57 protein-coding genes and 1 tRNA gene are annotated in these 55,877 nt (G+C 49.9%); 28 read left to right on the top strand and 30 right to left on the bottom strand.

The window, feature by feature from the left end:
- The 3 genes from ACN4EK_RS22345 to ACN4EK_RS22335 all read right to left on the bottom strand — a co-directional run.
- Positions 1 to 1,272: caspase family protein (locus ACN4EK_RS22345; protein ID WP_431660511.1), on the bottom strand; the 1,272-nt coding region annotated here is incomplete at its 3' end.
- 8 nt (positions 1,273 to 1,280) lie between these two features.
- Entirely contained in the window at positions 1,281 to 1,664 is a 384-nt protein-coding gene (locus tag ACN4EK_RS22340) for a hypothetical protein (RefSeq protein WP_431660510.1), read from the bottom strand.
- A 217-nt stretch (positions 1,665 to 1,881) separates the two neighbouring features.
- Positions 1,882 to 2,184: a hypothetical protein gene (locus tag ACN4EK_RS22335; protein WP_431660509.1), complete on the bottom strand. Its 303-nt coding sequence runs from the start codon at positions 2,182 to 2,184 to the stop codon at positions 1,882 to 1,884.
- 230 nt (positions 2,185 to 2,414) lie between these two features.
- Here ACN4EK_RS22335 and ACN4EK_RS22330 point away from each other — a divergent pair, with 230 nt between their 5' ends.
- The 3 genes from ACN4EK_RS22330 to ACN4EK_RS22320 all read left to right on the top strand — a co-directional run bounded on the left by ACN4EK_RS22330 (position 2,415) and on the right by ACN4EK_RS22320 (position 6,256).
- Entirely contained in the window at positions 2,415 to 2,621 is a 207-nt protein-coding gene (locus tag ACN4EK_RS22330) for a hypothetical protein (protein WP_431660508.1), read from the top strand.
- 5 nt (positions 2,622 to 2,626) lie between these two features.
- Positions 2,627 to 4,804, top strand: a complete 2,178-nt coding sequence (ppk1, locus tag ACN4EK_RS22325) for a polyphosphate kinase 1 (protein WP_431660507.1) — start codon at positions 2,627 to 2,629, stop codon at positions 4,802 to 4,804.
- 447 nt (positions 4,805 to 5,251) lie between these two features.
- Positions 5,252 to 6,256 (top strand): sigma-70 family RNA polymerase sigma factor, encoded by a 1,005-nt coding sequence (locus tag ACN4EK_RS22320; protein ID WP_431660506.1) that lies wholly within the window; start codon positions 5,252 to 5,254, stop codon positions 6,254 to 6,256.
- A gap of 183 nt (positions 6,257 to 6,439) precedes the next feature.
- On the opposite strand, the gene ACN4EK_RS22315 is transcribed toward ACN4EK_RS22320, so the two are convergent.
- Positions 6,440 to 6,634 (bottom strand): hypothetical protein, encoded by a 195-nt coding sequence (locus ACN4EK_RS22315; protein ID WP_431660504.1) that lies wholly within the window; start codon positions 6,632 to 6,634, stop codon positions 6,440 to 6,442.
- Positions 6,635 to 6,749: 115 nt separating this feature from the next.
- On the bottom strand, positions 6,750 to 7,007 hold the full coding sequence (locus ACN4EK_RS22310; protein ID WP_431660502.1) for a hypothetical protein: 258 nt from the start codon (positions 7,005 to 7,007) through the stop codon (positions 6,750 to 6,752).
- Positions 7,008 to 7,169: 162 nt separating this feature from the next.
- Here ACN4EK_RS22310 and ACN4EK_RS22305 point away from each other — a divergent pair, with 162 nt between their 5' ends.
- The gene (locus ACN4EK_RS22305; RefSeq protein ID WP_431660500.1) at positions 7,170 to 7,727 is read left to right on the top strand and encodes a DUF2854 domain-containing protein; all 558 of its coding nucleotides are present in this window, start codon (positions 7,170 to 7,172) and stop codon (positions 7,725 to 7,727) included.
- Positions 7,728 to 7,757: 30 nt separating this feature from the next.
- On the opposite strand, the gene ACN4EK_RS22300 is transcribed toward ACN4EK_RS22305, so the two are convergent.
- A complete protein-coding gene (locus ACN4EK_RS22300) occupies positions 7,758 to 8,120 on the bottom strand; it encodes a CRR7 family NDH-1 assembly protein (protein ID WP_431660498.1) in 363 nt (120 codons plus the stop codon).
- 408 nt (positions 8,121 to 8,528) lie between these two features.
- On the opposite strand from ACN4EK_RS22300, the gene ACN4EK_RS22295 reads away from it, so the two are divergent.
- Positions 8,529 to 9,059, top strand: coding sequence for an outer membrane beta-barrel protein (locus ACN4EK_RS22295; RefSeq protein WP_431660497.1), 531 nt, complete (start codon positions 8,529 to 8,531; stop codon positions 9,057 to 9,059).
- 173 nt (positions 9,060 to 9,232) lie between these two features.
- Positions 9,233 to 10,054, top strand: coding sequence for a hypothetical protein (locus ACN4EK_RS22290; RefSeq protein WP_431660495.1), 822 nt, complete (start codon positions 9,233 to 9,235; stop codon positions 10,052 to 10,054).
- On the opposite strand, the gene ACN4EK_RS22285 is transcribed toward ACN4EK_RS22290, so the two are convergent.
- Positions 10,051 to 11,202 carry a JmjC domain-containing protein gene (locus tag ACN4EK_RS22285; protein WP_431660494.1) on the bottom strand — a complete coding sequence of 384 codons (1,152 nt, stop codon included), beginning with the start codon at positions 11,200 to 11,202 and terminating at the stop codon, positions 10,051 to 10,053. The genes ACN4EK_RS22290 and ACN4EK_RS22285 overlap by 4 nt on opposite strands.
- Before the next feature lie 300 nt (positions 11,203 to 11,502).
- A complete protein-coding gene (locus tag ACN4EK_RS22280) occupies positions 11,503 to 11,970 on the bottom strand; it encodes a hypothetical protein (protein WP_431660493.1) in 468 nt (155 codons plus the stop codon).
- Positions 11,971 to 12,184: 214 nt separating this feature from the next.
- Between ACN4EK_RS22280 and ACN4EK_RS22275 the strand changes: the two genes are divergently transcribed.
- The 6 genes from ACN4EK_RS22275 (at position 12,185) to tatC (ending at position 18,806) form a co-directional block, all read left to right on the top strand.
- A complete protein-coding gene (locus ACN4EK_RS22275; RefSeq protein ID WP_431660492.1) occupies positions 12,185 to 12,319 on the top strand; it encodes a hypothetical protein in 135 nt (44 codons plus the stop codon).
- Between the two features lie 257 nt (positions 12,320 to 12,576).
- The gene (gene sir, locus ACN4EK_RS22270; RefSeq protein WP_431660490.1) at positions 12,577 to 14,496 is read left to right on the top strand and encodes a sulfite reductase, ferredoxin dependent; all 1,920 of its coding nucleotides are present in this window, start codon (positions 12,577 to 12,579) and stop codon (positions 14,494 to 14,496) included.
- Between the two features lie 5 nt (positions 14,497 to 14,501).
- Positions 14,502 to 15,242, top strand: a complete 741-nt coding sequence (locus ACN4EK_RS22265; RefSeq protein WP_431660488.1) for a 16S rRNA (uracil(1498)-N(3))-methyltransferase — start codon at positions 14,502 to 14,504, stop codon at positions 15,240 to 15,242.
- 59 nt (positions 15,243 to 15,301) lie between these two features.
- Positions 15,302 to 16,387, top strand: coding sequence for a tetratricopeptide repeat protein (locus ACN4EK_RS22260; RefSeq protein WP_431660486.1), 1,086 nt, complete (start codon positions 15,302 to 15,304; stop codon positions 16,385 to 16,387).
- Between the two features lie 297 nt (positions 16,388 to 16,684).
- Positions 16,685 to 17,794 carry a Fic family protein gene (locus tag ACN4EK_RS22255; protein ID WP_431660484.1) on the top strand — a complete coding sequence of 370 codons (1,110 nt, stop codon included), beginning with the start codon at positions 16,685 to 16,687 and terminating at the stop codon, positions 17,792 to 17,794.
- Positions 17,795 to 17,996: 202 nt separating this feature from the next.
- Positions 17,997 to 18,806, top strand: a complete 810-nt coding sequence (gene tatC / locus ACN4EK_RS22250; RefSeq protein ID WP_431660483.1) for a twin-arginine translocase subunit TatC — start codon at positions 17,997 to 17,999, stop codon at positions 18,804 to 18,806.
- On the opposite strand, the gene ACN4EK_RS22245 is transcribed toward tatC, so the two are convergent.
- A complete protein-coding gene (locus ACN4EK_RS22245; RefSeq protein WP_431660481.1) occupies positions 18,795 to 19,070 on the bottom strand; it encodes a DUF1830 domain-containing protein in 276 nt (91 codons plus the stop codon). The genes tatC and ACN4EK_RS22245 overlap by 12 nt on opposite strands.
- A gap of 129 nt (positions 19,071 to 19,199) precedes the next feature.
- On the opposite strand from ACN4EK_RS22245, the gene ACN4EK_RS22240 reads away from it, so the two are divergent.
- Positions 19,200 to 19,961: an HAD family hydrolase gene (locus ACN4EK_RS22240; RefSeq protein WP_431660479.1), complete on the top strand. Its 762-nt coding sequence runs from the start codon at positions 19,200 to 19,202 to the stop codon at positions 19,959 to 19,961.
- Here the strand turns inward: ACN4EK_RS22240 and ACN4EK_RS22235 are convergent.
- From ACN4EK_RS22235 to ACN4EK_RS22215, 5 genes are all read right to left on the bottom strand, one after another.
- Positions 19,958 to 20,284, bottom strand: coding sequence for a helix-turn-helix domain-containing protein (locus ACN4EK_RS22235; protein WP_431660477.1), 327 nt, complete (start codon positions 20,282 to 20,284; stop codon positions 19,958 to 19,960). The two genes, ACN4EK_RS22240 and ACN4EK_RS22235, sit on opposite strands and share 4 nt — an antisense overlap.
- Before the next feature lie 3 nt (positions 20,285 to 20,287).
- Entirely contained in the window at positions 20,288 to 20,665 is a 378-nt protein-coding gene (locus tag ACN4EK_RS22230; RefSeq protein WP_431660475.1) for a type II toxin-antitoxin system RelE/ParE family toxin, read from the bottom strand.
- 72 nt (positions 20,666 to 20,737) lie between these two features.
- Positions 20,738 to 21,193, bottom strand: a complete 456-nt coding sequence (locus ACN4EK_RS22225; RefSeq protein WP_431660473.1) for a cupin domain-containing protein — start codon at positions 21,191 to 21,193, stop codon at positions 20,738 to 20,740.
- Positions 21,194 to 21,414: 221 nt separating this feature from the next.
- Positions 21,415 to 22,188 carry a cysteine hydrolase family protein gene (locus ACN4EK_RS22220; RefSeq protein WP_431660471.1) on the bottom strand — a complete coding sequence of 258 codons (774 nt, stop codon included), beginning with the start codon at positions 22,186 to 22,188 and terminating at the stop codon, positions 21,415 to 21,417.
- Positions 22,189 to 22,190: 2 nt separating this feature from the next.
- Positions 22,191 to 23,078 (bottom strand): glycoside hydrolase family 19 protein, encoded by an 888-nt coding sequence (locus ACN4EK_RS22215; protein ID WP_431660470.1) that lies wholly within the window; start codon positions 23,076 to 23,078, stop codon positions 22,191 to 22,193.
- Between the two features lie 180 nt (positions 23,079 to 23,258).
- Between ACN4EK_RS22215 and ACN4EK_RS22210 the strand changes: the two genes are divergently transcribed.
- From ACN4EK_RS22210 to ACN4EK_RS22200, 3 genes are all read left to right on the top strand, one after another.
- The gene (locus tag ACN4EK_RS22210; protein ID WP_431660468.1) at positions 23,259 to 24,332 is read left to right on the top strand and encodes an energy transducer TonB; all 1,074 of its coding nucleotides are present in this window, start codon (positions 23,259 to 23,261) and stop codon (positions 24,330 to 24,332) included.
- A 106-nt stretch (positions 24,333 to 24,438) separates the two neighbouring features.
- A tRNA-Gly gene (locus ACN4EK_RS22205) sits at positions 24,439 to 24,509 on the top strand.
- A gap of 269 nt (positions 24,510 to 24,778) precedes the next feature.
- Positions 24,779 to 25,531: a tyrosine-type recombinase/integrase gene (locus ACN4EK_RS22200; RefSeq protein WP_431660466.1), complete on the top strand. Its 753-nt coding sequence runs from the start codon at positions 24,779 to 24,781 to the stop codon at positions 25,529 to 25,531.
- A gap of 148 nt (positions 25,532 to 25,679) precedes the next feature.
- On the opposite strand, the gene ACN4EK_RS22195 is transcribed toward ACN4EK_RS22200, so the two are convergent.
- From ACN4EK_RS22195 to ACN4EK_RS22185, 3 genes are all read right to left on the bottom strand, one after another.
- The gene (locus tag ACN4EK_RS22195; protein WP_431660465.1) at positions 25,680 to 26,360 is read right to left on the bottom strand and encodes a phosphoribosyltransferase; all 681 of its coding nucleotides are present in this window, start codon (positions 26,358 to 26,360) and stop codon (positions 25,680 to 25,682) included.
- 97 nt (positions 26,361 to 26,457) lie between these two features.
- Positions 26,458 to 26,943: an Hsp20/alpha crystallin family protein gene (locus tag ACN4EK_RS22190; protein ID WP_431660463.1), complete on the bottom strand. Its 486-nt coding sequence runs from the start codon at positions 26,941 to 26,943 to the stop codon at positions 26,458 to 26,460.
- Positions 26,944 to 27,385: 442 nt separating this feature from the next.
- Complete coding sequence (locus ACN4EK_RS22185) at positions 27,386 to 28,453, bottom strand: hypothetical protein (protein WP_431660462.1); 1,068 nt, start codon at positions 28,451 to 28,453, stop codon at positions 27,386 to 27,388.
- A gap of 679 nt (positions 28,454 to 29,132) precedes the next feature.
- Here ACN4EK_RS22185 and ACN4EK_RS22180 point away from each other — a divergent pair.
- From ACN4EK_RS22180 to ACN4EK_RS22170, 3 genes are all read left to right on the top strand, one after another.
- Entirely contained in the window at positions 29,133 to 29,333 is a 201-nt protein-coding gene (locus tag ACN4EK_RS22180; protein WP_431660460.1) for a universal stress protein, read from the top strand.
- On the top strand, positions 29,318 to 29,653 hold the full coding sequence (locus ACN4EK_RS22175; RefSeq protein WP_431660458.1) for a universal stress protein: 336 nt from the start codon (positions 29,318 to 29,320) through the stop codon (positions 29,651 to 29,653). The genes ACN4EK_RS22180 and ACN4EK_RS22175 overlap by 16 nt, the downstream gene beginning before the upstream one ends.
- Positions 29,654 to 29,948: 295 nt before the next feature.
- Entirely contained in the window at positions 29,949 to 31,520 is a 1,572-nt protein-coding gene (locus ACN4EK_RS22170) for an adenylate/guanylate cyclase domain-containing protein (protein WP_431660456.1), read from the top strand.
- A gap of 168 nt (positions 31,521 to 31,688) precedes the next feature.
- On the opposite strand, the gene queF is transcribed toward ACN4EK_RS22170, so the two are convergent.
- Positions 31,689 to 32,126, bottom strand: coding sequence for a preQ(1) synthase (gene queF, locus ACN4EK_RS22165; protein ID WP_431660455.1), 438 nt, complete (start codon positions 32,124 to 32,126; stop codon positions 31,689 to 31,691).
- 147 nt (positions 32,127 to 32,273) lie between these two features.
- Here queF and ACN4EK_RS22160 point away from each other — a divergent pair, with 147 nt between their 5' ends.
- The gene (locus ACN4EK_RS22160; protein WP_431660454.1) at positions 32,274 to 32,960 is read left to right on the top strand and encodes an HAD family hydrolase; all 687 of its coding nucleotides are present in this window, start codon (positions 32,274 to 32,276) and stop codon (positions 32,958 to 32,960) included.
- Here the strand turns inward: ACN4EK_RS22160 and ACN4EK_RS22155 are convergent.
- The gene (locus ACN4EK_RS22155; protein ID WP_431660452.1) at positions 32,946 to 33,485 is read right to left on the bottom strand and encodes a cyclic nucleotide-binding domain-containing protein; all 540 of its coding nucleotides are present in this window, start codon (positions 33,483 to 33,485) and stop codon (positions 32,946 to 32,948) included. The two genes, ACN4EK_RS22160 and ACN4EK_RS22155, sit on opposite strands and share 15 nt — an antisense overlap.
- Positions 33,486 to 33,624: 139 nt before the next feature.
- The gene (murG, locus tag ACN4EK_RS22150; RefSeq protein WP_431660451.1) at positions 33,625 to 34,776 is read right to left on the bottom strand and encodes an undecaprenyldiphospho-muramoylpentapeptide beta-N-acetylglucosaminyltransferase; all 1,152 of its coding nucleotides are present in this window, start codon (positions 34,774 to 34,776) and stop codon (positions 33,625 to 33,627) included.
- Positions 34,777 to 34,900: 124 nt separating this feature from the next.
- Between murG and ACN4EK_RS22145 the strand changes: the two genes are divergently transcribed.
- Entirely contained in the window at positions 34,901 to 35,779 is an 879-nt protein-coding gene (locus ACN4EK_RS22145) for a nuclear transport factor 2 family protein (RefSeq protein WP_431660449.1), read from the top strand.
- Positions 35,780 to 35,791: 12 nt separating this feature from the next.
- Here ACN4EK_RS22145 and ACN4EK_RS22140 read toward each other — a convergent pair whose 3' ends face one another.
- Together ACN4EK_RS22140 and ACN4EK_RS22135 are read right to left on the bottom strand one after the other, a co-directional pair.
- Positions 35,792 to 38,734, bottom strand: a complete 2,943-nt coding sequence (locus ACN4EK_RS22140; RefSeq protein WP_431660448.1) for a two-partner secretion domain-containing protein — start codon at positions 38,732 to 38,734, stop codon at positions 35,792 to 35,794.
- 103 nt (positions 38,735 to 38,837) lie between these two features.
- Entirely contained in the window at positions 38,838 to 40,241 is a 1,404-nt protein-coding gene (locus ACN4EK_RS22135; RefSeq protein ID WP_431660447.1) for a sugar porter family MFS transporter, read from the bottom strand.
- 576 nt (positions 40,242 to 40,817) lie between these two features.
- Here ACN4EK_RS22135 and ACN4EK_RS22130 point away from each other — a divergent pair.
- From ACN4EK_RS22130 to ACN4EK_RS22120, 3 genes are all read left to right on the top strand, one after another.
- Positions 40,818 to 41,066, top strand: a complete 249-nt coding sequence (locus ACN4EK_RS22130; protein ID WP_431660446.1) for a hypothetical protein — start codon at positions 40,818 to 40,820, stop codon at positions 41,064 to 41,066.
- 414 nt (positions 41,067 to 41,480) lie between these two features.
- Positions 41,481 to 41,855 carry a hypothetical protein gene (locus tag ACN4EK_RS22125; protein WP_431660445.1) on the top strand — a complete coding sequence of 125 codons (375 nt, stop codon included), beginning with the start codon at positions 41,481 to 41,483 and terminating at the stop codon, positions 41,853 to 41,855.
- 230 nt (positions 41,856 to 42,085) lie between these two features.
- Positions 42,086 to 42,781 (top strand): alpha/beta hydrolase, encoded by a 696-nt coding sequence (locus tag ACN4EK_RS22120; RefSeq protein ID WP_431660444.1) that lies wholly within the window; start codon positions 42,086 to 42,088, stop codon positions 42,779 to 42,781.
- Here the strand turns inward: ACN4EK_RS22120 and ACN4EK_RS22115 are convergent.
- Positions 42,778 to 43,242: a hypothetical protein gene (locus ACN4EK_RS22115; RefSeq protein WP_431660442.1), complete on the bottom strand. Its 465-nt coding sequence runs from the start codon at positions 43,240 to 43,242 to the stop codon at positions 42,778 to 42,780. The two genes, ACN4EK_RS22120 and ACN4EK_RS22115, sit on opposite strands and share 4 nt — an antisense overlap.
- Positions 43,243 to 43,369: 127 nt before the next feature.
- Between ACN4EK_RS22115 and ACN4EK_RS22110 the strand changes: the two genes are divergently transcribed.
- Positions 43,370 to 44,254, top strand: coding sequence for an alpha/beta fold hydrolase (locus tag ACN4EK_RS22110; RefSeq protein ID WP_431660441.1), 885 nt, complete (start codon positions 43,370 to 43,372; stop codon positions 44,252 to 44,254).
- Between the two features lie 112 nt (positions 44,255 to 44,366).
- Positions 44,367 to 45,224 (top strand): Rpn family recombination-promoting nuclease/putative transposase, encoded by an 858-nt coding sequence (locus tag ACN4EK_RS22105; protein ID WP_431660440.1) that lies wholly within the window; start codon positions 44,367 to 44,369, stop codon positions 45,222 to 45,224.
- A gap of 153 nt (positions 45,225 to 45,377) precedes the next feature.
- On the opposite strand, the gene ACN4EK_RS22100 is transcribed toward ACN4EK_RS22105, so the two are convergent.
- The 3 genes from ACN4EK_RS22100 to ACN4EK_RS22090 all read right to left on the bottom strand — a co-directional run bounded on the left by ACN4EK_RS22100 (position 45,378) and on the right by ACN4EK_RS22090 (position 48,179).
- A complete protein-coding gene (locus ACN4EK_RS22100; RefSeq protein WP_431660439.1) occupies positions 45,378 to 45,929 on the bottom strand; it encodes an FKBP-type peptidyl-prolyl cis-trans isomerase in 552 nt (183 codons plus the stop codon).
- 193 nt (positions 45,930 to 46,122) lie between these two features.
- Positions 46,123 to 46,917 carry an HAD-IA family hydrolase gene (locus tag ACN4EK_RS22095; protein WP_431660438.1) on the bottom strand — a complete coding sequence of 265 codons (795 nt, stop codon included), beginning with the start codon at positions 46,915 to 46,917 and terminating at the stop codon, positions 46,123 to 46,125.
- Positions 46,914 to 48,179, bottom strand: a complete 1,266-nt coding sequence (locus tag ACN4EK_RS22090; RefSeq protein ID WP_431660437.1) for an AI-2E family transporter — start codon at positions 48,177 to 48,179, stop codon at positions 46,914 to 46,916. Before ACN4EK_RS22090 ends, ACN4EK_RS22095 begins: the two co-directional genes overlap by 4 nt.
- 573 nt (positions 48,180 to 48,752) lie before the next feature.
- On the opposite strand from ACN4EK_RS22090, the gene ftsH reads away from it, so the two are divergent.
- On the top strand, positions 48,753 to 50,693 hold the full coding sequence (gene ftsH, locus ACN4EK_RS22085) for an ATP-dependent zinc metalloprotease FtsH (protein ID WP_431660436.1): 1,941 nt from the start codon (positions 48,753 to 48,755) through the stop codon (positions 50,691 to 50,693).
- A gap of 145 nt (positions 50,694 to 50,838) precedes the next feature.
- Here ftsH and ACN4EK_RS22080 read toward each other — a convergent pair whose 3' ends face one another.
- From ACN4EK_RS22080 to ACN4EK_RS22070, 3 genes are all read right to left on the bottom strand, one after another.
- Entirely contained in the window at positions 50,839 to 51,174 is a 336-nt protein-coding gene (locus ACN4EK_RS22080; RefSeq protein ID WP_431660434.1) for a DUF5615 family PIN-like protein, read from the bottom strand.
- Complete coding sequence (locus tag ACN4EK_RS22075) at positions 51,174 to 51,497, bottom strand: DUF433 domain-containing protein (protein WP_431660433.1); 324 nt, start codon at positions 51,495 to 51,497, stop codon at positions 51,174 to 51,176. Before ACN4EK_RS22075 ends, ACN4EK_RS22080 begins: the two co-directional genes overlap by 1 nt.
- A 122-nt stretch (positions 51,498 to 51,619) precedes the next feature.
- On the bottom strand, positions 51,620 to 54,091 hold the full coding sequence (locus tag ACN4EK_RS22070; protein ID WP_431660432.1) for an acyl-CoA dehydrogenase: 2,472 nt from the start codon (positions 54,089 to 54,091) through the stop codon (positions 51,620 to 51,622).
- Positions 54,092 to 54,173: 82 nt separating this feature from the next.
- Between ACN4EK_RS22070 and ACN4EK_RS22065 the strand changes: the two genes are divergently transcribed.
- Positions 54,174 to 54,548: a four helix bundle protein gene (locus ACN4EK_RS22065; protein WP_431660430.1), complete on the top strand. Its 375-nt coding sequence runs from the start codon at positions 54,174 to 54,176 to the stop codon at positions 54,546 to 54,548.
- Positions 54,549 to 54,597: 49 nt separating this feature from the next.
- Here ACN4EK_RS22065 and ACN4EK_RS22060 read toward each other — a convergent pair whose 3' ends face one another.
- Positions 54,598 to 55,779 carry a thiolase family protein gene (locus ACN4EK_RS22060; RefSeq protein ID WP_431660429.1) on the bottom strand — a complete coding sequence of 394 codons (1,182 nt, stop codon included), beginning with the start codon at positions 55,777 to 55,779 and terminating at the stop codon, positions 54,598 to 54,600.
- Between the last annotated feature and the right edge of the window lie 98 nt (positions 55,780 to 55,877).

The following is a 55,877-nucleotide window of genomic DNA, read 5'->3' as shown; positions in this document are numbered from 1 at the left end:
AGATGTGTATAAGAGACAGGAATTAATCCATCCTAAAAGTGATGAAAAAACTGTAGTCTTTGAATAAGTGGTTAATCCAAAGATTAGAATAGCTATAGTTCCAATAATTAGTAGGAAATGAAATTTGTATTTAAAGTGTTTAGCTAACTTCTGACCTTCCTCTTTATTGATTTGCTGAGATTGAGCAGGTGTTATGGTTTGAGCCTGTGATAGTAAACCTTGACTTTCAATCAAAGCTATATCCTCCTCAATTAGGTTCAAGGTTTGTTGTAGTAGTTTTAGTTCGTTGCGAGTACGATCGCTGAGGGGAAATTCGCGGCGAATGGCTTCATCAAACACCTGACGATAGCGTTGGAGCTTGTGTCGATGTTCGCGATAGGGTTCAATCACCTCTGCTTCGATCAAAGTTGCTTCCCGGTAGGATAGACCTAATTTCTCCCGTTGCACTTCTAACGCGGTACGAGCAATTTCAGAAATTTCACCTTGTTGAGCAAATCGCTCGACTTCCTTGCGGTAACGGGATTGTGGATCACTCACAGGGGCATGGACTAAATGGATCTTGAAGCCCTCTTTGACAGCGTAGATTTCTGGTTTCATTGAGGTGGTGACTTCTCGGACTTTGCCACTAGCGTACTCATGCAATTCATCGACCGAAATCATTCCGTCATTATCGAGATCAGCCAGTCCCGTCTCAATGCCTTCTACGAGATAACGGGTATAAATTGAGAGTCGATCGCTGGCTTGCTCAAAGGAATACTGGGTGGAGGCAGAGGATGTGAGAATTGCTCGACCTTCACCCCCCAATTGCGATCGCACATCGATCGAGCCATCATCCTTAGCGGCTAACCCTTCCGCAAAAGCGCCACCAAAACAGCAGTCCAGTACGACCACCTGACGTTTTGATCGACTGTAATTCATCACATCATGCACAAAACTGGCGGGTACCGTCGTGGCTTTGACTAGTTCGCCATTGGGATGCTTACGAGTGCTGCGAGTGGCAAAAAATAATCTGCCATTGTCGTCTTTGATTCCATGCCCTGAAAAGAACAGCAAGACTAAATCATCTTTGGCGCGACCTGTAAATAACGCCTCGATCGCCTCCTGCATCTCCATTGGCACAGGATTGATCAAGGTTTTCACCTCATCAAAGTGACCAATCTCCGGGTTTTGCAAAATTGCCTGAATAGCTTCCACATCTTGAACAGCGGCGGGAAGTGGCTTTAAATCAGGCAGATACTCGCTGACTCCAATCAGCAGGGCTACCTTGCTCATACTGCCCCCTAAACATTTTCTAAGAATGCCTGGGCTTGTTGCATGACAAAGGCAAACTCTTCGCGGCTACTAGCTTCTAGCTCTAGTTCTTTGCCACTGGGAGTTTTAACTTTTAACTTGAGGGGCTTATTACCTAAGCGATCGCCCAAAAAGGTCAGCACCTTCAAACAGTTGGCTGGACTAATATCAACCCGTAATAGATCAATCAAGAAATTGCCGCCAGCTTTACTATGCTCTGGAATATTGGGGTCAGCAATTCGCTCAACGGCTGCAACTTCATCCATATCTGCTAGCTCATTTCGCAGCGATCGCACCTTCCGATCCAACTCTTCCTCATCTGCCTCTGGATCACATAAGCGGAGCGTCAGCTCAATATGGGATGATGTCATCATCTGCTTTTTCCTGATGGTAGTAGTGCAGCGCCTGGAGTGTGATTACATAACTACCACAGTTATAACCAAGAGCAATAGCAGATCCTAGAATTTCAACAAAATTTTTCGACTAGAACATAGCCAGAGACAGATGGCAGGTTTCATACAACCGACGACTTCTACCGTAGAGACAGTTGCTCAAAACAAGCCCTATAAATTCCTTCACCCTAGAGCAAACTTACAACGGCTGGTCGATCGCGGCGTTTGCCAGGGCTTCGCAATAGCTGTCCCAAATCACCATGGCAATGACAAACGCGAATAGCACCAGAATCTCGGGACGACGGCTTAAGACTTGCAAGCTCAGACAGGACTCCACATCCGGCGGCAAAGAGGGCTGAAGCTGTTCCTCTTGCAACTGAATGTCCCAGAGCAAGCGTTTGATTAATGCAAGCGTCCGGTCGATTGCATCCATTTCGTGGTCTACCTGCAAGAGTTGCGACGGAAAAGACACGATCGCGGGTTCAACGGCAACTTCATCCATGTTCTGGAACTCGCTGTGACACCTGTGAGTGATTATACCCTAATCATCTAGATGGTTTCATGCGTACACACTTTAAGTCCTGTTAACCTTCCACCGCCAAACTAAGTTAAACCACTCCAGCCTGGGAAGAGGGTCGCAATCTCCTGCTAGATCAGGACTTGCCGACAATCCCCAGAGGATCACTATAGGATGAAAGAAATCTGATCATTCAACGTAATCATTCAGGATTCATGGATAGTAATAGTCTGGCTCGGTATATCGAAGCGACCAATGGCATTTCTAAACCCTGGTTATTAGTCCAACTCCGGTTGAAAAAGCTAGAGGAACGGCGGCATACAATCCCGCCTGAAGAATATATGCAGGAAGTGGAAAGTTTGCATCAGGAATTGATGAATTTAGGTGAGTGGTGGGTTGGTCTTGAAGATGAGGTGTTTTAAAAATTATGGCTAGACGGAAGACGGCTCCAACTGAAATTAATTTGATGGATTCCCAATACTACTTTAATCGGGAGTTGAGTTGGTTAGAGTTTAACAATCGGGTATTACATGAGGCATTTGATCCTCGCACACCCCTGTTAGAACGGCTCAAGTTTTTAGCGATTTTTAGCTCGAACCTGGATGAATTTTTCATGGTGCGAGTCGCGGCTCTGAAGCAACAGGTTGAGGCAGGGGTATCACAACTAACCCCCGATGGTCGTACTCCCCAAGAGCAGCTTGATTTGATTAGCCAGCGTTTGCGACCGATGGTAGTCCAGCAACACCAACACTTTGAGCAGGCGATTCGTCCTCAAATGGCGGCGCATGGCATTCATCTTTTGGACTACATTGATCTCAATCAAGAACAACGATCGTATTTACAAAATTATTTTCAGGAGCAAATTTTTCCGGTATTAACCCCACTCGCGATCGATCCCAGTCATCCCTTTCCGCATATTTCTACCCTGAGTTTAAACCTGGCGGTAGTGATTAAAGATCCCGTCACAGAAGACGAGTTATTTGCCAGGGTCAAAGTGCCGAATATTTTGCCCCGATTTCTTGCCCTACCGGATAATTTAAAGGTGCGAGAAAATGATGTGGCGGCTGCCTGGACAGGTGTCCCATTAGAACAGGTGATTGCTCATAATTTAGATGCCCTATTTCCGGGGATGAATGTGCAGGAATATTATCTGTTTCGGGTCACACGCGATGGAGATTTGGAGTTAGAAGAAGACGAAGCCGATGATTTGTTGCTGGCGATCGAGCAAGAACTGCGGAAACGGCGGTTTGGTGGCTCGGTCGTGCGCTTAGAAGTGCAGTCCTCGATGCCAGCGACCGTCCGGGAATGGCTATTAAAAATTCCTTGTTCAACTCGCGATCCAGAGAATAAAGATTTAGATCTGTGTGAATCCGACATCTATGAAATCGACGGGTTGATGTGTTTACGGGATTTAATGTCTTTTCTGGGATTACCCTTAGCTGACCTGAAAGATCCGTCCTGGAGTTCCTCTGTTCCCGCCCGATTACGCCGCCTGGGCGATCCCACGGAGGAGGGTGGTTCGCCGGATGGGGAAGAGGATATGTTCTCCCTGATTCGCAAACATGATGTGTTGGTGCATCATCCTTACCATTCGTTCTCCCGCACTGTGCAGCGGTTCATTACGGAAGCGGCTCAAGATCCGAATGTTTTAGCGATTAAGATGACGCTCTATCGCACGTCTGGTGACTCGCCGATCATCAATGCCTTAATTACGGCAGCCGAAAATGGCAAGCAGGTGGCGGCTCTAGTGGAGCTAAAAGCCCGCTTTGATGAAGCCAATAACATCAACTGGGCGCGGAAGCTTGAGCGATCGGGAGTCCATGTTGTTTACGGATTAGTCGGTTTAAAGACCCATACCAAAGTGGTGTTGGTGGTGCGGCAGGATGAAGGGCGAATTCGTCGCTATGTTCACATTGGCACCGGCAACTACAACCCGAAAACGGCGCGACTTTATACCGATCTAGGGTTACTCAGTTGTCGGGAAGACTTAGGAGCGGATCTGACTGATTTGTTTAACCATCTGACGGGCTATTCCCGGCAGCGATCGTACCGCAAATTGCTCGTTGCCCCAGTGAGTCTGCGCGATCGCATGTTAGCGCTAATTCGGCGGGAGGCTGAAAATGCCAAAGCTGGCGGCTCAGGTCGAATTGTCGCCAAGATGAATGCTCTGGTGGATCAGCAGATTATCGTGGCGTTATATGAAGCGTCACAGGCGGGAGTTCAAGTCGATTTAATTGTGCGGGGGATGTGCTGCCTGCGTCCGGGTGTACCAGGGATTAGCGAAAACATTCGGGTCGTTAGTATTGTCGGGCGGTTTCTGGAACACTCCCGAATTTTCTACTTTTATAACCAGGGTCAGGAAGAGATCTTCATTGGCAGTGCTGATTGGATGCCGCGCAACCTGAATCGGCGGGTGGAAGCCGTTGTGCCGATCGAAGACCCTACGCTCGCCAAAGATCTGCAAGAGGTTCTGGCAATCCTGTTGTCGGATAACCGTCAGGCATGGGACTTACAGGCTGATGGTCGCTATGTCCAACGTCGTCCAGCGGCAGATACCCCCGAACAAAGTTCGCAACGGTTGTTCATGGAACTTGTGCATCAATAACGCGCAACTCAATATTTAAACAACGAAACTTAGGAGTCTGGATAGCCCCAGGCTCCTTTTAAAGTGGCAAAATTTGGCAAAACGCCAACCATCATACCTCGATCGCAAATGATTGCAACAATTTTTTTGTCGAACGATTGCAAGGCAGGTTTGGCTAGGGTGGTAGTTGCCCATTTAAACCTTGGTCGATCGTGGCATCGTTATTGATCAACCTGCGTCGATCTAGCGGTTAATCACTGCCAAAAAACCTCCCATAATGCCTTGTTTTACAGGGTATTGCACGATTGTAAACAAAACTTCATATTACTTGTGGAAAACTCATTGCAACCTGTGGAAAGACATAAAAATTAAGGATTTTTTTCATAGAAAACCGAGCATTTGGGAAGAAGTTTGCTAAAGTTGGAGGCAATTTTACGCAACTTTTTGCCTATCCCTATGTGAGTGTGTATGAGTGCCGAATTGCCTTCTAACTCAATTGAAAATGATCTGATCGAAGCAGACGCGATCGATCATGATTTCGACTTAGATCTAGCTGAACTGGAAGAAGACTTAGCTGCCATTGGTGAAATTCCGAAGCGAGCCCCGATCAAGATCACCAAAGCAGAACGGCTAGGGTTGTCGGATGATTCGGTGGGCTTATTTCTGCGGGAGATGGCACGGTATCCCCTATTAACCCAGGCTCAAGAAATTGAACTAGCGCGGGAAATTGTGAAAGGTGGGGTCAGAGGTGAGCAAGCGAAACGGAAGTTAGTCCGCTCCAATCTGCGTTTAGTCGTGTCGATCGCCAAGAAATATCTCAATCGTGGTGTGCCCTTTCTGGATCTGATCCAGGAAGGAGCCATGGGATTGATGCGAGCCGCTGAAAAGTTCGACTACGAACGGGGTTATAAGTTCTCGACCTATGCCTACTGGTGGATTCGTCAGGGGATTACCCGCGCGATCGCCTCCCAGTCCCGAACGGTGCGCCTGCCCGTTCACATGGTTGAAAAACTGAATCAAGTCCGCAAAGCGCGGCAAACCCTATCGCAACAACTCGGTCGCAAACCCACCAAACAGGAGATTGCGGCGGCTCTGGAAATTGATGAGGACAAACTTGACCAAGTGCTAGATGTCAGCCAGGGGACGTTATCCCTTCATGCCTGGGTGGGGCGGGAAGAGGATACGGAACTGATGCAGTTGATTGAGGATGCCGATAATGTGGCACCGAATGATTCTCTGGATCACAAGCTGTTGTGCGATCGCTTGAATTCGGTGTTGGATCATTTGAGCGATCGAGAGCGAGAAATCATCAAACTCCGGTTTGGTTTAACCGATGGGCAGCATTATACGCTCTCGGAAATTGGTGAACTGTATCATTTATCGCGGGAGCGAGTCCGCCAGATTCAGGCGAAAGCCATGCGAAAACTGCGTCACCCCCGACGGCAAGCTCTGTTAAAAGACTGGATGCGTTAGGTTCTAAATCTGTCTTGGCATAGGGCTATCTGGCTCCTATTAGCCGATGATTTGAGGTCGAAATATGATCCTGTCCTCTGAATCCCCCACATTTGGGGGACTTTGATTGTTTGCTTCCCTCCAGAATTAGGGGATTCGGGACAGAGTGCTATCTCTAATCTAGAATTGATTGACTGTTCCGCCCTAAACGGAGCGATCGCTCGATGCCTCCGGAAAGGTCTGCTTGAATTCATCTAACAGATCGTCCATTTCCTCGATCGCCTGATTGACATCAATGCGGAGTGTGCCTAAATCTGGTTTTTCCAGCAATCGCACCAGGGATTCCCGTTTGCTGGCAATTTGGGCAATCTGTTCCCGTATGGTCAGAGGGTCAATCATGTCAGCTCCTTCACCCGTAGTTGGCTTAAATCGGGAATGCTCCCGTCCCTATTCTAAAGGCTGGCAACCGGATGCAGAATCTGTCATCTGATAGTGGGATTGCTCGCCGCGATCGTTATCGCAGAAACGGCGGGCGTTTGACATCGACCGGCTTACTTTTGACAACTTCATCAATAAATCGCTTCAGGGCCTGTTCCCGGTTTTTCATGAATGCCGCCCAAAATCCCGGTTGGAATTCATCCATCGTCTTTGCGATCGCCCAAATATCGACTGCCAGAATGTTATATAGCATCTCATCCTCTCGCTTCAGGGAATTGAGTTGCTCTAGTAACAGACTGTCCCTAACCACCCGCCGATTTTCATCTTTAAGCATAATTGTACGCCGCTGAGCGAAGTTAGTTAATATACTCCCTGTCCATTTCTACCTGCAAGACCCACAACACACAATCCGCATTCAGGCTGAGTCCGCCATGAGGTGCAACAGTCAGGGATAATAAAGCAGTTCTATCTATAGGTTGCCCACCTGATTAGCTCTATGTTACGTCAAACCTCTTTGGGATTGCTGGGTCTGGTGGTTGGGGCTGCCCTGACGATCGTTGGCTTCGGCGCTTACTTTACGAATAATGCCACACTAAATCTCGTGGGATTTTTCTATGGCATTCCATTACTGTTGGGTGGGTTAGCCCTGAGAGCCGCCGAATTGAAACCGGTTCCAGTCACAGAACCCATCTCCGATCGGGTCGCTACCCTGCGTCAGCAACAGGCAACCGCCACGCAGACCAAGATCCGAAATGATGTCACTCGCTATCGCTATGGGCAAAAGGCTCACCTCGATAGTTCACTCAGCTTCCTGGGACTTAGCCCCACGGATGAAGAACGTCCGGTACTGACGGGAATTCGGGAAGTCGAAACGGATGGCGCTTACACGTTGGTTCTACAATTCCAATCGCCGCTGATTCCCCTGGCAACCTGGCAACCGAAGCAGGACAAAATGACTACGTTTTTTGGGCCGAATGTGCAAGTTGTGATCAGCCAACCTGCCCCAGCCCAAATTGATCTGGCATTAATCTCTACTGTTCAGGAACCCGGCTAAGCCAGGGCACGTCTTCCCCTGTAGTCAGGTCTATTTTTCCAACCGCACCGCGTACCACTGGAGAAATTGACCGGGGGCAACGTCAAATTCACAGGATGTCTCTAGCAAATACCGAGCCTGTTCGTCGATCGCCGTAAACCGCTGTAATTCTCGCGGTAAGTTGTCCTGGCGGTCTGCCAAAATGCCCTTTAATTTCTCTAGCATTTCGGCAGTGCTGAGAAACTGTTCGGCTTGACCAGGCTCTAACACGACAAACGTATCACTCTCATATAACCGGGGATCTACCATGCCGGGATGCCTCAAACTGCGGTCGATCGCTCCTATTGTCTCAGATCGTCCCTGGATTTGGGCATCGCCTCTAGCCGAGTGACGGTTCCAGCCTGCTGATGGCATCGACAACCAGATAGACTCGCTCTCAAATCTTTGTTGCCTGGATCAAACCGATTTTGTCACATGTACTATCCCATCCCCTACATCTCAATCTCAAAATTGGGTTTCATCGCCTAGTTAACTCGCCAATGTAATTCAGTTCAATCATTCAATGACATCATTTTTTGCCGAAGGTTGACTCAATTTTCGGCAAATTTCTGATGGAGTCATCGTCAAAGGTCAGCAGTTATTCTTCTATTTAAAGTCTGGAAGATCTGGCTAAATAACTAGGATTAAATCCGCCATATTTACTCTGTTTGCAAAAGAATTATTCGATCAAATTTCTGCCAATTCTCTGGAACTTATTCCTCGGTTTGTTCGACTCTAGATATAACTACGCACAACAACCGTTTGTACTTGAAGGATATGATTATGCAACTCTCTCTAAACAGTGTAAAAGCGATCGCTGCCGTTTCTGCCTTAGCACTGACTACTGTATCCTTAATGGCGAATTCTGCCTCTGCCCAACCCATGCGTTTCAGTGATAGCTACATCGGGGCAGGGATTGCAGGCGGTGTCACCAGTGGCGGACAGGGCGGTGACGATGCTAAATTTGGCGGCAATATTCAAGGACGGATCGGAGTTAAAGAAGTCCCTGTTTCAGTTCGTGGTGCAGTAATTTTCAGTGATGAAACTGCCGCGATCGTACCTTCTGTTACTTATGACCAACGAATTTCTGATAACGCTAACGTCTATGCTGGAGTTGGTTATTCCTTTGTCGAAAAAGATGGCAAGAATACTCCACTGGGTAACAGAGATTCTGTTGTTCTGACCGTGGGTGCAGAAGCGGGTGTCGTGAAGAATGTTGTGGTTTATGGTGATGCGAAATGGGGAATTAACGCTTACCAAAACAGCAAAGCAGACTCCCTCAGCTTCCAGGCTGGTGTTGGTTATCGCTTCTAAATCATTGCTGGTAAGTTTCGATCAGTAATGGGTGCTAACTAACTCGGAAATTGCTCTACCAACTACAGTCTAGATTCCCTCATATTGAACCGATCGGTATGAGGGAATTTTGTTGTAGCCTATGGGCTAGGGAGCAATTCAAGACTGGCAAACCCCCTGATGGATGGAATGATATGAGTCTGATTCAGCCACTCGGACGTTGGATGGCAACCGATGCAGATGGTTATTTAGTCAATGAGTGTGCCTGGGAGCGCATCCAAGCGCCCTGGCATGATCTTGTCTCTGATTTACGCCATGCCTGTATTAACCAATGGGGCGATCGCCTGCATAGTCTGTATCTGCGAGGTTCTGTTCCACGCGGTCTGGCCATTCCCGAGGTATCCGACCTGGACAGTATCGCCATTTTTGGGGATCAGCCAGCATCCACGGTAGCGGTGGCAATTGAATCCCTACAAACGGAATTAACCCAACGCTATCGTTTTTGTCCCAAAGTAGAGGTTGCCCTGCTATCCCTGGCGGATCTGCGATCGCCGGAGTCGCCCTGGCAGGCGATCGTCCAAACGCAAGGATTATGTATTTATGGAGAAGATCTGCGATCGCAGTTACCCCGCTTTAAGCCGGGACGGGCACTGATCAGCCATGCCTTTGATCTAGCAGCAGATCTGGCGGAAACTCAAGCATTTTTGCGGCAGTTGCCGGATGACTATCCTCCCCACGACACCCGGATTAAAGCCCGTTGTCGGTGGATCACTCGCCGCATGGTACGAACTGGATTTGAATTAGTTATGACTACTGAGGGCACATTTACCCGGGACTTGTATCCCTGCTATGTCAGCTTTTCGCGCTATTTTCCAGCCCAGGAACTTTTGATGCGTAAAGCTCTGGAACTGGCAATTCAACCCTCAAGTAATCGGGTAGGGCTGCTGATGTTTCTCAGTCATTTTGGCACCTGGCTGGTGGAAACGGTGGAATCCACATTTCCCCTGGTGGCTTAATCGGCAACCAGCAACACTCCTGTCGTCACCAACTCGGTCAGCAAGGGGATGACATCCGCTTTCAAATCCAGATCCGGTGCCCAATCTGCTAGTTCCATTAAGTTAAAGCCATTGGGTTGAAATAGTTTGGGAATCAGGTCGTCAGGCAGACCTTTGAGGGTAACTTGCTTTGTCCCGATCGTCACCTGGTGATGAGCTACACCTAACGTAGTAATCTGCATCGTCTGGAATTTAGGACGGATAAACCGAGTTTCCATAGCATTGGGGAAAATATCCAATCCCAGTTGTGCCGGGAACGAGAACGGAGTAATCGGCTGAATTTGCTGGCTCAGGTGGTCATAATAACGCTGCCTGAAGCTGGACTGTTGCAGCGTCTCATACAGGTGGTGGCGTAATTTTTCGAGTTGCTCCTCTAATGCCTGCGGATCGCCCTGGCAAACAAGCGGCAAATTTTGTCGCCATAGGGGATCATCTTGCAGTTCGCTGACCAGCCATGCCAGCCAGTCAATTCCCGTTTGACAATTAATCCCCAGGGTCAGGTGGAGGGAGGGCAGTTGCCCCGCGATCGCATAGTGCCAGTGTCCGCGCGGAATATAGAGGACATCTCCCGGTTGCAACCGACATTGCAGATAAGGCGGTTCATCTGGCGGCAGATGCTCAGAGGAGTTGTAGACCAGGGGATCCGGGATGGTATCCCGGAAGACAACCCATTCTTTGTCTCCCTCAATTTGTAGAATCAACACATCATGGGTGTCAAAATGGGTGTCAAATCCTTGCTGCTGCGCCGGAGAAGCATAGAGGTTCACCTGTCCCGAATATCCGAGTTCGTGATAAACGGCTTTTGCCAGTTCGGACACCGAGGGCACCAACTCATCCACACTATTGATGATCAATGTGGCTCCCTGCTGTAAACAGTCCCGCCACTGGCTGCGATCGGGTTGAAGCAGCGCTTGACCGTCCTGAGAAAAGCGGAGATGGGGATCGCCAAGCCGATGAAAATTTAATAAGTAATTTAGATCTTTCCAGGAAAATAAGGTCTGAAACTTTTTTCTCGTTGCATCTGGGATATGAATCGCCTGGTGAGCCCAGTCTTGCGTTAAAAACCGTTCCAGTGAGTAAGGAGCTAGAATTCCCTTCAGTGTTTCCATAACCGCGACGATGAATGACTAAAACCTGACTCCATGTTTTTTGTAGTCCAGATTCATATCCTGGCACAGTTAAAATGCCTCGCATCCCATGCCAGGAGAGCAGCCCTAGCCGCCGCCGGGTCAGGTAGCTGACCTTTGAGCGTAGTTACAGCCGTTTTCATATGAATGCACCCCCCTTGTCAATTCGGTCAGCCCCCTACCTCCCTCAACTCTGGGGGACTTTGGCGCTTGTTTCCTCCAGAATATCGCCTGACGGCACCGTAGAAAGGGGAGCTAAGGGGCAAACACTGCGGTCAGCAATTACCGGGAAATCTGCCGTAATCCGCGAATGGGCTGGATCACACGGATGGGTTGCCGCCGCAGGGGAACCTGACGACGGATGCTGGCGGGCAGGCGATTATAGAGTCGTCTTGTGTCGTTATTGCGCTGACCATCGTTATTGCGTCGGCTATCATTATTTTGTTGAATCACTCGAATCTGTTGCCCACGCAGAGGAATCTGACGACGGATGCCGGGAAGTCGGAGGGAGCGCTGTCCAGAGTCACTATTACGTTGATTGTCGTTACTGCGTTGATTGTCAAAATCGTTGTTGGCAACGAAGATAGGCTGAGCGGCGGTTTGGTTTAGATCAACCACTTCTACTTCGATCGGCGATCGACGGGTCAGGAGGTCTACATTCGCAGGGCTCACAGCCGCCTGTGCCGCGATCGGCAACATCACACCGGACTTGATGCCCAGCAGTAAGCTCATTAATAATTTTGGACTCATGTTATTCTCCGTCAAGAAAATTCACTGATTGGCAATTTGTGCAGGTGAATGGACAAGATACTAATAGAAAAAATCGCGCCTCCGATCATCCATCCATTAGATGAAATTGGGATGGTAGCGATCGTTCATGCCACACAGTACGGTTTGGTAGACGGGTGGGTTATTCTCCGGTTCCCCCAATTTATCGAGATCGCTACGAGCAGGAAATAACCTATTGCAGGATGGTCAAAGCCTGAATGATATGCCGTCGTGCTGTTGGGACAACTCATCGGCTCATATTGCCAGAATTGGGCGATCGGGTATCGTTCTCGATCGGTTAAACCTAAAGGCACTGAGTATTCATCCCTAATCGCTGTGATTTGGTTCATGCTTTATCCACAAATCCGTTAAGGCTTCTTCAGAATTGCTGAGGAATCCACCGGAACCAGGGGCGCGGATGATAGGATCGATTAGCCTAATTCCGACCGACTTACTGGGGGATGATCCCGTTATTCTGTTCACGGCGGCTCAGTCGCGATCGATCCTACGGGATGCTCTAAAGTGCGTGAGGAATATTGGTGAGCAATACTGTTCAAATACTGCTGCTTCCTGCATAGCCGAGAGCCGATGGTTAATACTCAAGCACCGCCTACTGTTCGCAAACCGTCCAAAGTTGAGGGCATTAAAGAGCGTAGCCATGCGCTGCGTGAACCCGTTGCCTCCGAACTGCTACTGGATACGACTCATTTCACAGAAGATGCGATCCAGATCCTGAAATTTCATGGGTCCTATCAGCAGGACAATCGCGACAATCGGGTGAAGGGTCAGGAAAAAGACTATCAATTCATGCTGCGTACTCGCAGTCCGGGGGGCTTCATTCCACCGGAGCTTTACCTCACCCTCGATCGCCTCTCGGACGAATACGGTAATCACACGATTCGCGCCACGACCCGCCAGGGTTTTCAGTTACATGGCATTCTCAAAAAGAATTTGAAGGCGACGATCGCGGCGATCGTGCGGAGCATGGGATCGACCCTCGGTGCCTGTGGCGACTTAAATCGCAACGTCATGGCTCCTCCGGCTCCCTTCCGGAATCGCCCCGAGTATGAGTATGCCCGTGAGTATGCCAACCGGGTAGCGGATCTGTTGACTCCCCAAACCGGAGCTTATTACGAAATCTGGTTGGATGGCGAAAAAGCCATTTCGGGGGAAGAACACCCGGATGTGGTAGCTGCGCGGCAACGCAATGGCAACGGGACAATTATTCCCGACTCAGAAGAACCGATTTACGGCACACACTACATGCCCCGCAAGTTTAAGTGTGCGGTGACGGTGCCGGGAGATAACTCGATCGACCTCTACTCCCAGGATCTCAGCCTGGTGGTGATCACCAATGACCAGGGTGAGCTGCAAGGCTTTAATGTCCTGGCGGGTGGCGGTATGGGACGAACTCGTGGTCAGGAAACCACCTTCCCTCGTCTCGCTGACCCGATCGGCTATGTCGATCATGCCGATATTTACGATTTGATCAAGGCGATCGTCGCCACGCAACGGGACTATGGCGATCGTAGCGATCGCCGCCATGCCCGGATGAAGTATCTGATGGAAGACTGGGGAGTAGAGCGATTCCGCGCCAAGGTTGAGGAATATTTTGGCAAGCCGATTCAACCCTACAAATCCCTGCCCGAATTCAAGTATCTGGATTTTCTGGGGTGGCATGAACAGGGCGACGGCAAACTATTTGTCGGTATCTCGATTCACAATGGGCGGGTGAAAGATGATGACACCCTGCAACTGAAGACCGCGCTGAAGGAAATTGTCCAGACCTACAATCTGCCGATGCTGCTCACGGGTAGCCAGGATGTGATTTTGTATGACATTGATCCGGCAAACCGCGATCAAATTCAGCAAATCCTGACTCGCTGTGGGGTCAAGCGTGTGGAGGAGATCGACCCCTTAGTTCGCTACTCGATGGCATGTCCGGCGTTGCCCACCTGTGGATTAGCCACCACTGAATCCGAACGGGCGATTCCCAGCATTCTCGATCGCATTCGGGCATTGCTAGATAAAGTTGGTCTACCGAATGAACACTTTATTATTCGGATGACGGGATGCCCCAATGGCTGTGCCCGTCCCTACCTGGCAGAACTGGCGTTCGTGGGTGATTCGCCCAGTACCTACAACGTCTGGGTCGGCGCGGCTCCCAATCAAACCCGGTTAGCCCAACCGTTTATCGATAAGATGCACATCGATAATTTGGAAACAGTGTTTGAGCCGATTTTTATCTTCTTCAAGCAAGCCCGTCATCCCGGCGAAAGCTTTGGTGACTTCTGCGATCGGGTTGGTCTAGAAGCGGTGCGCGAATTTAAGCCGGAAACCCAAACTGCCACGATCAAAGTATCGGGGGGAAATGCCAGTCGGCATCGGGTTAGCGTCCGCCCAGAACTCTATGCCCGGATGCGAGAAATTGCCATTCGGGAAGGGAAGCCCGTCAGCCAGATTGCCAGTGCGGCGATCGAAGCTTATCTCAGTCAACTGCTTCAGTAAGTGCCTTGCTGCAACGGTTAGTGATTGATCCGGCACAATTGAGTGCCCCTGCGATCGCTCTGACTCCTCCCCAGCAGCATTACCTACTACGGGTGCTGCGGTTAGGACAGGGCGATCGCTTTGTGGCAATGGATGGGCAGGGACAAGCCTGGATTGCCCAATTAAGGCAACCGGATGGCACAGATCGCTGGTTAGCGGAAATTCTGGAGCCTGTAACCGTGGCGACGGAGCTACCGATCTCGGTCACGCTAGTAATGGCATTGCCTAAAGGAAACGGCTTTGACGATGTGGTGCGCCAAGCGACGGAATTAGGGGTGAGTTGTATTGCGCCAGTGATCAGCGATCGCACCTTGCTCAATCCCAGTGCCCAGAAGGTAGAGCGCTGGCGACGGATTGCCCAGGAAGCGGCGGAACAATCGGAACGCCAAATGGTGCCAACCCTTTTAGACCCTGTACCCTTCCGTGTCAGTCTAGAATCCTTCGCGACAGGGACGATCGGCTACTTTTGTGTGACTCGACGATCGTCTCCTCATTTACTCACCTGCTTATCTACTACCCGATCAGAATCTACCTCGACTATAACGATCGCGATCGGAGCCGAAGGCGGCTGGACAGATGCCGAAGTAGACCAGGCGATCGCGGTCGGCTATCAACCCGTCTCTTTGGGGACACGCATTTTACGGGCGGTAACGGCTCCGATCGTCGCATTATCGTTAATTGCCGCCAGTTACGAACTGAGAAGTTAAACAGATTTCGCAGAATTGGGTATACCTAGAGGTATCGCATTCATTACCTGAGTTGTCTCATGCTGGATCAGGTTGCCACTGCCTTTGAGCGGCAGGATTACAAAGCGGCTGCCCGTTTAGTCAAGGAGTTGCTGCACCGATCGCCCCAAGACCCCTGGGTGCAGTTTTACCTGGGCCGGTTGCAGGAAGTCTCCCAACAATGGGAACTGGCTGAAACCACCTATCGCCAGTTATTGCGCCAGACAACTAATCCTAAGTTGGTCACTCAAGTCCGGCAGGGCTTACAGCGATTGGAGCTTGCCCAACAGGAACGACGACAAGCCGCGATCGCCGAGGCAACCTTAGATCCAGCTAACCAACAGCCGGGATGTCTGGTATTGCAAGCGGTAACAGGGGAGTCGAGAACCAAAGCCGTCCAAAATCTTGCCCGCGTGATGAATTTGGATGCCTATAACGCTCGATCGGTGTTACCGGGGCGAGGCTGGCGACTGTATCGCCTGGGCAAAGTGGGTGAATTGCAGGTATATGGGCAGGAATTACAACGGGCGGAAATCCCCGTATTTTGGGCATCTTTGGCGGCAGTGGAAGCAATTCAGGTGTTTCAAGTCAATTACTTGCAAGCGATTTCGCCCCAAGCTACGGTGATTTGCCAGAACGACCTGAATCAACTGGGTTCCCTCACCTTCAACTGGTCAGAGGTGAGCCAACGGGTGGAGGGAATGCTGCCCGTATTTGAGCAAGTGTTGGAACTGGGCTACCGCGATCGCTTAGAGCGGAAAGAACAAACTCAGGACTATAACCATTTCTGTGATCTACATTTACCGAGCAGAAATTGCATCTTGCGGTTACAGGATAGCCGCTATGAATTTCATCAAGGGGGTAAGTGGTTATTAGAGCAACCCGGACGCGATCGCCTGGATAATACCATTCGGCGGAATTGGAATCGCTTAATGGCATTGCTCGATCGCCAATTACCCCAGGGTCCAGTTTGGTCAGAATTCCAGGTATTCGGTGAATCAGCCGCAGACTTTGCCTTACCGTTAAGCCGCCTGAAATCTCATATTCATTTATCCCGCGATCAAGACTGTTACCTGGATCAAGCCTTTCACCTCTATAGCAGCCTGATCTTTTTGCACAACCGTTAGTTAGTTGCATAGTCTTAGCTGGAGGCTGTACTCAGGATCAGCCAACTAAATGCAAATATTGGTTATATCGAGCATGGGAAAATCTAATGAAGTCGCTGGCGTTCCAGGGCATCTGAAATAGCCCCAACCCTATGTAGATGGGAATCAGGGCTGTTAGTATCCCAAAATTGAAATTCAGTGTTGCGAATTGCAAAAAAGTGCCATAAATTGAAATTCAATCGATTTGATTTCAAATTTTAGGGCAATATTGTAATTATGGACAGATCAGCTTTTACAAAGAGTGCCCCTGGAAGGCTTTTGGAAATTTCGGTAGAAAACAGCACAGATTGGGCATTTATCCCTGATCCATTGCCTGATGAGTGGGAGATGCCATCAGATATTTGGACGTTATTGCTTCAGGCGAGGGAGGAGTTAGCTAGGCTAGATGGGGTAGGTAGGTATATGCCAAATTACAACCTACTATTGCGTCCCTTGCAGAGGCGCGAAGCATTGCGGTCATCTAGTTTGGAGGGAACGTATGCTACCCCTCAACAACTTTTACTGTTTGAGATTGAACCTAGAGAGCCAAAGTCAGTTAACGACCCAGTAAATTCTTGGCAGGAGGTTTGGAATTATAACAGAGCATTAGAATTAGCTTTGCACCTGCTGGAAGTAAGACCTCTCAGCCTAAACTTAATACGAGAAATTCATCAGACCCTTTTATCGGGGGTGCGTGGATTCCAAAGGGATCCAGGAAATTTTCGTCGTTCTCAGGTTCATATTGGTTCAGATCGGCGATTTATCCCACCTCCACCCAACGAAGTTATGCCATGTCTATACGATTTAGAAAAGTTTATTCATAAAGAAAAAAATATTGAGCCTCTAATTCTATGTTTTATGGTGCATTACCAATTTGAAACAATCCATCCATTTCTAGACGGAAATGGTCGAGTAGGCAGGCTTTTACTATCGCTAATGATTCATGAGCAGTGTAAACTTAGTAGACCTTGGTTATATCTGAGTGCTTTCTTTGATAAATATAAAGATGAATATATTGATCTTTTGTTTCAATTTAGTACGAAGGGTAATTGGAAAGAATGGGTTGCTTTTTGTCTACGTGGAACGATCGAACAATCAAAAGATGCGCTTAGACGCTTTGATCAGCTCCTTGCACTTCGTAGTCAGTATATGGAATTACTGAATCAAGCAGGTGGTAATATTCGCCTGAATCGTTTGATTGATCACTTATTTGAATCACCAGCTATTACAATTTCGCAGTTTGCAGAAATGTGCGGAATATACTACAACACTGCCCGCGCAGATATCGAACGCTTAGTAAGCGCAAATATTCTTATAGAATCTGATATTCAAGCACGTCCAAAAATTTACTTCGCCTCAAATATTCTGGAAATTGCCTATGGCGATTGATATTGAGTCAACACGATACAGCTTAACAACTTTGTTGGAGTGGGCTGCTATGAGAGCTTGCTTTGTTGGATAGGGTTGAGTAGGAACGGTAGGGACGAAACAGTCAGTAGATGATCTTGGTCATCCGATTGCTCAACTGTGCCTGAATGCTTTGCTGTACCCAGATAGAATAGGTGAAGCTGTTTGCACCAATGCGGAACCCATGACTGTGCCCTCGGAGTTAGAGACTGCTACCCCTTCAGAATCAACCATCCCTCAGGATGAAAGCGCCCGATCGCCCCAGCCTCCTGTCGTAGAGGATGACGACCTGGTGGATGACGTAGAAATGTCGCTGTTTGATCATCTGGAAGAACTGCGGCAACGAATTTTCTATGCCTTGATTGCCGTTGCGGTGGGCATTGTGGTTTGCTTTACGGTGGTCAGACCGATCGTGCAGCTGCTAGAGGCTCCGGCTCAGGGGGTGAAGTTCCTCCAATTGGCACCGGGTGAATACTTTTTTGTGTCGCTGAAAGTGGCGGCGTATAGCGGCATCCTGGTTGCCAGCCCAGTGATTCTGTATCAAATTATTGCGTTTGTTCTACCCGGTTTGACCCGGCGAGAGCGGCGGTTTCTAGCCCCGATCGTCTTTGGTTCCAGCATTCTCTTTGTGGCTGGACTGGCGTTTGCCTATGTGGCGTTAATCCCCGCTGCCTTGAATTTCTTTATTTCCTACGGGGCAGATGTGGTCGAACAACTCTGGTCGATCGATCGCTATTTTGAGTTTGTGCTACTGCTGATGTTCAGTACAGGAATTGCCTTTCAGATTCCGGTGATTCAAATGCTGCTGGGATTATTAGGCATCGTGTCTTCCCAACGGATGCTATCGGGATGGCGTTATGTATTACTGGGAGCGGTAATTTTAGGAGCGGTGTTAACACCTTCGACTGACCCACTGACGCAAAGCTTGTTAGGGGGGGCGGTGTTGGGGCTATATTTTGGTGGAATTGGTTTAGTGAAAGTGTTAGGACGGTGAAGCGATTTCTTCACCCACCTGTAACTCCTGGCAGGCGATCGTATCGGATAACAGAGCGCTGACCGGAGTGCCACTATAAATCTCCAGGTGAGCCGCGATCGGGGCTTCAAACATTAAGCGCTGTCCAGGGAACACTACTCGCTCAAAGTACCAGTCTGGCACATCAGCAATGCGGGCAATCTGAATCTGCCGGGTGGTGTTGATGTAGGCACACAGGGTCAAAGCAGTGCTGTTATGCGTTAAATCGGTAAACAGTGAGGTCATATTTTTAAAGGGTGCTGTTAAACCAGGGTTTGATGAGTAAAATTGCTCAACTTTAGTTTAGAAGAAGATAGAGGGCGTGAACAGTGAAACTTGATACATTTCGCAACATTTCTCTAATTTAGCTAATTTATGACCCTGATTCCTCTCTCCCAGGTTGGTTCGCTGGTGGTGCGGCTGGTCGCTACCGATATGGATGGCACCCTGACGATCGCCGACAAATTTACGCCAGTTCTGCTGCAAGCCCTAGAAACCCTGAGCGCTAAGGGAATCAAGGTCGTGATTGTGACCGGACGATCGGCGGGTTGGGTGAGTGGGTTGGCACATTACCTGCCGATTGCCGGAGCGATCGCGGAAAACGGTGGCATCTATTATCCGACCCACTCCGAGCAACCCAGTTGGTTAGTGACCATTCCCGATATTGGGCAACATCGTCAGCGTTTAGCTGAAGCCTTCTCCAAACTACAAGCCGACTTTCCGCAACTCCAGGAATCGATCGACAATCGCTTTCGTCTCACCGACTGGACATTTGATCTGGGAGGACTGAGTCCGGCGGAACTGCAAGCCATTAGCGATCGCTGTCAGGCTTGGGGCTGGGGATTTACTTACAGCACTGTCCAATGTCACATCAAATTACCGCAACAGAGTAAGGCGGCAGGATTACAGCAGGTATTAGCCCAATGGTTTGCGGATTGTCCCGTGGATCAGGTGGTGACGGTGGGCGATAGCCCCAATGATGAAAGTTTGTTTGATGCCAATCTGTTTCCGGTTTCCGTCGGAGTTGCCAATATTCACCACTATCGCGATCGCCTGACCCATCTGCCCACCTATGTGACGATCGCCCCTGAAGGTCACGGCTTCTGCGAACTAAGTCAGCAGGTATTGAATAGTTAATTTAGAACTCTTGTTTGGGCTTTTGGTCGAGATTTGGGTTTTGTTTTCACCATAATTTCCACATCTTGACCTAAGGTGTTCAAAAAGCGAAATAGGCGCACGATCGAAAAACCTGATAATTTGCCATTCATCAATGCAGAAATTTTGGGTTGATCCACTCCTAAAATTTCTGCGGCTTCAGCTTGAGTCATTTTTTGTTGCGTAATAATGCGGCTGATTGTATGGGCAAGTTCTGCTTGAACCAGTAACTCGTCCGAGTTCTCTAAACCCAGATCAGCAAAAACATTTCCGCTACTGCGCTGAACTTGAATGGATTCTGTCATGGTCTACTCTTCCTGCTGTTGGCTGTAATACTCTGCATAATGGGTTTTAGCTCGTTTAAACCTGGTTTCGATCAATTCAATATCTTGCTTAGGAGTAGTAATACCTTGTTTGGATTTCTTCTGAAACGCATGTAAAACGTAAACGACACCAGCTAGTTTTACTGTGTAAACCGCTCGGTAAGTATCTCCATCAAAATCGTCTATAACTTCAAGAACTCCAGACCCTTTAAATCCCTTGAGTGGCTTGGCGGAAGGATGCTTTTCCCCACATTGAGCCAAGTACAGGGCGTATCCAATTACTTGTCGAACATCCTCTGGAAACTCTTTTAGATCCTCCAGTGAACTACCAATCCATTCAACTGGCTTGAGCAGTGTACCCATGTCTCGAATATGCTAGTTTTAGCATGCTCCTGTCAATCATAACCTGCCTGCAAACTAGCGATGAAGCGCTCCCTAACACAACACGGGTAAAGGCGATCGCTGTAAGACTGCCATATCTTCGTCATCCAGTTCCACGGGAGTGCCACTGCGGATTAATTCGGCGAAGTCTTCATTCGGCACCATAAAACAGAGGGCATAAAGGCGATCGTTGCCAGTGTTGCGAATTTCGTGAATTCCGGTGGGTGGCACGAGAATGCTATCGCCTGCCTGAATCTGTACCGTTTTGCCATCACAGGTGGCTGTGCCTTCACCTTTCAGGACAAAAAACATTTCCACTGCCCACTGGTGGCGATTGGGCGGAGTTTTGCCCCCGACATCAAAAATTTCGACGCACAGGGTCAGCGACATATTCGCAATCTGCGGATCAAACACGATCGCTAACCGATTCGTGTCCTGGGGACTGATGCGGAATGCTTGATAATCTCGCGGCGATTTCACAACCGGAATCACACAGCTTGTCGAGTCCATATCTCTTACTCCTGAACCAGCCTGCCGGAATTTTGTGAACTGAGCGATCGTTGCTTTGCCTATCCTGATCTAGCTGAATGGCACCGAAATCAAACGCTGATTTGCCCCCCAACCCCCAATCCTGGGGGAGCCGACCCTTCAAAGTCCCCCAAAATTGAGGAATTTAGGAGGCGAGGTAGGAGATTTATCCTTAAGTCAGCGCCATTCTGCTATTGCTGGCTTTAAAGTAACATTGCTTGCTGTAATGCTTGGGCATCACTAACAAAGCCGAAACATTGGTTAACGTTGTAAAGTGTCGCTTGCCAGCAATATTCTGGGGAGGTGGTAGCGGTACAGTCTCGCAGCAAAATACAGTCATACCCGAGACAGTTGGCATCCTGCAACGTTACCATCACACATTGATCGGCATTGACTCCGGCAAATAACAGAGTGGTTTTGCCCAAATTTCTGAGAATACTGTCTAAGGGGGTATCCCAGAAGCCGCTCATGCGATATTTGTCTACCCGGATATCCTCTGGTGCAGGGGGAAGTTCATCCACGATCGCCGCTGCCCAACTGCCTGCCATCAAGACCGGAGCCTGATTTTTCGGGAGCGGATCGCCTAACCCAATCCCCTCTCCTGTGGGATTATACACATGTCGCACTGCCGCACTGATATTTAACAAATCGGGGCGATTACCCCAATTCAGCCAGATTACGGGAACTTGCTGCGATCGCAATATCGGTAATAAAGCCTGCAAGGGGGCGATCGGTTGGCGGGCTGGGGTCACATCCACACCAATATGAGCCAACCACCCATCCGGATGACAAAAATCATTCTGCATATCGATCACCAGGAGGGCAGTTTTTGCCAGATCCAGGCGCAACGTTTTAGTATCGGTCGGCAGTGTAATCGATCGGGGTGGCAGGGCAGGACGGGTAATATCCGCGATCGTCTCATTTACCATCCAGGCATTCGGCGGAGTTCCTAACGGCTTTAAAGAAGGATGACTCATGCTTAGGCTTTCAATACTCGTTTGGCAGAGGCAAGCAGGTGTCGGCGATCGCTTAACCCGTTATACCCGCCATTAATGATCTCAGTAATTTTGTGAACATCATCGCGATCGGCATCCCGATTTAGCTTGCGACTATCCCAGTACCATCCAGCACTGCGACAGGCAAGATCCGGATCCGCTAACCGTTTGGGATTTTTGATCAGATCAACGCCCAACGCCCGACCGCATTCGCCGTAATTGGTGCGACCGGTGACTTGAATTAATCCCCGTCCTTTAAACCGAACACCATCGCCCGGAAACACATTGCCTAGATCCAACCGCCACTCGTAATCTGAGCCAGAGGCATATTCTTCTAAGGCGCGAAAGCGATCGGATTCATGGGCGATTTGAGCGAGAAAATGGGCTTGTCGTCGGGGAGTCGTAATCCCAAACTCAATCATGGTGCGGTTAAGTTGCGGCACTAACAGTTTGACCGTACTGGCAGGGGCACCTGAAGCGATCGCCAGCAAGTCATCCACCGCCAACAGATTGAACTTAGCCGGGGGAAAGAGGCTGGCATAGGGCTGTTTATCTGCCGGACGTTGGGGTAACTGCGTCAGTGATCGAATTAGATCATCGACTAAATGATCAATTTCGTTACCGTCTCCCTCCAACTTCATCATCAATTCTTGCAGGCGTTCCACAGCTTTTTGGCGACCTGCATAGACATCTTTCACGCCAAAGATGCCTGTATAGGCAGTGCGATCGGCAGGACGGGCAGGAAGTTGGCTGAGTTTGCGGATCAAATCATCTACTTTGTCATCATTGGCTGAGGTCGCCCCCTGCAACTTGGACAATAGCTCTATCAACCGATAGAAGGCTTGAATTCTCCAAATAGCAAGTTGGCTCATACAATGGTTCTCCCAGCGGCTAGATCACAGATATGTAAACCAGGATGTCGGATTTATTATCTCCGCAAATCCTAGCGATCGATGACAACAACCAGGACTCTCTAAATTCCGGACTAGTGCAAAAGATAGCAACATTGAACCTGTCTAGAATATGGTCAGAGCCCTCTGTTATGTCAACTAATGACTTACCCTGCCGAATCTCTAAACATCCGTTCTGTCCGCCGACATCATGATCCCTCCACATTATGGATCACAGTGCTGGCAGGGTCGTTGGCAATTCATTTATTTCTGCTCCTGGCACTCCGGGCGTATTGGTCATCCATCAAAGTCCAGCCTCAATCCTCTGAAATTACTTTAGAGTTTGTGGAATCCCCTGCCGCCGATACCGCACCTATTGCCCCCACGATCGCCGCCCCCACCGAGCCACCCAATCCGGAGGCGATCGCTCCTGAACCAACTGCCTCCGAGTCAGCACCCGAAACCGAGGTTCCTATCTCTACCACCGTTCCTTTCGCCGCCCCTAATAACGCCCCTGAATTTGCCGAGCCACCTCCTACCGCGATTGCTCCCCCCGCTCAACCTGCCCCTCAGCCAACCTCTCGCGTCCAGCCGCCTGCTCCCTTGCCCCGCAATCCGGCTCCAGTGCCCCAACCCTCGGTTGCCTCTACGATTCCTCCCCGATCGAATCCGGTTCCTCCCGCACGACCGAATCCGCCTACGACCGCCCCACCTCCCCTGGCTCCGGCTCCCTCCAATGAACCGATCGCCTCGGGGCAAATTTTGCCGCCTGTGCCGGACATCTCTCGCGACATTGATCCCACCACCCAGCCCACGATCGCCGCGACTGACCCTACCACTTCCACCGATCCGAGTGCAGTGGCAACGGGACAAGGGACAGGTTTAAAGCTAACCGCAGGTTCCCTCGTGCGGGTGAATACCCAAAAGGATATTCTGACGACTCAGCAGGGGGTTCCCGATCAGGAAGCAACTCTGTTAAGCGATCGTCCCGTAGACGAAACAGCCGTGTATCCTCCAACTGTGGGATTAAATCTGGGAAAACCCGTCAAGCTCTGGGTTTTAGTGAACCAGCAGGGCAAGGCTGAACAGGTAGAAGTGCGGCGATCGAGTGGCATTCCCGAATATGACGATTGGGCTAAACAACTGGGTCGGCAATTACAATTCCAGCCAGCCTCTCAGGCGGGTCAACCCGTGGCGAGCGAAGTGGAGATTGAGGTGAGTCTGGAACCGCTGTAAGGATTTTTTTGAAAAAAAGCCGATCGCACTCCACATCGCTCCATAAAATGTGTTACTTTAATTTATGCCTCGGTAAACACGCCGTTTACCTGAATGAATCTGCCTTGCGGGCATAGTTTAGTGGTAAAACCATAGCCTTCCAAGCTATTGATCCGAGTTCGATTCTCGGTGCCCGCTTAAAAGATAGATAAAACCCCTAAAGTTATTACGCTTCAGGGGTTTTAAGTTGTATGGGCTAGCCCTGTTGAATCGTCCGATCGCGCTAAAATCTCGGTCAAGTTTGGAGACTTTTCGGTAAGTTTGGGTGTAGCTTGGGTGTAAACTGGGTATAACGAACAAACGTACTAACAGGGCTTGCTCATGTACTCGAAAACCCCGTCTGGTAAGAATCCTAAAGGAACGGTTTCAGTTATTACCTCTAATGGACGGTTACAGCTTCGATTCAAGTGACCACTGTTCATCAAACTAAGCGGGCACTGACACAACTTAACTCCGCTTGCGAATGGGCAGTCAAGCATAAGCTGATTGACTCAAATCCTTATCAAGGCATGGCTAAGGAAATGCCTAAGTACCGTTATCAGTTAGAGCCTAGACCTGATGCCTTTACAGAAGAAGAGCGCGATCGCATCATTGAGGCATTCAAGAACCATCGAGGTAACTGGAATGGTAGGGGATATACGGGAATCAGCTATGCTCACTACAGTTCTTTTGTTGAATTTCTGTTTTTAACGGGTTGTCGTCCCTCAGAAGCGATCGGACTTCAATGGAAACATATTACTGATGACAATGGCTTTATCCAATTTGAAGGCTCTGTAACAACTTCAGGGAATGGAACACCAGTAAGGGTTTCGGGATCAAAAAACAATCAGAAACGTCGCTTTCCTTGTTCAGAACGGTTGCGACAACTATTGCGATCGATTAGGTCTGAGCGACTGAATCCAGAAGCGTTAGTATTTCCTAGCCCAAAGGGTAAGTTCATCATTTATAACAATTTCTGCAACAATGCTTGGAATCGAATTGTTGACCCGATAAAACCCGATACAACACCTTACGCTTGCAGAGATACGTTTATTACGACCCAAATTCTTAAAGGGGTTCCTGAGTCAGTCATTGCTAAGTGGTGCGATACCAGCGTTCAAATGATTCAAACCTATTATGCTGACTATCTAAAACTGCTGAGCTTACGTCCGGTAGATTAGGATGTGGGTTAGTAGTAAGTCCATAGAAACTATCAATGCTTGATCTTTAATGAAATGATGCCAATTTAATCAAACTTGGAATTTAAAACTGGTTCTAATGAAATCAATGTTTGTCTATAATGTCAAGGTTGCAGCTATAAGGTCATAGCTATTTTGTCGCAAACGAGTCTTGATAATTAATGGTTGGTTGAGCTAATAGATAGCGCACCGTTTCGTCAGTGACTTGAGAAAAATCGTCGTACCAAATGCCGATCGCATAAAGTGCTTCTGGTTTGAATAAACAAATTACTTCATCAACTTCTGAGCGTAATTGATCACAGGCTGCGGGTGGGGCAACTGGAATCGCCACAATGAGTTGGGCTGGCTGCTGGGGTTTGAGGACAGAGATCGCTGCCCGGATGGTTGAACCAGTGGCAATGCCATCATCGACTAAAATCACGATCCGATCGCGAATGTTGGGTTGGGCACGATCGCCACGATACACACGATCGCGACGCTGAAGTTCTTTCAACTCTTTAGCGGCTACCGCATCGATCGTTTTGCTGGTAATTCCTAACCAACTAATCACATCGTAATTTAACACTCGCACTCCACCCGCTGCGATCGCGCCCATTGCCAGTTCCTGATGCCCTGGAACTCCCAATTTCCGCACTAAGCAGAGGTCTAAAGGCGCATTTAAGAGTTTGGCAACTTCATAAGCAACTGGAATCCCACCCCGAGGCAACCCTAAGACCAGGACATCGGGACGATTGGCATAGGAGATCAGCCGCGCCGCCAGTTGTTGTCCTGCTTCGGTACGATTCTGAAAGTGAGCATAGTGAATATGCATGGCTCTCCTCCTGATGGTGGCTCGATCGCAACCGTGTGATCAGACCTGTGGGCTTGAGGATAACTAAGTACCCCCAAACCCACAGGGATTCAATCCGTTAGCTGACGTTAACCTTTACCACAGTGCGTTGTTCTGATTCAACTTTAGGTAACATCAGCATCAACATGCCGTTCTTACATTCCGCCTGGACTTTGTCCGGTTGGATAGCGGCGGGTAGGGGAATGCGCCGCTCAAATTTACCGTAGTGGAATTCCGATCGCACGACTCCTTTCGCGGCTGTTTTCGATTCCGATTGACGTTCACCTTTAATCACAATTGAGGCTTCGGTGACTTGGACATCTAAATCCTTCGCTTCCATCCCTGGCACTTCTAATCTCAGGTGAATGGCATCGTCAGTTTCCTCCATTTCGGCAGCCGGAATAAAGGTGAGCGATCGAATCTCACCATTCCCCGTTGGTAGGAGTCGGTCAAACAAGCGATTCATTTCTTGTTGCAGCCGTTCAATCCCACGAAATGGCTCCCAATGGGGTAAGGGTTCCCAATGGGTCAATTCTTCCAGAGGATCACGATGGATGATTGCCATAACAGTTTCCTCCATATACCTGCGAAGGCTAATCAACCTCTTTGTCAAGTTGATTACTCCTAAACAAACAATTCAGCTGATTAGTGAGAGTACAGTGATAGATCAACCTCCAAACCATTGAACTACGAACCTTGGCTGATTCTGAAGGCTTCACCACTCAGGATATTGGTAGTTGATGCGATCGACAAACAGATTGTTATTGGACACAGCGCGTCCTGAATGATGAATTGTTCAGAACTGAAGCATCAATGTTGCAATTCGCAAATTTCTCTGATCAATGAAGAGCTTTGATCAACGATTGAATCTATTCTATTGATACTTTGATGCTAGATCACCCGAGCGAGTCTGAGCATACCTGTTGATAACTCTCAACACAGGTGGCTAAATTCGCTGTTTGAATCATTGATCACGCAACTGTGATCGAGGAGCAAAATCTAATCCGCTATAACGCTGAAGTGAAGGCACTATCTTTTTTTACCTGCCAAGCTGTCTGGTTGCCTAGCTTACCTGCCTTCACAAACACCCAACAGCCTCGCTGAAACGACTCACTCCCTTTAGCGCAGCTTGGTTGTACCCCAATCAACTGCTGAATTTCTGTACTGGTCAAGATCCAGTGTTCGACATTCGCCCGTTCCAATATCTCCATATACCAGAGTGGATTCGTCGGTGGCTGGGCGGGAGGCGCGATCGTTTCGCTGAGTTGGGTTAAGGCGGTGGCGATCGTGGCTAAATGACGATTGATCTGCTCATAAATGGCTATATCGGGTGCGGCTGAAGCTGGGGGCGGTTTCTCCTGAGTTAAGCTGCTGGCTGGTGGCTTCGCTGAAGGCGCTGACTGGGGCTGGGGTGGAGTCTGCACAACTTCCCCGGATAATTCTGCCCAGGGATCGTCGTCTTCAGGGGTTGATGGCATGGATGAGGGAATGGCGGTTTGAGTGGAAGCGGATTGTTCCTGGGGAGGTGATGGTGGGGCTACATCTGTAGGCTGAGGATGGTTGGGTTCTGGGTCTTGTTTGAAAGTGGGTTGGAAGTTGTGTTGCTGTAACCAAAGGTGATTGACTGCCATTGCCCAATGTTGCAGGTAGTTGGCGGCTTCGCGATCGCCGTTCGTTGCCAGTTGGGTCGCCACCTGCTGCATCATCTGCACTAATCCCGGTTCAATCAGTTCTGGATTTGCCTTCAGTAACTCGTTTTCAGCGCCTTGAGGACACTCTAACAGGGCTTTGATTAGTTCCAGATATGCCTGAGCATGGTCGTCGTCGTTGCTCGATCGCGGCACCGTTTGAGCCACAAACAAATGATGGATCTGTCCGGCTAAATTGTGGAGAAATTTGGCTTCTTTAAGATTGTTTTGGTGAGCAAGTTGAGCCGCTACTTGTTCCATCACTTGCACGAGTTCGGGAGTAACTAAGGCTTCGTGCTGACGTAAGAGAATCCATTCTTCCCCACTGGGACAGGCGAGTAGCTTTTGGATCAGTTGGATGTAAGCCTGAAGGCGTTGTTGGTTCATACGAGCAAAGGCTCCCCAGCGTGATAACGCTACTTCCATCCTGCGCTGAAACTCAGTCAAATGGTGGATAAATTCATGAATTGTAGGGTCGGATGACTCTTGGTTGATCACGCCTGAATGAAGTCCAGTTACCATCCAAAACAAATTGGCGAACCTTGCCCCTCGCTGACTCAGTTCGTCAATTTGTTCCCTGTCCTCCTACTGCTTGGATGTCACCCCTCGCTGACTTCACCCAATCAGTGGAGGAAATTAAATTTTCCAAGGTCTCCTCCTTGACCATGCTAAATGTACAGAGGTTTCACAGATGATGTAACGTGATCCACCGATAGCTGCCTCTTGCTAGATCCTTGTTTGGTCTGACTTCTGGTGGGAAGTGTCACCACTGTTGCCTATACGATGGTTCTCTGTGATTCCATCTATATAATAACAAAAATATTATCCTAATCAGGACAGATTTAAAACTTGTTTCAAACTGCTCAATATGGAGTATTGCACCAATTAAAACACCTCATTTTGCTGATCATGAAGCAAGCTAATTTTAATGACTCAATGATTTACATTCATCTGTTATGTTTCACTCCTGATTGATTTCAGGTAAACAATAAAATTAGGGAGACGATCGCGGATCCACAGAAGTTCTGCTGCCAGCCCACTATGTGTTACGGCAAAGAGGATAATTATGTTCGAGAACATCCTGGTGGCGATCGATCGTTCCACAACCAGTCGGCAGGGATTTGAAGCGGCGCTTCCCCTTGCCAAAGTTACTGGAGCTAAATTGCTCCTGCTACATATCCTGACCTTAGACGATCAGGAGAGTCCCCACATGCCAGCGTTGTTGGGGAAGGATTTTTACCAGGCAAAGCATTGTTACAAGCCTTAGTTGATGAAGCGATCGCCAATGGGGTTTCAACCCAGTTTGTCCAGGGGGTCGGCAGTGCTGGGTCTTTGATCTGTGAGTTTGCTCGCCAAGTGGAGGCTGACCTGATTATTCTCGGTCGTCACGGCTATTCCAGTTTAAATGAGTTTTTCCTGGGCAGTGTCAGTCACTATGTGCTACATCATGCGCCCTGTTCTGTCCTGGTAATTCACTGTCATGCCAGGTTATTGAGAGCCTCCTCTCATCATACTGAAGTAACTCTATCCGATAAATATCAGGGGTCTTTCCCATTAGACCAAGGTCTTTCGCTCACCCAATCTTGAGATGGTCAGGGTCAATGGATCGATCGCCCTTTCCCCCTACAGCTTTTACCATCGAGCGATCGTCTCCAGATCACAGTCAAGGTTGAGGGCAAGGCGGCAGATTTGGGTATAGCTGGAGAGTAAATACCATAGCAGGAGGATGGCAGCTACCAAATTTGTTACTCTAAATTCCTGAAGGTAGGTGATTTGGTCTGTGTAGCATGATTGGGGGATCTATAACAAAGTAGGGTGCGATCGCGATCGGGGCTGGGCATTCTTGATTAATGCAACTGGCAATACAGGTGCTGGAAACCGGATGAGATTAGATGACGCTGCTGCAAGAACTACCTGGTACGACTCACCGGGTCGCCGGTTGGCATTGGTGATTGGGGCACCCGCCCTGGCTCAGGTATTGGGGAGTGCCTTCAACATTTGGTACAACTTCGCCTACATCCAGCCACTACTGACTCCAGTGCAACTGTCGGTGTTTTTGCTCACGGTAATGATCTTTAATGCCGTGATTTATCCGACCGGGATGGCACTCTGGATTTGGAGTGTTTGGTCACTCAAGCGACCCCTAACGCAAGTTTATCGTCATCAAGCGATCGCGCCCGATCGGTTACTGTGTGCCCGACAACGCACGATTAACTTACCCTGGTGGGGAATTACGATCGCGGGTAGCTTGTGGTTGTTATGTATTCCGGTCTTCTTATTAGCGCTTTCCTTCGCACCGGGCAGCTTACATCCCCAATTATTCTGGGATCTGCCGATTTCGTTCATTATCTCCGCCCTGATTGCCACCACCCATAGCTTCTTTGCCATTGAATTATTGACCCAAAAGTTGCTGTATCCGGTGCTGTTTTCCGATATTCAGCCCTATAAGATTCCGGGAACCTTGCCCCTATCCCTGCGCTGGCGGGGACTGGTGCTAGCATTTTGTGGCAGTATTTGCCCGATCGCCTCATTGCTGTTGCTGATGATTGCCCCCCATGCCTGTACCTTGAAAGATACCTGGTTTGCGATCACCGTTGGGGGACTGGGCATTGCCTTTAGCCTGCTGAGTACCTGGATGGTGGGGCAACTGGTGGTCGAGCCGATTCGGGAATTGCAACGAGTCGCCACTGCTGTAGCCAGCGAGAATTTGCAGATTCGCATCCATTCGCTCCATGCCGATGAATTTGGCTCGTTGATTGAAGAAGTGAATCACATGATCGACGAGTTGCAGGAAAAGCAGGTGTTGCAAGAGACCTTTGGTCGGCATGTGGGCGAACGGGCAGTGGTGCAGATTCTTCAGCGTGATCCCAGCCTGGGCGGTATTGAGCAAGAACTAACCGTATTATTTGCTGACCTGCGAAATTTCACCCGCCGTTGTGCCACCCAACCACCGCAGGACATTGTCATGTTACTCAACCTGTTTCTGACGGAAATGGTGGATATTGTGGAGCAGCGCTATGGCGGCATGGTGAATAAGTTTCTGGGGGATGGCTTTATGGCGTTGTTTGGGGTGGGGGATGCGGCCAATGGACATCCATCTCAGGCAACCGCCGCCGGATTAGAGATGTTGCATAGCCTGAAGAAAATTAATCAACATCTAGCTACCCAGGGTCAAGCGCCTCTGGACATGGGCATCGGGATTCACACGGGCATTGCCGTTGTGGGCAGTATTGGCTCCAGTCGGCGGTTAGAATACACGGCGATCGGGGATACGGTGAATGTCGCGGCTCGGGTGGAGTCCTTAACGAAGGAGGTGGGCGAACCCCTGTTGCTGACCGTGGCTACTCAGCAAGCCCTGTCTGCCGACTTTGTGACGGAGCCGCTCCCACCCCAATTTGTTAAAGGACAGCCCAATGCCTTAAAGATCTACCGGATCGTGCCGCCTTCGGCTTAATGCTATATGTATGCACAAGTTAAGCTGGGCTTCGTTTAAGCTCTCTGTGCCCCCTAAATCCCCCAATGCTGGGGGACTTTGAATCCTAAGTTCCCCCCAGCATTGGGGGGCTAGGGGGGCAAAATGCAAGAGCTTGAGGTGGTTAAGAAAATCTGTGCAACCCTCGGCCTAATCGGCATCACTGGATTTATGGTGTTCCACGTCCACCGTCATATACACATTGCCCCGGGGATTAAAATTGCCTTTGATCTTGATTGATAAGGGATCACAGGCGGCGATGAAATCATCCAGAATCTGATTCACCACTTCCTCATGGGAAATGTAGCGATCGCGGTAGCTATTGATATACAGCTTCAATGCTTTTAATTCCACCACCCGTTGATCGGGGACGTAGGTAATCTCGATCGTCGCGAAGTCGGGATAACCAGAGAAGGGACACTTGCAGGTAAACTCCGGTAGGGTGACATGGATATCATAGCGTCGTCCAACTCGGGGGTTAGGGAAGGTAATTAATTGTCCTTCCGCGATCAAGCGTTCGCCATATTTCACCTCGGATTCCGAGATGCCAGGGTTTGCGGCGGTCGATTGAGGAGGGGATTGCGTCATAGTGAGTTTCGCACCAGAAAGGGTCAAAATGTGATCAAATGGGCTTGTGCCAACCTCTCGATCTTAAGCAGCTTGAGGTGATTTGGATAGATGTAATAGTTCGTTACATTGCAGTACAGTAGAGCAGTCACCTATCCCTAACCGCTGATGCTAACTGCCCTCTTATTTGACCTGGATGGCACCCTTGCCGATACTGACCCAATTCACTTTCAAACCTGGCAAGCCGTGTTACAGGAGTACGGGCTAGAGATCGATCGCCCGTTTTATCAGGCGAATTTCAGTGGTCGGTTGAATGCCGCGATTATCCAAGACTTGTTACCTCACCTATCTCCAGCGGCGGGAGAGGCATTGGGTCTATACAAGGAAGCCGAATTCCGGCGGCGAGCTACGCAAGGACTCCAACGATTGCCAGGACTGACGGAGTTGATCACCTGGGCAAACGATCGCGCCCTCAACCAAGCTGTGGTCACGAACGCCCCGATCGCCAATGCCAAATTTATGTTGCAAGTCCTGGGCTTGGTGGAGCAGTTCCCAACCGTGATTCTGGGGGAGGAACTGGAACGGGGGAAGCCTGACCCCATGCCCTATCAAGTGGCGTTAGAACAACTGGGAGTGACAGCCGCTACCGCCTTAGCCTTTGAAGATTCACCTTCGGGCATCCGGTCTGCTGTAGGCGCAGGGATTACCACAGTCGGGATTGCCACCACCCATTCCCCCCAAGAACTGTATGAGATCGGCGCCACCTTAGTCATCCCCGACTTTGCCGATCCCCGATTAATGGAATTGCTCCAGCGATCGCTGCAACCGACGCTAACGACCTCAGCCGCCCTTTAAGCGACGCAACAACCAGTCCAGGCGAGTTCGGGCAAGGCTAACGCTATCTTTCGCGTCCTGCCCTAGCTCATCTTCGGGCAATTCTACCTCCATCTCTTCGTCCCCACTGGCACTGAGTTGTTTCACGGTCACTCGTAGACGATTGGAGAGGAAAATTGCCAAAGCACAATAAAATCGGGAGGCAAATGCCTTATCCTGGCGCAGCTTTAGGGCTAACTGGGGTCTGGGAATCGCTAGAACGATCGCGTTTTCCTTCGCTGTTACGGTTGCCGAGGGGGGACGGGTATCGATAAACGACATTTCCCCCACAATCTCGCCACTGGATAGGACGGCAATTTCGCGATCGTTGGTCGCTGCCGTTGTGACACTTAACGTGCCTTCCAGCAGAATGTATAGCGCGGCGATGGGTTGTCCTTCATGGATTAGCACTGTTCCAGCGGGAATTTCCTCACGGTTGCCAGTCTCTAACATCCAATCGATGTCATCATCATCAAGTTCGCCCAAGATGAACAGTACTTTTTGCATGCTCGTATCCTTCGCCTCCTACCCCCACGCTAACTGAAATCGCTGCCGAGGCACCGTGACTTCATTCCTTTGTACCTGAAATTTTGCTTTCCTGACTGTAATTTCAGAGGAAAGTCTGTCAGATCAGGTCGGGACTTGATCATAGCGAGGATTCCACCAGTTGGCGCACGAGGGCAGCAATTTGGTGAGCGCTATCTGGGATGGCAAGCTGTTTGGCGTGTTGTGCCATATCCTGCAACTTTTGGGCGGTTGCCCCGGTGTTGCCGCGATCGGGCTGGAGGAGTTGCAATACTTGGGTGGTCAGGATCTCTGAGCTTAAGTGAGCTTGCTGGAACATCAAGGCGGCTCCGGCATTGGCAAACACCTTGGCGTTATAGGTTTGATGGTCTTCTGCCGCGAATGGGTAAGGAATCAGAATCGAAGGAGTACCAGTGATTGCCAGCTCCGTTAGGGTTCCGGCTCCGGCGCGACTGATCACCAGATCGGCACGTTGCAACAATCCCGCCATATTGTTATAGAACGGGAGCGGCACGTAGTGGGGATGCTGGAACGACTTGGCATCGGGGTCATTTTCCCCGGTCTGATGCACAATCCAAATGCCCTGGTCTAACCAGGTGGGAGCACACTGCCGAATTAATTGATTCACGCCGACTGCCCCCTGACTACCACCCACGACTGCCAACAGTGGCACATCAGCCGGAACGGGTAAATCCGGGAGTTCCCTACGGTCAGTGAAGAACTGCGATCGTACCGGAGTCCCCACATAAAAGGTTTGTTTGGCGCGGGGCAGATATTGGGTGGTAATCTCAAATCCGATCGCCACCAGGCTACATAAGGGACTGAGTAAGCGGGTGACTTTCCCTGGTAAGGCATTGGATTCATGCAAAATTACGGGTAGACCGAGCGATCGCGCAGCTAGAACGGCAGGAGCCGCAATATAACCACCTGTGGTAAAGACCGCCTGGAATTTACCCCGCTTGAGAATCTGGCGCACCCGCAGAATCGATCGCAGCAGCTTCCATGCCACCCGGATCATGTCTAATCCCCGCTTCTGGAAGCCTTCCACTGGAACGGTCAGCAAGGGATATTGGTCAGGCACAAGCTGATTTTCCAGGCGATCAGGAACCCCCAACCATTCAATTTGGTAGTCTGGCAATTGTTCGGCGACCGCCAGGGCAGGAAAGACATGTCCACCTGTACCACTGGCAGCAATCAATAGCCGGGGAGGCATTTTTTGAGCTATGATCGCCCCGGATTTTGCGAACAGACTAGAATCAGATACATCACTCACGGGTCATCTCTCAGATGTTAGATCTGGAACCATTTGCAGATCCTACCGCAAACCCTTTAACCACACGCAGCGGTCGCGGTTGATTGTTTGAGTTCATTGCCCACTCCCGTTTACAGGTTACTTTATGCAAAAGTCACGCTTTTACCTGCCGATCGTCCGCCGCCTAGGGACATCTCGATTCACCCAGCCGTTACTGATTCCACGGCACTGGCAGGTTAACCTGTTTGCCTGGAGCATGGCACTGGCGATCGTCGGGGGTCTTCAGGTGCAACGGGTGAGTGCCGATAGCCCTGATACGGCTCCAGCCGCCTTAAAAAATGTCTTGGCACAAATTGATACTGCGGCGAACAATCGCAACCTCCGAGAAGTGCTGGGGTTCTATAGCCCCAACTTTACGCACTCGGACGGGCTCACGCCGAAGATGATGGAGCAGTCCTTAAGCCAACTCTGGCAGCGCTATGCCAATCTGAAATATCAGACGGAGTTAGTCTCCTGGAAAGCAGAGGGCAACGGGATCGTGGCAGAAACGGTGACTCGGTTGACGGGAACTCAGAAAGTGGGCGATCGCACCTTTACCCTGACCTCTGAGTTACGGGCACAGCAACGGTTTGAAGGGCAAAAAATTGTGCAACAACGGGTTTTAGGGGAACGCAGCAAAATTACCTCTGGCGACAAACCTCCGACCGTTCTCCTGACCTTACCGGATCAAGTCAAAGCGGGGCAGGAATTTGCCTTTGATGCGATCGTGCAGGAACCCCTAGGCGAAGATTTACTGTTAGGCGCGGCATTAGAGGAGCCGATTAAACCCTCGGGCTATATGAATCCCACGGCGGTGTCTTTGGAGCCCCTTTCGGCAGGTGGCATCTTTAAACTGGGTCGGGCACCAACCCAACCCGATAACCGCTGGATCTCTGCGGTGATTGTCCGGCATGATGGCATGACGATGATAACGCAACGGCTACAGGTGGTCGATCGCAATCAACCGGCTAAAACCACCAACTAACGATCATTGAGATTACCGCATTGCCGCAGGACAGGGAGATGCAGACCAGAATCTACCCTGTTCTGCCGTTGAGTGACTGGCGACTAAGATCACCTGACCGTCTTTGTCTACCAACCACCGATCGGCTTCTACGATCGCTTCAGATGGAGGGACGATGAGGACTTGATTTCTGGATGGGTTGGGCTGATCTACTGCTTGAGTGCTGCTTACTTCTACCCAATTTGTGATGGCTTCCCGACTCCGTAGTGGTTCAAAGGGGCTTTCGGGTAATCCACCCCGTCCTGTAATGGTAAATGAACCACCGTCAGCCTGCCCTCTGGGCGCACAACTTCGATCAATCTGCTGAGAAGGATCGACCAAGCCGACGGGTAATGGCTGTAAGCCCCGACTGGGATCGATATCGGGAGTATTGAGGGTGACGATCCCACTATTGCCAAATTGGGAACTGGCAGTAATATCGCTAAACGGGGTAAGTCGCGATCGGAACTCTAACCCATAAATGCCCTGAGCAGTGATGGTAACTTTGCCTCCATTGCCGGTAAAGGCATTAGCTGTGATATCACTGTTTTCTGCTTTCAGCCCAATGATGAAGCCTTTCGGTGCATTAATGGTAATGTTGCCACCATTGCCACCGCCCTCTGCTACCCCTGCGGTTGCTGAAATGAGGCTACCTCGCCGCATCAATAATAGCTCACGGATATTGAGGGTGATGTTACCACCATCGACTGCTGTAGAAATGGCACTAATGACTCCTTGATGATCCAGATACAGTTGCGGGGTCGTAATCACTACATTTCCTGCCTGACTGGCGGAGAATGACGCAATAAAAATGCCAGTGGAAACCTGTCCATTTGCACTCACGCCATCGATCGTCAGGCGATCGTGGGCAGTAATTGATACGTTTCCGGCGTTGCCCTGACCCAGCGTGGTGGCAGAAATTTGGGCTCCATTGGTAATCGTGCTTGCTCTAGTCTGGATGGTGACATCACCCCCTCTCCCAACTCCGGTTGATTCAACTTGGCTACCGATCGCACTACTGGTTTGACCGTTGCGAGTTGTGCCATCCAGGGTCAGCACATCAGCCACAATCTGCACCTGACCGGCGTTGCCCTGACCAAAGGTGCTAGCTGAGATTTGCGCTCCATTCGTAATGGTGAGGCTGTTTGTACCTACGCGGATATCTCCGCCTGTCCCAGTTCCTGACAAATTTACTTGGCTGAAGATCCCACTGTTGCCACGATCGTCAGGGGTTGTGCCATCTAGTGTGATGGCATTAGCGCTAACTTGCACATTACCTGCGTCACCCTGACCAAAGGTGCTGGCAGAGATTTGTGCCCCATTGGCGATCGTGAGGCTATTGGTTTGTACTGTAATATCCCCGCCAGTACCGATTCCTGTCGGGTCAACCTGATTGAAGATGCCACTGCGGCTTTTGTTATTCGGGGCATTGCCGCTCAAGGTAATGGTATCGGCGGTGATTTGTACTTTGCCCGCATTACCTCTACCAAAGGTACTTGCGGAGATTAGAGATCCACTGGTTAGCTCTAATCTACTCACAGCCAGTTCGATATTGCCCGCATCGCCAGTTCCGATCGTGTCGGCTTTAATGACTGCACCATTGGTCATGGATAACTGCTTGGATGCTTCCACCCGAATAGTGCCAGCGTTGCCCTGAGCAAACAAATTTGATGAGCCGATGCTACTGTCGTCTAGTGAAATGATTGGGGCTTGCAATAAAATCCTGCCACCATTACCAGTTCCTATTACACCAGACAAAGAACCGACTGCGCTGAGGATGCCACTCGTAGTGCCAGCCATATTCCTACCAGAAAAAGTAATCGATTCAGTAGCTTGAACAGTGACATCTCCGGCATTCCCTACACCCATACTGACGGAACCAATCACTGACCCATTTGCCAGCTCTACCCGTTGTCCTAAAACAGTAATCTGTCCACCATCACCGCGATCTAAAGCCGTACTATTTAGTTGGCTACCATTCGACAACCGAACCGTTCCGGTTGCATTCACCATGATGTTTCCGGCTGGACTACTGCCAGCACCTGGCTCTGAATCAGTATTAGTGATGATGGCGCTGCCATCTGCAAGCGTAAGATTTTGACCATACAGGGACACCCGACCACCACTCGTCAGACTACCCATTTGGGATTGATTGGTTAGGGAAATATTCGCTCGGGCAGAATTGCCTAGATCACTTAATTGCAGCCGATTACCAGTTTGGGTAAATGCAATGCGACCTGCGGCGGCGACTCCTGCCAACTCGATTCCCTGTCCTAATGTGAGGACGATCGACTGATCAACCAAGATATCGCCACCGACTAAGGTCAGGTCAGTGAAATCATCTCGGACACCAGCAGATAGAAATGCGTCTTGTATCCGAATTGCCCTGGGTGACGATCCAAACTGTAAGCCGATCGGCACACTAATTGTCAACAATGGAGTTGGATCATCGGCGCTGAAAAATGTTCCATCCTGGAATAACATACGTTCTGCGGTTGTTGCCAGAAATGATCCTCCATTCAATAGGCTGGCATTAGGACCAAAGATAATGCCATTGGGATTTAGTAGGAAAAAATTAGTTGGAACAAACTCTGTGAAGCCAGGATCGATGGTTGCGATCGTCCCATTAATATTGGAGATAAATCGATCGCCTCGTCCAGTGACGCGGACAACGACATTTTGAATAGCAGATGGAGTAATAAAGGCAGCAGTATCTCTATTGGGTAGAGAAAACTGACGGAAGCTATGAAAGAGATTGCTGCCTCGGTTCGTTCCATCAGTAATCACACAGAAGCCTGTGCAAGGAACCGTCAGTTCTCCATTGACTTGAGTTCCCAAACTACCATCACCAGCAATCTGTGCTTGAACAGGTTGAGGAATCAGCGCCGTAATAACAACGCTAACACCAGCAAGGTAGCGTGGTAGATTCGGGGGCATGATGGTTTACAACAGAGAGGGGAGTGCGCTAATTCTATCAACGCTTTTAATTCTCTGGCGATCGTGAAGGTAGTTAGGATCTTTGGTTACAAACGATCTTTACCTAACTCATTTGTTCGAGTTCCTTGCCGCGTGTTTCTTTGACCAGGAACCATACAAAGAAGAGAGAAATGGCGGCGGCGGTGGTGTAAAGACCGTAGGCAAAGCCTAAGCCGATATCTTGTAAGGGGGGGAAGGTGGTGGAGACTGCAAAGTTAGCGATCCATTGAGCGGCAGCAGCAACGGACAGGGCGGCTCCGCGAATGCGGTTGTTAAACATTTCGCCCAGCAATACCCAAACGACAGGTCCCCAGGAGAAGCCAAAGCAGAAGACATAAATGTTAGCGGCAAGTAGGGCAATGATGCCAGAATTGCCTGTCAGGGTGGGATTTCCGGCAGCATCTAGAGTAGCACTGCCAAAGATGGTGGCGAGTGTGCCTAAGGTAAGGGTCATGCCGATCGAGCCCAGAATCAACAAAGGCTTGCGACCAATCTTATCGACAAAGGCGATCGCGACCAGGGTGGTGACAATGTTCGTCACGCTGGTAATGACAGTAATCCACAGGGAATCCTGTTCCGAGAACCCAACGGCTTGCCACAGGATACTGCTGTAGTAAAAGATCACATTAATCCCGACTAATTGTTGCAGGATCGATAAGCCAATGCCGACCCAGACGATCGTCAGTAAGCCATGCCGTCCAGCTAAATCAGATAAGCGGGGTTTGCGTTCCTGTAATACCGTCTGGCGAATTTCTAACACCTTGGCTTGAATATCACCACCTAATAATTTGGCTAATACGGTTGCCGCTTCCGGTTCGCGCCCCTGAGCCACCAAATATCGCGGGGATTCAGGAATCATGAATGCCCCCACACCATAGGCGATCGCCGGTACGACTTCCATTAAAAACATCCATCGCCAAGCGGCAGCCCCAAACCAGAAGGGAGCCGCCGCCGATCCAGCCGCAACGGCAATAAAGTAGTTACACAGCAAGGCGAAAAAGATACCAACGACGATTGCCAATTGTTGCAGGGAGCCTAAGCGTCCCCGTAAATGGGCGGGAGATACTTCCGCAATATAGGCGGGAGCGATCACACTGGCGGCTCCAACGGCAACCCCACCCACACAGCGCCAGAACATAAAATCCCACAGACCAATGGCGATCCCGGAACCTACGGCACTAATCAGAAACAGTCCGGCGGCGACGATCATGGTTTTAACTCGTCCATAGCGATCGGCGATCTGTCCGGCAAAAAAGGCTCCAACGGCTGACCCCAGTAATGCTGAGGACACAGCTAAACCAATTTGAACGCTGGTGGCTTGAAAGGCGTTGCCTAATGCCCCAACTGCACCATTAATCACGGCGGTATCAAACCCAAATAAGAATCCTCCAATGGCAGCAACTAATGCCAGCATTAACACATAGGATGTTTTAGGCTGATGGCTCACTGTTTCATGCTGAATTGTCATTGTTAGAGTTCCATTTTCATAAAGAATGAAGCGCAAAACATTGATTAATCCGATGTAAAGGACTAACCACAAAAACTTCTATGCGATCGCTCAAGTAGAAGGATGACGAGTGTTGTTGGAGGAAGTTTGGTGATAGCGCCAATAGAAATTAGGGCAATCATCAAGAATGACCTCCATCTATTCACCCTCAACGATGAATTAGGTTTGAGAGCAGTGTAAATTTATGTCATGCCCTCTCATATAACCACTAATGTCTCGCTCTCCAGGGGAGACTGGCATCAACCCTTAGAATTAGAGCCGGATAATTGTAAGGAAACGTAAGATTTAGCAAATTAAGTTCATGGCTGGGTTGAGCGATCGCGGGGATTGGTTAGATCGTTGGTTGGCTACGATCGCGGGTCTATTCAGCGTCAGAGACTAATTGCGATAACATCTCTGCCAGAGTAATGTGAGTTGATGCAAAATCAGCCCTGGTTAGAGGAGTGAAATCGTTAATATCAAGGTAGGACGATCGTTCGCTAATTAATCGTCTCAAGAATGGGATTGAATCTAAACGATGACGGAGGGAATCGCTAGATGGACGCTTATACCCCAGTGAGTTGCGATTTTCATGATCAACTAGAAGCGTTGGCGACGTTGCATCAAGATTGTCATCTGGTGTATCACGATGATGCAAATCAAATCATTGAAGTGAACGCTCGGATTGTTGATGTGTATGCCAGAAACCACGCTGATTTTCTTAAAATAAAGGATGGTACAGAAATCCGCCTCGATCGCATTGTGTCTGTCAACGATCAGCCAGTCTCCTATGGCTTACTGGATTAGAGAAGGAGCGATCACTAGCGGTCTAAACCATCTGATCGACAAACCAGATGAAGGATCTCGCCTCAACTAGGCTTGTACTTCTCTACAATAGCCAGATCGACCAGGGCAATGTAATAGTGGCTGTGGATCATACGGAAGGACGATCGTCACAATGCGATTGTTAGCCGCACAATTGAGTTGTCGCGGCTAACAATCGCATTGTCAGGCGATCAAATTGACGTGTGACTGCGGATGATACGGAGTGCAGCGAAACACAATTCAATTGCGATCGTCGCAAATACCATCAATCTGAGTACCACATCTAAGGATCGATTTTAGTCAGAAGGTGAGCCGCCAAATATCAGGTTTTTCCTGAGTGTGATTCTGATGGGCTCTCAGTAGACTAAGCATATTGTTATCTACCAGGTCTGCAAGATGCCATCACTAATGCCGAACCGCCGTCTATCGCCTCAACAAATTAGCCAAGATATTGAAGCCTTGAATGGATTAGGGGCAATTCCCTTTTATACAACGAATCGCCCTGAAGCCACCCCTGAAAGTTTGCAAGCGGCATATCAAAAAATGGTTGCCCAACAACAGAATGAGGTCGAAAAACAAGCGACAGCACGGGCGGCGGCGGATGCGGCTCGGTTAGCCGAATGGCAATTTCATCAAGCCGTTTTAGCGATGAAGGAAGTCGTGCGGGGACAGTTTGGCTCTGATAGCAACGAGGCTCAATCGATCGGCTTGAAGAAAAAATCGAATCGCAAGCGTCCTACTCGGTCTAAAGTCACCGCGATCGCGAGTTAGTTGAGTTTATTTGAGTGTCCCGACGTTAACTTTCCCTCTAATCGCTGCACCGGGTGGACAGCATCAGGGGGTTTTTTGATCACTACAGTTCTATCAAGACCAGATTTTGCCTTTAGCGCGACAAATTTTCAGTTTCTATAATCGGACAGGCTGAATATTGTCTGAGTTTCGAGGCTGTTATGATTGGGCATCGCCGGGTAACTAGAGTCACAATACATTTCTTGAGAGCTTTGCTGGGACTACTATTAGTAGTTGTTCTAGCAAGCTGTTCTCGTCCTACCTTTGTGGCGTTATCTGGTTACGTCCCTGGTTATGTTGCCGATCAGGATGTGAATACCTGGCAACAAGTGGGACAGACTACGATCGACTATGTGATTAAAGCGCCAACGGGGACGGCTCCGGCATCAGGGTGGTCTGTGATTGTGGCGCTCCATCCGGCAGGGGGGAATGGACAGGGAATGATCCAGGCATTCCAACGGTTGCCCAATCCAGTGAATGCGCTGATTTTGGCACCAACTATTACCGATCAAGCGGGTATGACCTATGATGCTGCTGCCATTATTACCCACACGATCTTAGAAAAGGTAAAAGCCGAATATCCGATTAATCCTCAGCAGATTATCGTGTTTGGCTACTCCCAAGGGGGGGCGATCGCGTCCGTTTATGCTCAACGCTATCCGGAAGCCGTTGCCGGAGTGGCGATCGCGGCGGCTCCAGTGTTCGCTTATCCGCGTAACAGTGTACCCAATTTGAAGTATGCGATCGGGGTGGGGGAGAATGATCCCCGCAAGGAACCTGCGACTACTTTTGTCAACGAACTGAAGCAACGGCGTTATCCAGTTGAGTTTGAGGTAATTCCGGGGACGGGGCATGAATTTACGCCGCAGTACTTTGATATGGTGTTGTCGCTAGTGAGTAATGTTTAGTCACGTGTTGCGGATGGCGTTTGGCAAGGTAACGCGGCGACTGGAGCCGAGCCTTTACGGGTAAATGTAGTTTCCCATCCGGGCAATGTCCCCCAGTTGAGCCGCTTACCCGGTTCAATCCAGAAGTCTAAGGTTTGAATTTGTCCGTCCTGAAACACAAGTTTAGGAAACTCTGGGTGATTGCTGTCCTGGGTTTCGCGATAGTTGCGTCCGAAGAAGTTCATGCAGACCTGCAAGCCTTGCGTGGCATCGATCGTCTCCATGCCCTTGCCCTGTAACTTGGCATCATCGTACCGCAGTGTGCCTTGAAAGGATTTTCCAGCCAATGATCCCTGCGTCACTTTCACTGTGAACTCATACGTGACTGGAGCCGCTTGGGCAGGAGCCACTGCGATCGCCGTCAGACCAACGGTAACGCTAGCCAGGTAGAAGATAGCAGGTTGGGGAGCAATGCTTCGCATAGTGGAATGAATTGATTTCTGAGTGGAATGTTATTCAAATCCTACGGCATTCAGGGAAATCACCACCAGGATTGGCAGGGAAGCCTAAAACATGATTCAATCAAGGGCGATCGTTCTGTGCATTACTATGACTTCAGCCGACGTTCTGCCCCAACTCCATGCCCAGCGTCACACCCTGGAATTGCCTCACATCCACCTGTCGTATTTAGAGTGGTTTCAAGGGGATGAACCCGTATTGTTTCTGCATGGACTAGCGGATAACGCAATGGTCTGGGCAAGTGCGGGAGAATGCTTGCGCGATCGTTATCATAGTGTTGCCCTCGATTTGCGGGGACATGGGGATAGTAGTAAACCGGAACAGGGCTATGCCTGCGACGATATCATTACGGATCTGAATGCGTTAATGCAGCATTTGGGTTGGGACTCCGCTCATGTTGTGGCGCACTCCTGGGCAGCAAAGGTGGCCTTAGTTTGGGCGCGGCAACAGCCCGATCGGGTGCGGAGTTTAGTCCTGGTGGATCCAGCCTTTATTAATAAAATGCCGGGATGGATGCGATTAACCTTTCCGTTGTTCTATCGAATTCTGTCATTTTTGCGAACGATCGGTCCGTTTGACAGTTACGCACAGGCAGAAGCCCAGGCGCAGCAACTGAAGCAATATCGCGGCTGGAGTCCATTGCAACAACTGGCATTTCAAGCCGGAACGGAACAAAAACCCAATGGACAGTGGGGCAGTAAATTCGTCGTGCAGGCGAGGGATGGAGTGTTTGAAGATGTGCTGAGTGTAGCGGCGCTGACGCAATCTCTGGATCTACCCACTCTGTTGATCCAACCCGAACTCGGACTCAATCGCACCTCCCGCCATTTGCAACCCTATCGCCGTTATTTGACCAATCTGACGATCCAAAAAGTTGCGGGCAATCATTGGTGTTTTTTAGGTGAACCGGAGGCGTTTAATCAAGCGATCGTTCCCTTCCTCGATCAGCAATGCCAGTCCCAAATTGAGGGTTAACCTGGCTGTTGCAGATCTGAAGCTCATAGCTTGGCAGGTTGCAAGACGATCACCGCTCTGCAAAATCTTGTTGTTTTTCTTGAGGAACGATTAATCCTGATACAATCTCCGAATGTACGATAACGTTTGCAAGTTTCTCGCTGAAAGCTACAGTCAGGACTTTGCCCAATGGCTCTTAGGTGAACCCCTGGGATTGACACAACTCAGCCCATCGGAATTATCAGTATCGCCGATTCGGGCGGATGCGCTGATTCTGTTAGCTTCGGAACAGGTGATTTTGCATTTAGAGTTTCAGACCCGACCTGATCCTGAAATTCCCTTTCGCATGGTGGATTATCGTCTACGAGTGTATCGGCGCTATCCAACCCAGGCGATGCGGCAAGTGGTCATTTATCTCAAACCGACTGGTTCACAACTGGTACAGCAAACTACATTTGAACTGCCGAGTACCCGGCATGAGTTTGAAGTAATTCGGTTATGGGAAGTACCGATCGCCGAGTTGTTGCCATTTTCAGGATTATTGCCATTGGCAATCTTGAGCCGTAGTGAGGATAAAGCTCAAACCCTCCAGCAAATTGCTCAACGGATTGAGGCATTGCCCGATCGCGTAGCGAAAAGTAATGTAACTGCGGCAACATCGGTACTGGCAGGATTAGTATTGGAGAAAGCGATCATTCGGCAAATTCTGCGGGAGGAGATTGTGCAAGAATCGGTGATTTACCAGGATATTCTGCAACAAGGACTGCAACAAGGGCTGCAACAAGGACTGCAACAAGGACTGCAACAAGGATTAGAGCGCGAGGCAACCCTGGTGATTCGCTTGCTAAAGCGGCGGTTTGGCGCTCTCACAGCGGAGACGGAAGCTCACATTCGATCGCTCTCGGTTGAGCAACTAGAAGCCTTGGGCGAAGTGCTATTGGATTTTACCCAGCCAGATGAGTTGATCACTTGGTTAGAACATAATGTCTGACCTTTGCGATTGCCCCTTTACTAAAACCATCGCCCCCCAGCCGGAACTGAAGGGCGATCGCAGAAACTCTCAATGGCATGAATTAAGGATGGCTCAATCTTCCACCTCTGTGCCTGACAATCTCTAGTCGGTAATCAGAAGAAGAGAGAGGGATTAGCTCACCCCTAAAAGTTCCACATCAAACAGCAAGGTGGAGTTAGGCGGAATCGGACCAATACCGCGACTGCCGTAACCCAGTTCGGGAGGAATGACTAACTGGCGCTGACCACCCACTTTCATGCTGCCAACGCCTTCATCCCAGCCTTTAATCACTTGACCCACGCCAATCTGAAACTCAAATGGTTGCCCCCGATCGCGAGAGCTATCAAACTTCGTGCCATCCTGTAACGTGCCGGTATAATGCACTGTCACTTTTTGACCTGTGGTAGGTGTAGCGCCTGTCCCTTCCACAATATCCGTGTATTGCAGCCCAGATTCTGTTGTAGTCATGGTTTTTGGTGTTTCACTTGTTGTTGTAGCATCGGCGATCAAGGTTGGTGCTTCTGCGATCGGTGCTTGAGCTTGAACGACCGTGGCGGCAGTGGGAGCGATCGTCGTTGGCAGTTGATCCGCCAAGGCTGAACCACGATCGCCCAGCAGTTGCGATACGACCAGCACCAGTACACAAGCCAGCATCACGCCTAAACTGATTAAAATTTCCTTCAAAGTAACCCTCCTGATCAGAAATCCATGATCCAGTGATCACGGCTGATGGCTCGTTGTTCATTGTTCATTGTACAAAGCCTGTCGATCGAGAGGTGAGTGAGGTGAGGAGGGTGGGGGAGGTGAGGAAGACATTGAGGTTTGGTTTTTATCTCCCTATCTCCCTATCTCCCTATCTCCCTATCTCCCTATCTCCCTATCTCCCTATCTCCCTATCTCCTGATCTCTCACAATTGGCTAGCAACTGTCGGGCTAAGGCTAAATCAAAATAGGTGGCATTCCCCACATGACCGGACTGCACCTGAAACGGTCGATCGGGTTCGCCTAAATGATCCACGACTAGCAACGCTCCTGTGAAATCATGACTTTGGGTGTAGCCATTCATCGTAATCACGGCAGGTAAGCCAGCTTGACGGGCGGCGGTTAAACCAGCATCGGAATCTTCCAGCACTAAACAGTCATGGGGAGTCAAATCCATTGCCTGTAAAACATAATGATAGACATCGGGAGCAGGTTTCTTTGCCGGGACGATATCTCCGGCGGCAATCACTTCAAACCAGGCGGGGCTATCTACTCCCAACGTAGTTTCCAATAACGCCAGCACATTATCGGGGGCACTGGTGGTCGCGATCGCTAACCGAATCCCTACCTGCCGCGCCTCCTGAATCAGCCGCTTGATCCCCGGACGTAAGGGAATATTGCCTTCTGCAATTAACTTCCGATAATGGTTGGTTTTGGCTTGATGCAGAGCGGCTGCCCAAGTCGTAATCTCCTCGGATGGCTGAAACTCGGGACAGGCGGTATTCCGGTAGAGTTGAATTCTTTCCTTTCCGCCTGCTACTTTCAGCAACGAACCATATACTTCCTCTGACCATTCCCACGCTAAGCCTGCCGCTTCAAAGGCTCGGTTAAACGCCACGCGATGGGCATCTCTTTCCGTATCCGCGATCGTGCCATCGACATCAAAAATTAACGCTTGCAGACTACTCATGGGCGGTCAATTGGATCATCTGGATTAAATTCGGGATCACTCTCCATTGAACCACTCCCTGGTGTCGCTGGTGGGCGGGGTGGCTGCGATCGCTCCTCATTCGACAGCAACGACTTTAACCGATACATCGTCTGTTCAGCCGGACTGAGATTTTCGATCGTTGGATCCATAATTACCGGACTGGCGGGAACGATCGCCGGGGCAAAGGCAGGTTCTGGTTCGATAGTGGTGCGCTGATGCCAGCGATCGAGGACATCTTCCACTAACACCCGCCGAATCCAAATCTGCACGACTACCATTAAGGGAATTGCCAGTAACAATCCCATAAAGCCAAACACCGTCGCGAAAAACACCTGACCAATTAGCGTCACCGCAGGCAGCAGAGACACCTGTTGTGCCATCACATAGGGGGTGAGTAGATTACTCTCCAACTGCTGAATCAGAATATACAAGCCCAGGACTAGCAACGATTTGGCAAATGGATTATTGGGATCCAGGAGGGCGATCAGCATTGGTGGCACGACACTAAAGGCTGGCCCCAAGTTGGGAATAAAGTTGAGTAATCCGGCTAATACGCCTTGGGCAAGGGCTGCCGGAACTCCGATCAATGCCAAGCCCAGGGTGCTAAAGATTGCCACGACACTCATACTGATCAATGCTCCCACGACCCAACGACCTAAGGAGACTTCACATTCCAACAACACCGTATCCGCCCGCCGCCGATAGAACGAGGGAAACAAGCGAATAAAACCCTGTCGATAGGCGAGAGGATTGACTAACATCATGATCCCCAGCACCACAATGAGTAGGAAATTCAGCACTCCGCCCAAGGAACCGGAAAAGATCGCAAATGATCCCCCTAACACTCGATTAGCAACGGGTTGTGCCTGTTCAATCAAGTTATCGACAGTCGGAATATAGGTTCTAAACTGACTGGGAATTTGTTGGTTCCAGCTCAACACCAGGTTATTTAATGCCTGTACCCCCTTCGGGACTAAACTAATGAGTAACTGAAACTGTTGAATGAAGGGCGGCACAATCAGCAGAAAGAACCCGACGATCGACGCAATCAGAAATCCGATCGACAGCACAACCGCCACGGCTCGACGGAAGCCCACTCGTTCTAATTGCTGTGCTAAGAGATTTAAGCTGTTGGCTAAGACCACAGCCGCAAAGACCTGTAACAAAATCTGGCGAATTTCCCACAGGATATACAGGGAGGCTGCCAGTACCAGAAAACCAATCCAGTTACCCAGTTTCACAGATGAGCTCCAGAGCGAGACGGGAGGTGAGGCAGATAGGGAAGATCAGGCGGATAGGGACGATGAGGCAGAGTCAAAGCAAACCTCGATCTGAGTCCATCACTCTATTGAAGTTCGCTATAGTCTTTAGTTTTTAGTCCTCAGTCCTTAGTGTTGCACCCTGCTGTTGTCGCCATCGCCACCCGAATAGAATTGCCATTAGTATGCTAGGCGAGCAAATTGCAATTAGCACAGTTGATGTCGTTCCTGTAACGGGCAGGAAGGGCCCGCCGTATTTGATCGCGATCGATAACAGTGCCGAGAGAATAAATACTTTAAAAATAAAGCCAGTCATTCGGTTAACCATGAGCCAACAACTCAGCATTGTCTAACAAGTACGGTCATTCCGGTAGACAGTACGGCATCCCGCCCTCAGGCAATTGCAACGAATTCTTTACAATACGGGTAGAGCGATTCATAAATCATTAACGATCGCTATAGACAGGGTTGTTAGACCGTTAGTGGGCAGTGATCAGGTATCTGATGGCTGGGGACTAATGACTGACAACTGATCACGTAAGGAGCTATCCGCCCATGCCAGTTGAAAAAAATAAGCTCCCCATTAAAACGCCAAGACCACGGCAGTTTGGGGGTGGTTTGCTGATTCTACTCACGCTGCTGCTGGTGTTGAACTTTATTGTGCCGACCTTCGGTGCTCGTCCCGCCCAGATTGCTTACAGCGATTTTGTGGCGCAGGTACAGGCGGGTAAAGTCGATCGGGCGTTAGTCAGCCCCGGACAAATCGAGTTTACCTTGAAGCCAGAGGCAACGACCGATCAAAGTCAGCCCCAAGTTCCCCAAGTCTTTTCCACCACGCCGATCGCCACTGACTTAGAATTACCGAAAATTCTGCGGGAGAATGGCGTTGAGTTTGGTGCTCCCCCGCCCAACCGCAATGGTTGGATTGGCACACTCTTAAGTTGGGTCGTGCCTCCCCTGATCTTCTTTGGCATTTGGGGTTGGATCATTAATCGTCAGGGAGGTGGCAATCCGACGGCGCTAACCGTGGGTAAAAGTAAAGCTCGGATCTACTCGGAAGGCAGCACCGGGGTTAAATTTACCGATGTTGCCGGAGTGGATGAAGCCAAGACCGAACTGCAAGAGATCGTCGATTTCCTCAAGAATGCCGATAAATATACCCGGCTGGGAGCCAAGATCCCTAAAGGGGTGTTACTGATTGGGCCGCCGGGAACGGGTAAAACCTTACTGGCGAAAGCGATCGCCGGAGAAGCGGGAGTTCCCTTCTTCAGCATCTCGGGTTCTGAGTTCATCGAATTATTTGTCGGGGTGGGAGCCTCTCGCGTCCGGGATCTGTTCGATCAAGCCAAGCAAAAAGCTCCCTGTATCGTCTTTATTGATGAACTCGATGCCTTAGGCAAATCTCGGGCTCAGGGTGGCATGATGGGTGGCAACGATGAACGGGAACAAACCCTGAACCAATTGCTGACTGAAATGGATGGCTTTGATGCCAACACGGGAGTCATCATCATTGCGGCAACCAACCGTCCGGAAGTGCTGGATCCAGCCCTGCGTCGTCCCGGTCGCTTCGATCGCCAGGTGTTGGTCGATCGCCCCGATAAGATTGGACGGGAAGCGATTCTGAATGTCCATGCTCGCACAGTCAAATTGGCTGATGATGTCGATTTAAGTAAGATCGCGATTCGCACCCCCGGATTTGCCGGAGCCGATTTAGCGAATTTGGTGAATGAAGCGGCACTTCTGGCAGCGCGGAATAACCGTCCGTTAGTGATTATGGCGGACTTCAATGAAGCGATCGAACGGGTGATCGCTGGATTGGAGAAAAAATCTCGCATCCTCAACGATATGGAAAAGAAAGTCGTTGCCTATCACGAAGTTGGTCACGCCATTATTGGCGCATTGATGCCGGGAGCTGGGAAAGTCGAGAAGATCTCGATCGTCCCTCGGGGTGCAGGGGCATTGGGTTACACCCTCCAGCTCCCGGAAGAAGATCGCTTCTTGATGGCAGAAGATGAAATTCGCGGTCGGATTGCGACCTTACTGGGGGGACGATCGGCAGAAGAAGTGATCTTCCAGAAAGTCTCGACGGGTGCCAGCGATGACATTCAAAAAGCCACCGATTTGGCAGAACGTACCGTCACCCTATATGGCATGAGCGATCACCTGGGGCCGGTTGCCTTCGAGAAACCGCAAGCCCAATTTCTGGAAGGCTATAGTTCACCGCGCCGCGCGGTTAGCCCCAAGGTGACGGAAGAGATCGATCGGGAAGTGAAGGATATTGTCGATCGGGCGCATCACATCGCCCTGACGATTCTGGAGCAAAACCGGGAGCTACTGGAAGAGACGGCTCAGGAACTCTTGCAAACCGAAGTCTTGGAAGGCGATAGCCTGCGAGCTAAGCTGAATCAAGCGATCGCCCCAGCCGAAATGGAACAATGGCTCCTGACTGGAAAACTTCCTGAAGATCTGCAACTGAAGCAAACCACTTTGGTTTAAGCCTGTAGAATGCTAGGCGGCAATTCGGGAGAGAACGGCTAATCACCGACTCTCTCGATTGCTAGAACAGTACATTTGTTCTAAGATAATGGGAAGCGCGATCGTCCGTTGGCTAATGGGGGCGATCGTTTTTTATGACGATGCACTACTGTGATCCACGATTCACAACAATGAGTTGTGCCTGTAAAGATGCATTGCCAATCAATGATTGATGAATTCGGTTTGCTAGCCTGACGAAATTAAGATCTTCTGAACAAACGACGATTCCAGCATGATCAGCGCTCAACCGATGAAGTTGTTTAAAGTCACGGCGGTTAATGGTTAGCACTGCCCGTTCATTGGCGATCGCAAACGCTAACACTTGGGGATCAGAAAACCCAGCGTTGCCCGATTCCTGAACTGTTAAAACATCATGCCCCAGTTCTCGTAACAGTTCCACTACTGGTAATGGAAACTGTTCATCTGCATAGAGCCTTATCATTAGCTCTCTTGTTCTTGCAAAGCTAATTCAATCTCGTCTAAATACGCATCTGCGTATGCCCAAATATTCACTAAATCTGCTGCGCTTAACTGAGGATAAGTCTTCAGCAACTCCGCATCCGTGGCTCCCTGACGACGTAGGCTAACAAATAACCACACTGGTAAGCGTGTATGTTCTAGGCACGCATCACCCCCCATTACGCCAGATGTTTTGGTAATTTTACGTCCCGCATGACTGAGCGTTTGGGTCAAAACCTGAATGGCGGCGGCTTTTTCAGTCGGAGTCAGAGATTGGAGTTGAGCTTCCAGGTCGGCTAAAGTCATTTGTGATCACAATGGCTAAGGTCGCTTGCTTTCAGCCTAACTGATCTCCCACAAAAAAATCGCCCTGAGTGTCCGTTCACTGGGGCGATCGTGGGTGATGACTCTCTACAGTTGTGAGTGCGTTAACCAACGCAAACAATCTCTCGATTGGGAGGCTCAGCGGATTGCGTCCCTCGGTAATAGTCCTCAGCACTAAAGGCATCAACTTGAATGGCATCATTGCGGGCAAATTCAGCCTGACAGACGATCGTCGCTTCGGCTTCTGTAATCACGCCAGTTTCGTAGGCGATCGCTAGCAGACGATCGGGTTTACCTTCAGGTAGTTTCCCAGCCCGACTGGCGGCTTTGATTTTCTGCAATACCACATTGGCTTGTTGTGCCAGATCTAGGGCGTGTTCCAGCCGTCCCAATGCCTGTTGTTGATCAGTAGGAATGTAGATGCCAGCCGTCAGACGATCGCGGACAGTCCCAATCTGCTGTAAGCTTTGCGCTACTTGACTACCCAGATGATCGGATGGCATAGACCCGATCGGATTGAATCGCCACCAGGCTAACAAGGGTTGTCGCAGTAATCCTAAAACTGGAATGTCTAAATTACTGAGAATTCCGGCGACGGCTTGCTGAATTTGCGCCAAGGCATATTGCATTGCCCAATGGACGAGGGGTAGATCCTCCGCTTGCCGACCTTCCGCTTCAAATCGCCGTAAGGTCGCTGTGCCCAGATATAGCCAGGTGAGAATATCGGCAAATCGTCCCGTCAATTTTTCCCGTCGCTTCAGTGAACCCCCAAATGCCAGTAATGCTACATCGGTTAAGACGGCGAAGGTAGCGGATGCCCAGGCGAGTTTGCGATAATACCGCGCTGTGGCTCCGGAGACAGGCGATCGCGCTAAATACCCGCGTGACAGATTCAACATTACGGCTCGAAACAGATTGCGGATCATCGATCCGATATGTGACCAGAAGGCACGATCGAAGGCGGGAACATCACTCTGGCTCAAGGCTTGAATTTCGTCATAAATGTAAGGATGGCAGCGAATCACTCCCTGCCCAAAAATCATTAAGGTGCGGGTGAGAATGTTGGCTCCTTCTACGGTGATCGAAATCGGGGTTGCGGTGTAAATGTTGGCGAGTAAGTTCCGGGGGCCACGACAAATCCCGGAACCACCGAGAATATCCATGCCATCGTTGATCATCTGGCGGGATAATTCCGTGGTGCTATATTTGGCGATCGCGGAAACCACGGCGGGTTGTTGCCCCTGATCGACGGCTCCACAGGTATACAGTCGGGTGGCATCGACCATATAGGCTAAACCACCAATGCGAGCCAGGGGTTCCTCAATTCCTTCAAACCGCCCGATCGACAACCCAAATTGCTGCCGCACTACACTATGCGCTCCCGTCACCCGCGCCACTAATTTCGCTACACCCGTACAGGTGGCTGGGAAACTAATCCCCCGTCCGGCGGCGAGACTTTGCATCAACATCTTCCAGCCCTGTCCTGCCTGCTCCACACCGCCAATAATGTGATCGATCGACAGGATAACGTTATGCCCTTCCGTGGGCGAGTTGTAGAACGGCACACCCATTGGATCGTGACGTTGGTTAATCACCACACCCGGCGTATTAGTTGGGACTAAGGCACAGGTGATACCTAAATCCTGACCTTTACCCAGTAAGTTCTCTGGGTCGCGTAAACGGAAGGCTAATCCCAGTAAGGTGGCGATCGCGCCTAAGGTGATGTAGCGCTTCTTCCAATTCAAGCGCAGATACAGGTTGCCATCTTCACCCCGGAACACTTCTCCATGCGACGTGAGACTAGCGGCATCTGATCCGGCGGTGGGTTCGGTTAAGGCAAAGCAAGGAATTTCTTCGCCCCGAGCTAATCGCGGTAAGTAATGGGCTTTTTGTTCTGGTGTGCCGTAGCGCAGTAGTAGTTTGGCAGGACCCAGGGAATTGGTTACGCCAACAGTGGCGACATGGGTAAAGGAGCGTGACGCTAACTTCACCATCACCGAACTGTACGCTAGATTCGAGAACCCCAGCCCCCCATACTCTTGAGGAATCATCATGCCGAAGAACCGCTCTTGCTTGAGATACTCCCACACTGGCGGCGGCAGATCTTTACGCTGGTAGATCTCCCAGTCCGTTGCCATCTGACACACCGTTTCTACAGGACCATCCAGAAAGGCTTGCAACTCTGGCGACACTTGGGGATAGGGCTGATCAAGCATCCGTTGGAAGTTTGGTTTACCTGTAAAAAACTCTCCTTCAACCCAAACATTTCCCGCTTCGATCGCCGCTCGTTCCGTCTCCGAAATCTTCGGTAATAGATTCATTGCCTGAATCGCTTTAACAATCCAGGTCGTGACTAATTTCTGCCGCACGATCGGAATATTTAGGATCAAGGCGATCGCTACAAACGGAATCCAGAGTGCGATCGGCGGATTAGCAACCGCTAAAACTCCAGCAAGATAAATCGTCCATAACCACAGTGGCGAACCAAAGTAGCCAAAGCAGATGAGGAGGGTGAGGAGGATGGGGAGGGTGAGGAGGATGGGGAAGGTGAGGAGGATGGAGAGGTGAGGAAGCATGATTTTGTGCTCCTGAAAGCTAAATAGGGAAAGATAGGGAGGGAAGTTAAGGCAGTTGGGGAAGGTGAGGGGGATTGGGAAGATGCGGTTGATTAAAAGCCATGAGGATTTGGCGATCTATCAGATGGCGTTTGAGGCGGCGATGCAGATTTTTCTGTTGACGAAAGCGTTTCCGGTGGAGGAGAGGTATTCGCTGACGGATCAGATTCGGCGATCGTCTCGCTCTGTATGTGCGAATCTGGCGGAGGCATGGAGAAAGCGGCGTTACCAAGCGGCTTTTATTGCCAAGCTGAGTGACTGTGAAGCAGAAGCGGCTGAAACCCAGGTTTGGTTGAAATTTGCAGTCAAGTGCCAGTATTTAGATCGAGACCAAGCAAAAGCTCTGTACGCCACTTACAACCAAGTTCTAGGAGGTCTAGTGAACTTGATTAACAACCACCAAACCTGGACGTTATAACCCCATCCTCCTCATCTCCCTCACCTCCCTCATCTTCCCCATCGCTAATCTAAATCATTAAATTCTCAAACACCCCAGCCGCGCCCATGCCACCACCAACGCACATCGAAACGATGCCGTAACGCACTCCACGCCGTTTCATTTCGTGTAATAAGGTGGCAGTCAGTTTAGCACCGGAACAGCCGAGGGGATGACCTAAGGCGATCGCGCCACCGTTGACATTAACGATGTCTTCATTCAGTCCTAAGGTGCGGATGACAGCGAGGGATTGAGCGGCAAAGGCTTCATTTAGTTCAATCAAGCCAATGTCATTCAGCGTTAAACCGACCTGTTTCAACACTTTGGGAATCGCTTCCACCGGGCCAATCCCCATAATTTCAGGAGCAACTCCCGCGACCGTAAAGCCCAGCATCCGCGCCATTGGTTGAATGCTTAGTTCCTGCACCTGTTTCTCGCTCATGACGATCGTGGCGGCGGCACCATCTGACATTTGTGAGGAATTCCCAGCGGTGACTGTACCTTTAGCATGAAACACAGGTTTTAGTTGCGACAAAGCTTCTAAGTTGGTATCTGCCCGTGGTCCTTCATCGGTAGCAAAAATGATTTCGCTCGTTTCTGCTTTACCATTCACGTACTGTGTTTCTCGGACGGTGACGGGAATAATTTCTTCCTTAAAGCGTCCGGCTGCGATCGCGGCGACGGCTCGTTGATGCGATCGCAAGGCAAAGGTATCTTGATCGGCACGAGAGATTTGGAATTGCCGCGCCACGTTTTCGGCGGTTAACCCCATGGTGATGTAGGTTTCTGGGGCATCGGCTAACAGGTCAGCATTCGGCAAAAACTGGTGTCCGCCCATTGGAATTAGGCTCATGGATTCTACTCCACCTGCCACCATCACCTCCGCCTGTCCAACCGCGATCGCTTGATTCGCCATCGCGATCGCCTGTAAGCCCGAGGCACAGAGGCGATTCACTGTACAACCGGAAACGGAATCTGGTAAACCCGCTCGTAGTCCTACCACTCGCCCCAGGTTAAAGCCCTGTTCGGCTTCTGGCATGGCACAACCTAAGATGACATCATCAATCTGATTGGAGACTAATCCCGAAATTTTCTCGATCGCGCCTCGCACGACGGCTGCCCCCAAATCATCGGGACGGGTGTGGCGAAGGGTACCACGCGGCGCTTTACCGATCGCCGTTCTAACGCTGCTAACAATGTAGGTGCTGTTCATAAGTCTGTAGTGATCTAGTTCAGAAATGTGTGATCCGTAGGGGAGGTGGGGAGGTGGGGAGGATGGAGAAGGTAAGGAGCTGTCTCTTATACACATCT

The sequence above is a fragment of the Pantanalinema rosaneae CENA516 genome (assembly GCF_050753385.1).
Taxonomy (GTDB): Bacteria; Cyanobacteriota; Cyanobacteriia; order Leptolyngbyales; family Leptolyngbyaceae; genus Pantanalinema; species Pantanalinema rosaneae.
This window is presented reverse-complemented; position numbering and strand designations above follow the sequence as displayed.

Bases quoted from the DNA above. Each gene is read 5' to 3' on its own strand.
- ACN4EK_RS22340 (WP_431660510.1), bottom strand. From the start codon at position 1,664: ATGATGACATCATCCCATATTGAGCTGACGCTCCGCTTATGTGATCCA.
- ACN4EK_RS22305 (WP_431660500.1), top strand. From the start codon at position 7,170: ATGTTACGTCAAACCTCTTTGGGATTGCTGGGTCTGGTGGTTGGGGCT.
- sir (WP_431660490.1), top strand. From the start codon at position 12,577: ATGGTTAATACTCAAGCACCGCCTACTGTTCGCAAACCGTCCAAAGTT.
- ACN4EK_RS22315 (WP_431660504.1), bottom strand. From the start codon at position 6,634: ATGATTGACCCTCTGACCATACGGGAACAGATTGCCCAAATTGCCAGC.
- ACN4EK_RS22300 (WP_431660498.1), bottom strand. From the start codon at position 8,120: ATGCCATCAGCAGGCTGGAACCGTCACTCGGCTAGAGGCGATGCCCAA.
- ftsH (WP_431660436.1), top strand. From the start codon at position 48,753: ATGCCAGTTGAAAAAAATAAGCTCCCCATTAAAACGCCAAGACCACGG.
- ACN4EK_RS22290 (WP_431660495.1), top strand. From the start codon at position 9,233: ATGAGTCTGATTCAGCCACTCGGACGTTGGATGGCAACCGATGCAGAT.
- ACN4EK_RS22160 (WP_431660454.1), top strand. From the start codon at position 32,274: ATGCTAACTGCCCTCTTATTTGACCTGGATGGCACCCTTGCCGATACT.
- ACN4EK_RS22145 (WP_431660449.1), top strand. From the start codon at position 34,901: ATGCAAAAGTCACGCTTTTACCTGCCGATCGTCCGCCGCCTAGGGACA.
- ACN4EK_RS22180 (WP_431660460.1), top strand. From the start codon at position 29,133: ATGTTCGAGAACATCCTGGTGGCGATCGATCGTTCCACAACCAGTCGG.
- ACN4EK_RS22135 (WP_431660447.1), bottom strand. From the start codon at position 40,241: ATGACAATTCAGCATGAAACAGTGAGCCATCAGCCTAAAACATCCTAT.
- ACN4EK_RS22185 (WP_431660462.1), bottom strand. From the start codon at position 28,453: ATGAACCAACAACGCCTTCAGGCTTACATCCAACTGATCCAAAAGCTA.
- ACN4EK_RS22235 (WP_431660477.1), bottom strand. From the start codon at position 20,284: ATGACAGAATCCATTCAAGTTCAGCGCAGTAGCGGAAATGTTTTTGCT.
- ACN4EK_RS22075 (WP_431660433.1), bottom strand. From the start codon at position 51,497: ATGACTTTAGCCGACCTGGAAGCTCAACTCCAATCTCTGACTCCGACT.
- ACN4EK_RS22240 (WP_431660479.1), top strand. From the start codon at position 19,200: ATGACCCTGATTCCTCTCTCCCAGGTTGGTTCGCTGGTGGTGCGGCTG.
- ACN4EK_RS22225 (WP_431660473.1), bottom strand. From the start codon at position 21,193: ATGGACTCGACAAGCTGTGTGATTCCGGTTGTGAAATCGCCGCGAGAT.
- ACN4EK_RS22330 (WP_431660508.1), top strand. From the start codon at position 2,415: ATGGATAGTAATAGTCTGGCTCGGTATATCGAAGCGACCAATGGCATT.
- ACN4EK_RS22065 (WP_431660430.1), top strand. From the start codon at position 54,174: ATGCGGTTGATTAAAAGCCATGAGGATTTGGCGATCTATCAGATGGCG.
- ACN4EK_RS22320 (WP_431660506.1), top strand. From the start codon at position 5,252: ATGAGTGCCGAATTGCCTTCTAACTCAATTGAAAATGATCTGATCGAA.
- ACN4EK_RS22130 (WP_431660446.1), top strand. From the start codon at position 40,818: ATGGACGCTTATACCCCAGTGAGTTGCGATTTTCATGATCAACTAGAA.
- ACN4EK_RS22245 (WP_431660481.1), bottom strand. From the start codon at position 19,070: ATGACCTCACTGTTTACCGATTTAACGCATAACAGCACTGCTTTGACC.
- ACN4EK_RS22260 (WP_431660486.1), top strand. From the start codon at position 15,302: ATGCTGGATCAGGTTGCCACTGCCTTTGAGCGGCAGGATTACAAAGCG.
- ppk1 (WP_431660507.1), top strand. From the start codon at position 2,627: ATGGCTAGACGGAAGACGGCTCCAACTGAAATTAATTTGATGGATTCC.
- ACN4EK_RS22070 (WP_431660432.1), bottom strand. From the start codon at position 54,091: ATGCTTCCTCACCTCTCCATCCTCCTCACCTTCCCCATCCTCCTCACC.
- ACN4EK_RS22195 (WP_431660465.1), bottom strand. From the start codon at position 26,360: ATGCATATTCACTATGCTCACTTTCAGAATCGTACCGAAGCAGGACAA.
- ACN4EK_RS22125 (WP_431660445.1), top strand. From the start codon at position 41,481: ATGCCATCACTAATGCCGAACCGCCGTCTATCGCCTCAACAAATTAGC.
- ACN4EK_RS22060 (WP_431660429.1), bottom strand. From the start codon at position 55,779: ATGAACAGCACCTACATTGTTAGCAGCGTTAGAACGGCGATCGGTAAA.
- ACN4EK_RS22110 (WP_431660441.1), top strand. From the start codon at position 43,370: ATGACTTCAGCCGACGTTCTGCCCCAACTCCATGCCCAGCGTCACACC.
- ACN4EK_RS22080 (WP_431660434.1), bottom strand. From the start codon at position 51,174: ATGATAAGGCTCTATGCAGATGAACAGTTTCCATTACCAGTAGTGGAA.
- ACN4EK_RS22170 (WP_431660456.1), top strand. From the start codon at position 29,949: ATGAGATTAGATGACGCTGCTGCAAGAACTACCTGGTACGACTCACCG.
- tatC (WP_431660483.1), top strand. From the start codon at position 17,997: ATGACTGTGCCCTCGGAGTTAGAGACTGCTACCCCTTCAGAATCAACC.
- ACN4EK_RS22295 (WP_431660497.1), top strand. From the start codon at position 8,529: ATGCAACTCTCTCTAAACAGTGTAAAAGCGATCGCTGCCGTTTCTGCC.
- ACN4EK_RS22230 (WP_431660475.1), bottom strand. From the start codon at position 20,665: ATGGGTACACTGCTCAAGCCAGTTGAATGGATTGGTAGTTCACTGGAG.
- ACN4EK_RS22210 (WP_431660468.1), top strand. From the start codon at position 23,259: ATGACTTACCCTGCCGAATCTCTAAACATCCGTTCTGTCCGCCGACAT.
- ACN4EK_RS22155 (WP_431660452.1), bottom strand. From the start codon at position 33,485: ATGCAAAAAGTACTGTTCATCTTGGGCGAACTTGATGATGATGACATC.
- ACN4EK_RS22220 (WP_431660471.1), bottom strand. From the start codon at position 22,188: ATGAGTCATCCTTCTTTAAAGCCGTTAGGAACTCCGCCGAATGCCTGG.
- queF (WP_431660455.1), bottom strand. From the start codon at position 32,126: ATGACGCAATCCCCTCCTCAATCGACCGCCGCAAACCCTGGCATCTCG.
- ACN4EK_RS22105 (WP_431660440.1), top strand. From the start codon at position 44,367: ATGTACGATAACGTTTGCAAGTTTCTCGCTGAAAGCTACAGTCAGGAC.
- ACN4EK_RS22140 (WP_431660448.1), bottom strand. From the start codon at position 38,734: ATGCCCCCGAATCTACCACGCTACCTTGCTGGTGTTAGCGTTGTTATT.
- ACN4EK_RS22280 (WP_431660493.1), bottom strand. From the start codon at position 11,970: ATGAGTCCAAAATTATTAATGAGCTTACTGCTGGGCATCAAGTCCGGT.
- ACN4EK_RS22095 (WP_431660438.1), bottom strand. From the start codon at position 46,917: ATGAGTAGTCTGCAAGCGTTAATTTTTGATGTCGATGGCACGATCGCG.
- ACN4EK_RS22190 (WP_431660463.1), bottom strand. From the start codon at position 26,943: ATGGCAATCATCCATCGTGATCCTCTGGAAGAATTGACCCATTGGGAA.
- ACN4EK_RS22335 (WP_431660509.1), bottom strand. From the start codon at position 2,184: ATGGATGAAGTTGCCGTTGAACCCGCGATCGTGTCTTTTCCGTCGCAA.
- ACN4EK_RS22115 (WP_431660442.1), bottom strand. From the start codon at position 43,242: ATGCGAAGCATTGCTCCCCAACCTGCTATCTTCTACCTGGCTAGCGTT.
- ACN4EK_RS22215 (WP_431660470.1), bottom strand. From the start codon at position 23,078: ATGAGCCAACTTGCTATTTGGAGAATTCAAGCCTTCTATCGGTTGATA.
- ACN4EK_RS22285 (WP_431660494.1), bottom strand. From the start codon at position 11,202: ATGGAAACACTGAAGGGAATTCTAGCTCCTTACTCACTGGAACGGTTT.
- ACN4EK_RS22310 (WP_431660502.1), bottom strand. From the start codon at position 7,007: ATGCTTAAAGATGAAAATCGGCGGGTGGTTAGGGACAGTCTGTTACTA.